The following is a 56,118-nucleotide window of genomic DNA, read 5'->3' as shown; positions in this document are numbered from 1 at the left end:
GGGTGCCCTGATCGGCGGCACGATCTACGGTGCCCGTGAGTGGGCGGGCACCCCGGAGCAGCGGCTGCGGGTGCTGGTGACCGGGCTCGCGCTGGGTTACGTCCCGCTGCTGCTGGTGCCGGGCCCCTGGCCGATGGTGATCCTCGCGGGTGTCGCCGGTGTCTTCCTGGCGCCCTGCCTGGCGTGCGCCTTCGTGGTCGTCGACCGGCACGCGCTGCGCGGCACGGTGACCGAGGCCTTCTCCTGGCTGGTGACGTCCTTCGGTGTGGGCGCGGCCATCGGTACCGCCGTCGCCGGTCCGGTCCTGGAGCACGCGGGGGTCCGCTCGGGCTTCCTCGTCGCCGTGGGCGGCGGAGCGGCCGCCCTGGTCGTCATGATCGTGGCCCGGGGTTCGCTGCGCGCGCCCGAGGCGCCGTCGCCCGTGGTGGCCCGGTCGGAAAACGATCGCAGCGGAGCTGTCGAAGCCGGTTTCAGCGCAGGGCATCAGGCGTAATGTTCAGGCATGGACCGCCGCATTTTCGGGCTGGAGAACGAGTACGGCGTCACGTGCACCTTCAGGGGACAGCGCCGGCTGTCCCCTGACGAAGTGGCGCGGTACCTCTTCCGCCGTGTCGTTTCCTGGGGCCGCAGCAGCAATGTCTTCCTGCGCAACGGCGCCCGCCTCTATCTGGACGTGGGGTCGCACCCGGAGTACGCAACTCCGGAGTGCGACAGCGTGACCGAGCTGGTCACCCACGACAAGTCGGGCGAGCGCATCCTCGAGGGTCTGCTCGTCGACGCCGAGCGGCGCCTGCACGAGGAGGGGATCGCGGGCGACGTCTACCTCTTCAAGAACAACACCGACTCCGCCGGGAACTCCTACGGCTGCCACGAGAACTATCTCGTCGCGCGGCACGGGGAGTTCTCGCGTCTGGCGGACATCCTCATCCCCTTCCTCGTCACCCGGCAGCTGATCTGCGGGGCGGGGAAGGTCCTCCAGACCCCCCGCGGCGCGGTCTACTGCGTCAGTCAGCGGGCCGAGCACATCTGGGAGGGCGTCAGCTCCGCCACCACCCGCTCGCGCCCGATCATCAACACCCGTGACGAGCCGCACGCCGACGCCGAGCGCTACCGCCGGCTCCACGTCATCGTGGGCGACTCCAACATGTCCGAGACCACGACACTCCTCAAGGTCGGTGCCACCGATCTGGTGCTGCGCATGATCGAGGCGGGTACGGTCATGCGCGATCTCACCCTGGAGAACCCGATCCGGGCCATCCGCGAGGTCAGCCACGACGTCACCGGCAGACGCAAGGTGCGTCTGGCCAGCGGCCGGGAGGCCTCCGCCCTGGAGGTCCAGCTGGAGTACTACGAGAAGGCCGTGGACTTCTGCGAGCGCCGCGGTATTCGTACGGGCACCGTCGAGCGCGTGCTGGAGCTGTGGGGGCGCGCGCTGGAGGCGATCCGTGACGAGGAGCTGGACCGTATCGCCACCGAGATCGACTGGGTGATGAAGTACCAGCTCATCGACCGGTACCGGGCCAAGAACAACATCACCATGTCGCACCCGAGGATCGCCCAGATAGACCTCGCCTACCACGACATCCACCGCCGGCGGGGGCTGTACTACCTGCTGGAGCGGCGCGGTCAGGCGGCGCGGGTGTGCAACGACCTGAAGATCTTCGAGGGCAAGTCGGTGCCCCCGCAGACCACCCGGGCCCGGTTGCGCGGCGACTTCATCCGCCGGGCGCAGGAGCAGCGCCGGGACTTCACCGTCGACTGGGTGCATCTGAAGCTCAACGACCAGGCGCAGCGCACGGTGTTGTGCAAGGACCCGTTCCGGTCGGTGGACGACCGGGTGGAGAAGCTCATCGCCGGGATGTGACGGCCGGGGCGTGAAGGGCACGTGTGTGCGCCGGGTCCACCGGACCCGGCGCACATCCGTGTCGGACGGGGTTGATCGGCGCGGGACAGGCCGTAGAGTTGCGGCACTGCCCAGCCGACCCCTACAGCCCGAGTTGGACTTGATGAACCACACGAAGAACGCGCGTCGCCTCGCCGCGGCGTTGGCCGTGCCCGTCCTGCTGCTCACCGCCTCGGCGTGCGGGTCCGATGACGGCGGCTCCTCCGACGCCAAGGTGAAGGTGGAGGGGAAGTTCGGCGAGAAGCCCGAGATCTCCGTCCCGAAGGACACCAAGCCCTCGGACAAGCTCGTCGTCACGACCCTGACCAAGGGCACGGGCGCGAAGGCGGAGAAGGGCTCGTTCGTCCGGCTGGACTTCGCCGGGCAGACGATGAAGGACAACAAGCCGCTGGGCGGGACCTGGGCGACCCAGGACAAGTCGGGCAGCAAGGGTCCGCGCCGCCAGATGGTGCAGCAGCTCGGCCAGCCCAGCCAGGAGATGCCCGCCAAGGTGCTGGACGCCGTGATCGGTCAGAAGGCCGGTTCCCGCATCGAGGTCGAGGGCACCGCGAAGGCGCTGATCGGCGACCAGCTCAACCCGCAGGCGGGCGTCAAGCCCGAGGACGGCCTGGTCTGGGTCATCGACGTGGTCGGTGCCCAGAAGGTCGACTCCAAGGCCGAGGTCAAGGGCGAGCAGGCCAAGCCGGAGGAGGGCATGCCGGAGGTCAAGGCCAATGCGCAGAAGGCCGCCGACATCGTCATCCCCAAGGACACCAAGCCCCCGACGGACCTCAAGGACCAGGTGCTGATCAAGGGCAGCGGTCCGGAGATCAAGGCCGGTGACGGTCTGATCGCCCAGTACACGGGTGTGAAGTGGGAGGACGGCAAGAAGTTCGACTCCTCCTGGGACCACTCCGGCGCCACGGCCTTCCAGATCGGGACCGGCTCGGTCGTCCTGGGCTGGGACAAGGGCCTGGTCGGCAAGCATGTGGGGGACCGGGTGGAGCTGGTCATCCCGCCGAAGTTCGGCTACGAGGGACAGGCCGGCAGTGGTCTGGACAAGAACACCCTGGTCTTCGTCGTGGACATCGTCGGCAAGGTCTGATCCGCTGATCGCGGTCTGCCAGAATTGCACGGTTGTCTACACGATTCATTCGTAGGAGCACGTTCGTGAACATCGAAAAGCCTGAGATCGACTTCCCCGAGGGCGACGTCCCGACCGACCTCGAGATCACCGAGATCTGGGAGGGCGACGGCCCCGAGGCCAAGGCCGGCGACTTCGTCAAGGTCCACTACGTGGGCGTGGCCTTCTCCACCGGTGAGGAGTTCGACGCGAGCTGGAACCGCGGCAACCCGCTGGAGTTCAAGCTCGGCGCCGGCCAGGTCATCCCGGGCTGGGACCGCGGTATCCAGGGCATGAAGGTCGGCGGTCGCCGCCGGCTGACCATCCCCGCCCACCTCGCCTACGGCGACCGCGGCGCGGGCGGCAAGATCGCCCCGGGCGAGACGCTGATCTTCGTTTGCGACCTGATGGGCGTCTGAGACACCCCGAACGAAGGCCGAGGGCCCGTGCCTGCCTGGCACGGGCCCTCGGCTTTTGTCGTACGAGCCGTGAGCGGTACGGTCAACGGTTGAGAGCACAAGTAGAGAGGGCGTCGATGGCGATTGCCAAGGCCGAGCGGCTGATGAATCTGGCGTTGTGCCTGCTGGGCACCCGCCGCCCGCTCAGCAAGGGGGAACTGCGGGCCTCCATCGAGGCGTACATCGAAGCCGCCGCCGCGAGCGGCTCGGGCGCCCCGGGCGAGCCCGGGAACGACGACGCCTTCAACCGCATGTTCGAGCGCGACAAGGAGGACCTCCGCGAGCTCGGGCTGATCATCGAGACCGTCGAGGGCGTCGACGGCGAGACCGGTTACCTCGCCCGCCGCGACAGCAACCGCCTGCCCCCGATCACCCTCGACGCCGAGGAGGCCGCGGCCCTGGGCCTGGCCGCCAAGGTCTGGCAGCAGGCCCGGCTGGCCGGCGCCGCCAGCGGAGCCCTGCAGAAGCTGCGGGCCGCCGGCATGCCGCTGGCCGAGGACCCCTACGGCGGCAGCCACAGCGTCCTGGAGACCCGCATCCCGGTCCACGAGGCCGCCTTCGAGCCCCTGATGCTCGCCGCCCGTGACCGCCGCCCCGTGGTCTTCGACTACCGCAAGGCCAACGCCGCCCACCCCGAGCAGCGCCGCGTCGAGCCCTGGGCGCTGGAGTTCTGCCGCGGCCACTGGTACCTCGCCGGCTGGGACCGCGACCGCCAGGCCGAGCGGGTCTTCCGCCTCTCCCGCATCACCGGCCGGGTCCGCTCCCGGGCGCTGCCCTTCACCGCGCCCGTGCCCGACCACGTCACGGTGCGCACCACCGTCGAGGGCTGGGCGGGCGAGACGGCCACCGGCACCGCCCGGATCAAGGTGCGCGCCGGCCACGGCTACCCGCTGCGCGCCCGGGCCACCGCCACCAGCGACCTGGGCGACGGCTGGGACGAGCTGGAGATCCCCTACGGTCACGGGCTGGACGCCTGGCTGGTCGAGTTCGGCCCCGACGTCATCGTGCTGGAACCCGCCGAGCTGCGGGCCGACGTGATCGACCGGCTGCGCGCCGTGGCCAAGGGCTGAACCGAGAGGAACGGGACCGACTTCTGATGGCCACCAACGCCATTGACCAGACCCGCCGGATGCTGTCGCTGGTCACCTACCTGCGGGAACGCCCCGGTGCCCGGGTCGCCGACGTCGCCCGCGCCTTCGGCATCACCGAGGACGAGCTGATCGGCGACCTCGATGTGCTGCCGATGTGCGGCACCAGCTTCCGGGGCGGTGACCTGCTCGACATCGACACCGACGGTGACCGCATCTGGTGGCACAACCCCGACGCGTCGGGCACGTCCACCGGCGAGCCGCTGCGGCTCGCCGCCGACGAGGCGACCGCGCTCCTGGTCGCGGCCCGCGCCGTGGCCACCCTGCCCGGCCTGCGCGAGAGCGACCGGCAGGCGCTGCAGCGCGCCACCGCCAAGATCGAGGCCGCCGCCGGCGAGGCGGCGGGCGCCAGCTCCCGGCTCTCGGTCACCTTCGAGTCCGAGGGCGGTGTCTTCGCCGACGTCGACCGGGCCATCTCCGAGCGCCGCCGCGTCTGGCTGCGGTACTACTCGCCCGCGCGCGACGAGCTCACCGAGCGTGAGGTCGACCCCATCCGGCTGTTCGCCGTGGGCCACACCTACATGGAGGCGTGGTGCCGGCTGTCGGAGGACCGGCGCACCTTCCGTCTCGACCGGGTGGCCGAGATCCGGCTGCTGGACGAGGTCTGCGACCCGCCGCCGGTGGAGCTGCGCGACCTGTCCGCGGGGCTGGTGCAGCCCGCGGCCGAGGACCCCGAGGTCGTCATCGAGGTCGGCGCCGGCGGCCGCTGGGTCGCCGAGTACTACCCGCACGACAGTGCCGAGGAGCTGCCCGAGGGCGGCCTGCGGATCACCCTGCGTACCCCCGACCCCGCCTCGCTGCGCCGTCTGGCGCTGCGGCTGGGCCGGGACGGGCGGATCGTCTCCCCGCCCGAGCTGTCGGGCAGCGCGCGGGACGCGGCGCGCGAGGCGCTCGCCGCGTACGGCGAGTGAGGCGCGGAGGTCCACGACCGGTGACCGGGAAGAACCCGACGCGGAAAGGGGCGGGGGACGTGACGGACGCGATGACGACGGTGGCCGCGGTCTTCAAGGCCGCGTGCCCGGACTGCCGGGGCAGCTTCGAGCTGGCGGCCGGCGCGCTCCGGCTGGCGATCGGCGCCAGCGACCGCACCACCTTCTACTCCTTCACCTGCCCCGACTGCGGCTCCGCGGTCCGCAAGCCGGCCGGCGAGCGGATCGTCGAGCTGCTCACCGGGGGCGGGGTGCGCACGCTGCGGCTGCACATCACCGCCTGATCCCGCCCCGCCCACCCGCCCGCGTCACCGTCGTGATCCGGCCATTCGCCGCCCCGGCGTCCGCCGTTCCCCCGATGTCCCCTCGATAGGCTCGTCCCATGTTCTGGCCCATGCTCGCCATCGCCCTCGGCTTCTGCGGCCTCGCCGTCCTGGCGGTCCTCGCCGCCCGTGTCTTCGCCGAGGTGCGCCGGCTCGCCCGGCAGGTCGAGGAGGCCTCGCGGCGGATCAACCGGGCCGCCGAGGATCTCGAACGGGCCGCGTCCCCGCTGGTCGCGCAGACCGCCCAGGCCGTGCGCGACGGCCGGTGAGCGCCACCGAAGGGCACGTACCGGTGCTCTCCTGCGGATTCGGGACGGACGGTACGCTGGTCGAGGTGGCCCTGTTGACGAGGCGGAGGGTCGCGACTGGGAGTATGCACAGGGATTGCCGAGCGTTTACCCCTGCGCGTTACGATCGCTGCCGTACGGCTGATGGACAAATGTCCGATCAGTCGGCAGGTCCCACACCCATCCCGCTTCGGTGAGAAGGTAAACCACATGTTCGGACGGCTCGGAGCTCCCGAGATCATTCTCATCCTCGTCGTCATCGTCCTGCTCTTCGGCGCGAAGAAGCTCCCCGACATGGCGCGCTCCCTGGGCAAGTCCGCCCGCATCCTCAAGAGCGAGGCGAAGGCCATGAAGGCCGAGGGCCAGGACAACGCCGCCGCCCCGTCCGACCCGCCCGCCACCGAGGCCCCGCGCACGATCAAGGCCGCGCCCGGCGACGTCACCTCCCGCCCGGTCGGCGAGCCGAGCGACCGTACGACCCAGCGCTGACCCGCGCCACCGCCTGACCCAGGACAGCCTTCGGACGGCCGCCGTACGCCGGCGACCGTCTGCCGCACGAGATAGGGACGTGGGTTGCCGAAGCCGGCCCGCAAGAAGGAGAAGGACCCCGAGGGGCGGATGCCGCTCGCGGAGCACCTGCGTGAGCTGCGCAACCGGCTGGCGAAGTCCGTCCTCGCCATCGTGATCGTCGCAGTGGTGGCGGCCTTCTACTACCGGGACATCATCGAGGTCTTCAAGCACCCGATCCAGGACGCGATCGGCTGCAAGATCTCCTTCGCGGAGCTCGCCGGCAAGGACAGCCGCCAGCAGTGCGCGAACATCACCATGTCGGGCCTGGTCGGACCCTTCACCCTCATGGTGAAGGTCTCCCTGGTCTCCGGCCTGGTGCTGGCCAGCCCCGTGTGGCTCTACCAGCTGTGGGCCTTCCTCGCGCCGGGACTGCACAAGACCGAGAAGAAGTACGCCCTCGGCTTCGTCGCCGCCGGTGTGCCCCTCTTCGCGGCGGGCGGCTTCTTCGCCTACAAGGTCCTGCCCTCCGCGGCCAAGGTCCTCATCGAGTTCACCCCCGGCGGCGTCGACAACCTCCTGCCGCTCGACGAGCTCATCGACCTCGTCACCCGCCTCGTGGTGGTCTTCGGTCTCTCCTTCGAGCTGCCCCTGCTGCTCATGATGCTCAACTTCGGCGGAGTCCTCACCGGCCGCCGGATGCTGGGCTGGTGGCGCGGCATGATCATGTCCGTCACGATCTTCTCCGCCGTGGCCACCCCGACCGTCGACCCGTTCTCGATGTTCCTGCTGGCCGGGCCGATCATCGTGCTCTACTTCATCGCGGTCGGTATCGCCCTGCTCAACGACAAGCGCAAGCGCGAGGCCGACCCCGACCGGCTGCTCTCCGACGACGAGGCCGCCCCGCTCGACCTCACCCCGCAGCCCCTCGGCGACTCCGAGCCGCTGCCGCCGCTGACCGAGCAGTCCACCGGCCGCGGCAAGGCCGGCTACGACGACGTGACCTGACCCGCCCGCGGCGCCCACGACGCGCGCCGCCACCGGTCCTCACGGGGCGGTCGCCGATCCGGCGGCCGCCCCGCGCCCGTACCGCCACCCCGCGCCCGCCGGGCCCCCGCCGACCGGTAGTGTCCCCGGGTGACCAGCGACATCACGTTATTCGTCAACCCCACGGCCGGCCGGGGCCGCGGCACCCGGGCCGTCGCGCCCGCCGCCGGCGTCCTGCGCGACGCCGGCTTCCGCGTCCGCACCGTCCTGGGCACCGACGCCGGGGACGCGCTGCGGCGCGCCCGCGAGGCCGTCGCCGGCGGCACCGGGGCCCTCGTCGCCGTCGGCGGCGACGGCATGACCTCCCTGGCCCTACGGGCCGTCGCCGGCACCCCCACCCCCCTCGGCGTGATCGCCGTCGGCACCGGCAACGACTTCGCCCGCGCCGCCGGCCTGCCCGTACGCGACCCCGCCGCGGCCGCCCGCGTCGTCGCCGCCTCCCTCAAGGGCGACGGCGGCCGGCCCGTCGACCTCGGCCGGGTGGGGGACACCTGGTTCGGCACCGTCCTGGCCTCCGGCTTCGACTCCCGGGTCAACGACCGCGGCAACCGCATGCGCTTCCCCACCGGCCGGCTGCGCTACGACGCCGCCCTCCTCGCCGAACTGGCCGCCCTGCGCCCCGTGCGCTACCGGCTCCGGCTCGACGACGGCCCCGAGCAGCGGATCGACGCCACCCTCATAGCCGTCGGCAACGGGCGCTCGTACGGTGGCGGCATGCGCATCTGCGCGGGCGCCCGCCTGGACGACGGCCTCTTCGACGTCACCGTCGTCGGCCCGTGCAGCCGCACCACCCTGCTGCGCGTCTTCCCCAAGGTCTACCGGGGCACCCACCTGACCCACCCCCGGGTGACCACCCACCGTGCCGCCACGGTGACCCTGGAGGCCGACGGTGTCACCGGCTACGCCGACGGCGAACCCCTCGGCCCGCTCCCGCTCACCGCCGAGACCGTCCCCGCGGCCGTCCGGCTCCTGGGAGCTCGATAAAGATCGGGTGGCTGTCATGGGTCACCGGTAGGCTCGGAGACAAGATGACCGACGACATGTCCCCTGCTGAGCGCTACGCCCTGGCACGGCAGCGCGCCGCGGAGCAGGCCACCGCTCTCGCCCCCTTCCGCGAGATGTACGACTTCGAGCTCGACCCCTTCCAGATCGAGGCCTGCAAGGCCCTGGAAGCCGGCAAGGGGGTGCTGGTCGCGGCGCCGACCGGCTCCGGCAAGACCATCGTGGGCGAGTTCGCCGTCCACCTGGCCCTCACCCAGGGCCGCAAATGCTTCTACACCACGCCCATCAAGGCGCTCTCCAACCAGAAGTACAACGACCTGGTCCGGCGCTACGGCGCCGCCAAGGTCGGCCTGCTCACCGGCGACAACAGCGTCAACGCCGACGCCCCCGTGCTGGTGATGACCACCGAGGTCCTGCGCAACATGCTCTACGCGGGCTCGCAGGCCCTGATAGGCCTCGGCCACGTGGTCATGGACGAGGTGCACTACCTCTCCGACCGCTTCCGCGGCGCCGTGTGGGAGGAGGTCATCATCCACCTCCCCGAGTCGGTGACCCTCGTCTCCCTCTCGGCCACCGTCTCCAACGCCGAGGAGTTCGGCGACTGGCTCGACACCGTCCGCGGCGACACCGAGGTCATCGTGTCCGAGGAGCGGCCCGTCCCGCTCTGGCAGCACGTCCTGGCCGGCCGGCGGATGTACGACCTCTTCGAGGAGGCCACCGACCACGGCGGCCGCGGCGCCGCCCGCCGCGAGGTCAACCCCGACCTGCTGCGCACCGCCCGCATGGAGAACAGCCGGGTCTACAACCCGCGCGAGCGCCGCCGCGGCAAGATGGTCCGCGAGGCCGACCGCGAGCGCGAGCGCCGCCAGCGCAGCCGCATCTGGACCCCCGGCCGCCCCGAGATCATCGAGCGGCTCGACGCCGAGGGCCTGCTGCCCGCCATCACCTTCATCTTCAGCCGCGCCGGCTGCGAGGCCGCCGTCCAGCAGTGCCTCTACGCCGGCCTGCGGCTCAACGACGACGCGGCCCGGCTCCGGGTCCGGGAGATCGTCGAGGAGCGCTGCGCCCCCATCCCCGACGAGGACCTCCACGTCCTGGGCTACTTCGAGTGGCTCGAAGGCCTGGAGCGCGGCATCGCCGCCCACCACGCGGGCATGCTGCCGACCTTCAAGGAGGTCGTCGAGGAGCTCTTCGTCAAGGGCCTGGTCAAGGCCGTCTTCGCCACCGAGACCCTGGCCCTGGGCATCAACATGCCCGCCCGGACCGTGGTGCTGGAGAAGCTCGTCAAGTGGAACGGCGAGCAGCACGCCGACATCACCCCCGGCGAGTACACCCAGCTCACCGGCCGCGCCGGCCGGCGCGGCATCGACGTCGAGGGCCACGCCGTGGTCCTCTGGCAGCGCGGCATGGACCCGGCGGCGCTCGCGGGCCTCGCCGGCACCCGCACCTATCCGCTGCGCTCCAGCTTCAAGCCCTCGTACAACATGGCCGTCAACCTGGTCTCCCAGTTCGGCCGGCACCGCTCGCGCGAGCTGCTGGAGACGTCGTTCGCCCAGTTCCAGGCGGACCGGTCGGTCGTCGGGATCTCCCGCCAGGTGCAGAAGAACGAGGAGGGCCTCGCCGGGTACCGGCAGGCCATCGAGTGCCATCTCGGCGACTTCACCGAGTACGCCCGCCTGCGCCGCGAGCTGAAGGACCGCGAGACCGAGCTGGCCAAGCAGGGCGCCCACCAGCGGCGCGCCGCCGCGGCCGCCGCGCTGGAGCGGCTCCGCCCGGGCGACGTCATCCACGTCCCCACCGGCAAGTACGCCGGCCTCGCGCTGGTCCTCGACCCCGGCGTGGCGCCCGCCCGTACGGACCGCCACCGCGGCTACGACCACCACGAGGGCCCGCGCCCGCTCGTCCTCACCGCCGAGCGGCAGGTCAAGCGGCTCGCCCCGATCGACTTCCCGGTGCCGGTCGAGCCGCTGGAGCGGATGCGCATCCCCAAGTCGTTCAACCCGCGCAGCCCCCAGTCCCGCCGTGACCTGGCCTCCGCGCTGCGCACCAAGGCCGGCCACATCGTGCCCGACCGGCACCGCAAGGCCCGCGGCGCCGGCGCGGACGACACCGAGATCGCCCGGCTGCGCGCCGCGCTCCGCGCCCACCCCTGCCACGGCTGCGACGAGCGCGAGGACCATGCCCGCTGGGCCGAGCGCTACTACCGCCTGCAGCGCGACACCCGGCAGCTGGAGCGGCGCATCGAGGGCCGGACGAACACCATCGCCCGCACCTTCGACCGCATCTGCGCGCTGCTGACCGAGCTCGGCTACCTCCACGGCGACGAGGTCACGGAGAACGGCCGCCGCCTGGCCCGTCTCTACGGCGAGCTGGACCTGCTGGCCTCCGAGTGCCTGCGCGACAACGTGTGGGACGGCCTCAAGCCGGCCGAGCTCGCGGCCTGCGCCTCGGCCCTGGTCTACGAGGCCCGCACGGCCGACGACGCCGCCCCGCCCAAGCTGCCCGCCGGGCCGGCGCAGCAGGCCCTCGGCGAGATGGTCCGCATCTGGGGCCGCCTCGACGCCCTGGAGGAGCAGCACAAGATCAACCAGGCGGAGGGCGTCGGCCAGCGCGAGCCGGACCTCGGCTTCGCCTGGCCCGCCTACCGCTGGGCCTCCGGCCACGGCCTGGACGAGGTGCTGCGGGAGATCGACATGCCGGCGGGCGACTTCGTCCGCTGGACGAAGCAGCTGATCGACGTCCTCGGCCAGATCGCCGCGGCGGCCCCGCCCGGCAGCCCGGTGGCCCGCAACGCCCGCAAGGCGGTCGAGGGGCTGCTGCGGGGGGTCGTGGCGTACTCGTCGGTGGGGTGACGGTCACCGGGGTGACGGTCACACGGTCCGGGAGCGCGTCAGCCCCAGCAGCTCCCGGGCCGGGCCCGTCGGGCGGTGGCCCGTGGGCCAGACCGCTCGGAGGGCGCGGCGCAGGGGGAGGTCCGCCACCGGGATCTCCACCAGGCGGTGCGCGGTCAGTTCCTCGCCGGTCGCGAGTTCGCTGAGCACGCACGGGCCCGCGCCGCCGACAGCGGCGGCCTTCGCCGCCGTGGTCGAGGCCAGCTCCAGCAGCGGCTCGGCCAGGCCGCCGTGGCCGGCCAGGGCCGCGTCCAGGACCTGGCGGGTGCCCGAGCCGCGTTCGCGGAGGATCAGCGGGGTGGCCGCCAGCTCGGCCGCCGGCAGCGGGGTGCGCCGGCGGGCCCAGGGGTGGCCGGGGGCGGTGACGACCACCAGGCGGTCACGGCCGATGACGGTGCCGTCCAGGCCGGCCGGGACGTCCAGTCCCTCGACGAAGCCGAGGTCCGCGTCCCCGGCCAGCAGCAGGGCGGCGACGGCGGCGGAGTTGCCGGAGAGCAGCGAGACGGCGGTGCCGGGGCGTGCCGTGCGCAGGGCGACCAGCCAGCCGGGCAGCAGGTACTCGGCGATGGTCATGCTGGCGGCCACCCGCAGCCGGGAGTCCCGGCGGCCGCGCAGCGCCTGGGCGCCCGCGTCGAAGGCCTCGGCCGCCTCCACGATCCGCCGCGCCCAGTCGGTGACGAGGACCCCGGCCTCCGTCAGCCGGGAACCGCGCGGCGAGCGCTCGACGAGCGCGACGCCGAGCTGACGTTCCATGGCCCGTAGCCGGCCGCTCGCGGCGGGCTGGGTGATGCCGAGCTCGCGGGCCGCCCGCCCCAGGCTGCCCAGCCGGGCCACGGCGAGCAGCAGTTCCAGGGCTCCGAGGTCGGGCACCCGGTGGGCCAGCGGCACCCGGACCGGCTCTTCGCTCATCAGTCCAGCTTATGCCCTCATAGCCACATCGTCCCTGGTGAGGGGCGTATGCGGGGGTGAGGGTGGGACCATGAGCACGGAAAGCCACCCCACCCCCCTCCGCCACCTGGGCCCCAACTGGTACGCGACCGTCATGGGCACCGCGATCGTCGCCTCCGCCGGGGCCGCCCTGCCCGTCCGCCTCCCCGGGCTGCGCGGGGCCTGCGAGGCGGTGTGGGCCCTGGCCGCGCTGCTCCTGATCGCCCTGCTCGCGGCCCGCGCCGGCCACTGGGCGCGCCACCCCGACCAGGCCCGGCGGCACCTCGGCGACCCGGCGGTCGCCCCCTTCTACGGTTGTCTGGCGATGGCTCTGCTCGCCGTCGGCGGGGCCACCCTCTCGGTGGGTTCCGGGGTGATCGGCGAGCGCGCGGCGGTGGCCGCCGACGCCGTGCTGTGGGTGGTGGGCACCGGGACCGGGCTCGTCGCGGCGGCGGGCATCCCGTACCTGATGGTCACCCGGCACCGGATAGCCCCCGGCGACGCCTCGCCGGTGTGGCTGCTGCCGGTGGTGGCGCCGATGGTCTCCGCGGCGCTCGGCCCCGCCCTCGTACCGCACCTGCCCGCGGGGCAGTGGCGGGAGGCGCTGCTGCTGGGCTGCTACGCGCTGTTCGGGGCGAGCCTGCTGGCCACGCTGGTCATCCTGCCCGCCGTGGTCGCGCGCCTGATCCACCACGGTCCGCTGCCGCTCGCGCTGACCCCCACGCTCTTCCTGGTGCTCGGCCCGCTGGGCCAGTCCACCACCGCGACCGGCAACCTCGCCGACGTCGCGCCGGTCGCCGCCGGGCAGCCGTACGCCGGGGCGGCGGCGGCCTTCGCGGTGCTCTACGGCGTCCCCGTCATGGGCTTCGCCCTGCTGTGGCTCGTCCTGGCGACGGCCATGGTGGTCCGCGCCGCGCGGTCCGGCATGGGTTTCGCGATGACCTGGTGGGCCTTCACCTTCCCCGTGGGCACGTGCGTCACCGGTGCGGCGGGCCTGGCCCGGCACACCGGGCTGACCGCCCTGACCTGGGCGGCGGTGGCGCTGTACGCGCTGCTGGTCACCGCGTGGGCCGTCGCGGCGGCCCGGACGGCGGCCGGGCTGCTCAGCGGCCGGCTGCTCGCAGCGCCGCGTCCAGCACCGACGGTGCTTCCGTCAGCGATGGCCCGTACCACGTGAGGTGACGACCGCTCACGAGCGCGTACGGCAGGCCGGGGAACGACTCCGGCCCGTCGTCGTGCGTGAAGCGGTACGGCTCGTCGGGCAGGACGACGAGGTCGGCTCCGCAGGCGTTGAGCTCGTCGAGGGGGACGCGGGGGTAGCGCTCGGGGTGCCGGGCGTGGACGGTGGTGACGCCGAGGCGGGCCAGCACGTCGCCGGCGAAGGTGTCCCGGCCGAGCACCATCCAGGGCCTGCGCCACACGGGCACCACGGCCCGCGCCACGGGCTCGCTCGTCCGCACCGCCCGCCAGGCGTCGCGCGCGTCGTCGAGCCAGCGGGGCCGGGCCAGCCCGCAGCCGCGCACCAGGACCCGTTCCAGCTCGGTGAAGGCCGCGTCGAGCGTGCGTACTTCGGTGACGAGCACGTCCAGTCCGGCGGCGCGCAGCGCGCCGAGGTCGGGGGCGCGGTTCTCCTCCTCGTTGGCGAGGACGAGGTCGGGGGCGAGGGCGACGATCCGTGCGACGTCGGGGTTCTTGGTGCCGCCGATCCGGACGACGTCGAGCCCGGCCGGGTGGTCGCACCAGTCGGTGGCGCCCACGAGCAGGCCGGGCTCGGTCATGGCCACGGCCTCGGTGAGCGAGGGGACCAGGGAGACGACTCGGCGTACGGCGGGGCGGCCGCTCAGCGGGCTCACCGCCCCACCGTACGCCCGTTCGTCAGGTGGTGACAGGTGCCATCCGGTCGGCGAAGCCCGGGTGGGCGTCGAGCCAGTGGCGGGCGGACTCCTTCTCCTTGCCCTTGCCGCCCTTCTGGATCTCGGCCTCCAGGGAGGAGAGGTCCTTCTCGGACATCCTGAAGCCCTTCACCCAGCGGGCGATCTCCGGGAAGTCGGCGGTGAAGTCCTTCTTGCCGACCGTGTGGATGCTCTCGCCCCGGCCCCAGGCCCCCTTGGGGTCCTTGAGCTTCTTCAGGTCGTACGTCCCGTAGGCCCAGTGCGGGGACCACAGGGTGGTGACGATGGGCTGCTTCTTCTTCAGCGCCCGGTCGAGCTCGGCGAGCATGGTGGAGGTGGAGGACGAGACGACCTTGTACTCGCCGTCGAGGCCGTACTCCTTGAGCACGGCGTCGTTCAGCTTGCCCATCATGCCGGCGCTGGACTCGATGCCGACGATCTTCCCGCCGAACTCCGCGCCCCGGCCCTTGAGGTCGGCCAGGGAGTCGACGCCCTTGACGTACGAGGGCACGGTCAGCTCCAGCGAGGTGGGGCCGTACCAGGAGCCGAGGTCGGTGAGCCGGTCGCCGTAGCGGTCCATGTACTGCTGGTGGGTGGTGGGCAGCCAGGAGTCGAACTGGACGTCCATCTGGCCCTGGGCGAGCGCGGTGTAGAGCGGGCCCGGGTCGAGCTGCTTGACGTCGGGCTTGTAGCCGCGGTCCTCCAGGACGTTCTGCCAGAGGTAGGTGGCGGCGACCGCCTCGTCCCACGGGAAGTAGCCGAGGCGGACCTGCTTGCCGTGGCCGACGTCCTTGCCCGCGGCCACGTTCGCCGTGTCGCCGCCCTGGGCGACGCGCATCCCGCCCGCGACGAGCGCGAGGGCGACGATGCCGACGGTGGCGACGGCGGTGCCGGGCCGGTAACGCAGGACCCTGGGGAGGGCGCCGCGCGCGGAGGCGGCGGCCTTGGCCGAGGCGCGGCGGCCGAGCGGGGAGACCCGCCGGCCGAGGGCGCCGGTCATCCGGTCCAGGTACATGGCGAGGACGACGACCGCGACGCCGCTCTCCACACCGCCGCCGATGTCGACCTTGGTGACGGCCGAGTACACGGCCTCGCCGAGGCCGCCCGCGCCCGCCATGCCGGCGATGACGACCATGGACAGCGCCAGCATGATGACCTGGTTGACGCCCGCCATGAGGGTGGGCAGCGCCAGCGGCAGCTGGACGCGCAGCAGGGTGTCGCGGGGCGTGGTGCCGAAGGCCTCGGCGGCCTCGACGAGCTCGCCGTCCACCTGGCGGATGCCCAGCTCGGTCATCCGGACGCCGGGCGGCATCGAGAAGACGATGGTGGCGATCAGGCCAGGGACGGGCCCGATCGAGAAGAACATCACGCCCGGGATCAGGTAGACGAAGGCGGGCATCGTCTGCATGACGTCCAGGACCGGCCGCAGCGCCGCGCTCACCCGGCGGTCGCGGGCCGCCCAGACGCCGAGCGGGACGGCCACGAGCAGGGTGATGAGGCTGGCGACGAGGACGAGCGACAGCGTCGACATCGCCTCGTCCCACAGCCCGAAGGAGTCGACGAGCGCGAGCCCGGCGAAGGCGGCGGCGCCGGCGAACAGGCCGCGCAGCCACCAGGCGACGACCGCGAGGATGCCGGCCATGAGCAGCGGGTGGGGCGCGCCGAGCACGGCGCCCACGCCGTCGTAGAGGCCGGTCAGGACGGTGTTGACGGCGTCGAAGAACCAGGAGAGGTGGGACTGGAGCCAGTTCACGGCGCTCTCGGCCCAGCCGCCGAGGTCGATGCTAGGCACGGGCGGTCACCTCCGCCCCGGTCGCCGGCCGGCCGGGCAGGGCGCCGCCCTCCGGTACGGGGTCCGTCCGGTCCGTCCGGTCCGTCCGGTCCGGCTGGTCGGCCAGCGCGGCCAGCAGCCGGTCGCGGGTGACGACGCCGGTCGTCTCCCCGTCCTCGCCGGTGACGACGACCGGGGAGCCGCTGCGCGAGAAGGGCGTGAACAGCTCGGCCACGGGCGTGTCGGCGCTCACCGAGGCCGCGTCCGCCGGCACCCCGGTCCGGGCGGCCGTCGCCGTCCCGTCCATGATCGAACCGGCGGTGAGCACCCGGGAACGGTCGACGTCCTGGATGAAGGAGGCGACGTAGTCGTTCGCCGGGCGGACGAGGATGTCCTCGGCCGTGCCGTTCTGCACGATCCGGCCGTCGCGCATGACCGCGATGCGGTCGCCCAGGCGCATGGCCTCGTTGAGGTCGTGGGTGATGAAGACGATGGTCTTCTTCAGCCGCTTCTGCAGGTCCAGCAGCTGGTCCTGCATGTCGCGGCGGATCAGCGGGTCGAGGGCGCTGAAGGACTCGTCCATCAGCAGCAGGTCGGCGTCGGTGGCCAGCGCGCGGGCCAGGCCGACGCGCTGCTGCATGCCGCCGGACAGCTCGTCGGGCCAGGAGGTCTCCCAGCCGGCGAGCCCGGCCAGCTCCAGGGCCTCGGCCGCCCGCTCCTCGCGCTCGCGGCGCGGCACGCCGCGCACCTCCAGCCCGTAGGCGGCGTTCTCCAGGACGCTGCGGTGGGGGAAGAGGGCGAAGTGCTGGAAGACCATGCTGATGTTGCGGGACCGTACGTCGCGCAGCTCGGCCGGGGACAGGGCGGTCAGATCGCGCCCGTCGTAACGGATGCTGCCGGAGGTCGGCTCCAGCAGCCCGTTGAGCATGCGCAGCAGCGTGGACTTGCCGGAACCGGAGAGCCCCATCACCACGAAGATCTGGCCGGCCTCGACCTCGAACGACGCGTCGATCACCGCCGCGGTGGTGCCGTCGGCGCGCAGCTCGTCGCGGCTCGCTCCGTTCCGGAGCCGCCGGACGGCGGCCTCGGGTCGTCTGCCGAACACCTTGTACACGTGCTCGGCCTGCAGCCTGGACACATAAACCTCTCGGGTAGAACTCGGTCGCCGGCGCGCCTCCCCCACGGCCGGTCCACTCCGGCGTCGCGCCTGCCCGAGGTCATTCAGGGCAAACCGAACCGTGATCCACTTCACATTCCGTCCGGGGGATGTCGGTGGGGTGCGGCATGATCGGGGCGTGACCCGACGCCTGATGCTTCTCGACACCGCCTCCCTGTACTTCCGCGCCTATTTCGGGGTGCCGGAATCGGTGAAGGCGCCCGACGGCACGCCCGTGAACGCGGTGCGCGGCCTGCTGGACTTCATCGCCCGCCTGGTCCAGGACCACCGGCCGGACGACCTCGTGGCCTGCATGGACGCCGACTGGCGCCCCCAGTGGCGGGTGGACCTGATCCCCTCGTACAAGGCGCACCGGGTGGCCGAGGAGACCGCGGTGGGCCCCGACGAGGAGGAGGTGCCCGACACCCTCTCCCCGCAGGTGCCGGTGATCGAGGCGGTGCTCGACGCGATCGGCATCGCGCGCGTGGGGGCCACGGGGTACGAGGCCGACGACGTGATCGGCACCCTGGCCGGCCGCGCCCCGGGCCCGGTCGACATCGTCACCGGCGACCGTGACCTCTACCAGCTCGTCGACGACCGGCGCGGGGTGCGGGTGCTCTACCCCGTCAAGGGCGTGGGCACGCTCCACGCCGTGGACGAGGCGGCGCTGCGCGAGAAGTACGGGGTGGACGGGCCCGGCTACGCCGATCTGGCGCTGCTGCGCGGCGACCCCAGCGACGGGCTGCCGGGGGTGCCCGGCATCGGCGAGAAGACGGCCGCGAAGCTGCTGGCCTCCTTCGGCGATCTGGCCGGGATCATGGCGGCGGTCGAGGACCCGGCGGCGAGGATCAGCCCGGCGCAGCGCAAGCGGCTGGCCGAGGCGGGCCCGTATCTGGCGGTGGCGCCCACGGTGGTCCGGGTCGCCACGGACGTCCCGCTGGCCCCCTTCGACGCGGCGCTCCCGGGCGAGCCCCGGGACCCCGAGGTGCTGGAGGCGCTGGCGGAGCGCTGGGGACTGGGCGGCTCGCTGCAGCGGCTGCTCTCCACGCTCGGCGGCTAGATGTTAGGTTAGGCAGACCTAACTTATCGTGATCAGGGGATCAGGGGAGACACGCCATGGCAGACCGTCCCGTCCGCAAACCGAAGCCGATCACCCTGGCGCGGGTGATCCGCACCGAGCGGCCGGCGCCGCACATGGTGCGGGTGGTCCTGGGCGGCGAGCAGCTCGCGGAATTCGGTGCCGGCGACCGCACCGACCACTACGTCAAGCTGCTCTTCCCCGTGCCGGGCGTCACCTACCCCGAGCCCTTCGACATGGAGGCCGTCCGCCGGGACCTGCCGCGCGAGCAGTGGCCCCGGACCCGGACGTACACCGTGCGCTCCTTCGACCGCGCGGCCCGCGAGCTGGTGATCGACTTCGTCGTCCACGGCGACGAGGGCCTCGCTGGCCCCTGGGCGGCGGGCGCGCGGCCCGGCGACGAGATCCGCATGCTCGGCCCCGGCGGCGGATACGCCCCGGACCCCGCCGCCGACTGGCACCTGCTGGCCGGCGACGAGAGCGCGCTGCCCGCGATCGCCGCCTCGCTGGAGGCCATGCCCGAGGGCGCGCTCGTGCACGCTTTCGTGGAGGTCGCCGACGCGGACGAGGAGCAGAAGCTGGAGCTGCCCGCCGGCGTCGAGGTCACCTGGCTGCACCGCGGCGCGGCGCCCGTGGGCGAGGCCCTGGTCGCCGCCGTGCGGGGGCTGGACTTCCCGGCCGGTGACGTCCACGCCTTCGTGCACGGCGAGGCCGGTTTCGTGAAGGAGCTGCGCAGCCATCTGCGCCTGGAGCGCGAGGTCCCGCGCGAGCGGCTGTCGATCTCGGGCTACTGGCGGCGCGGCCACGACGAGGACGGCTGGCAGGCGTCCAAGCGCGAGTGGAACCAGCAGGTCGAGGCGGAGCAGGAGACCGGCGAGGGGCCGGCCGCGGCGGCCTGACCGGGCACCGGGACGCGTCAGGGTGGCCCGCTGGAACGATTCAGCGGGTCGCCGGGCCGATCCGGTGGTGTCCGGTCGCCTCCGGGCAAGCACGCCGCTCCGGGCGGGCGCGCCGGTGGCCTCCCGGGCGGGCCCGGGGGATGATCCTTCTCGATATCCTCCCCGCATGAACCCTGCCCGGACTTCCCTGGCGGCCCTGACCGCGGCGGCCCTCGTCCTCACGGGTGCGGCCGGCGCGGCGGCGGACCCGTCCCTGACCGACTCCGAGAGCTCGATATCGAGCGGAGCCCCCACCCAGCGGGGCCGCGAGGTGGTCTTCACCGTGACCACGGGCCGGACGACACTCGACGACCACGACGGCTATCTGACCGTCGAATCCCCGGCGTTCGTCAAGAAGCTGACGCTGAAGGAGAAGCGTTTCCGCGAGGGCAAGAACGGCGAGCTGTACACCAAGGTCGCGGGCATGGTCCTGTGCGACATCGAGCCGGGCACCTACCCCGTCGACCTCAAGGACGGCGGCGAGGAGGAGCCGGCGGACTCCGTCGAACTGACGGTCGTCGCCGAGATGGACCCCGGCAACCGCGATTTCTGCGCCGGCCCCGCCGACTACGACTCCGCCGTCGACAGGACCAGCGAGACGGCTCCGGACGAGGACGAGGACGACGACAGCGGCGTCTCCCTCGGCGAGCTCGCCGCCGTCATCGCCGGCACCGCAGCGCTGGCCGCGGGCCTCGCCGCGACGGCGACCTACCTGATCACCCGCCGGCGCCGGCGCGGCGGGCCGGACCAGGAGAGCTGACGATCCGGCACCTCCTGTCCTGGACCGCCCCTCACCGTTCCCCCGCCGCCGCCACCAGGGCCTCGGCCAGGCGCAGGTCGTCGTGGGCCTCCGGGTGCCACTGGACGCCCAGGGCGAAGCCGGCGCCGGGACGTTCGAGGGCCTCGACGGTGCCGTCGTCCGCGTGGGCCGAGGGGACGAGGCCCGCGCCCGGGCGGGCCACCGCCTGGTGGTGATGGGTGGCCACGTCGACCGGGTCCGGCAGCAGGCGGGCGGTCAGGGTGCCCGGGACCGGCTTGACGGTGTGGTCCACGAAGACGCCCGGCTCGGGGTTGTGGCCGTCGTGGCCCACCGTGTCCGGCAGGTGCTGGACGAGCGTGCCGCCCGCGTGGACGTTCATCAGCTGCATGCCGCGGCAGATGCCGAGGACCGGGACGCCCCCGTCGAGGGCCGCGGCCAGCAGGGCCAGTTCCCAGCGGTCGCGCTCCGGCACGGGCGCGCCCGCGCGGGGGTGGGGCTCCTCGCCGTAGAGGGCCGGGTCCAGGTCCTCGCCGCCCGCGAGGATCAGGCCGTCCAGCCGGGCGACCACCGCGGCGGCCGCCGCCGGGTCGTCCGGCGGCAGCATCACCGCCAGGCCGCCGGACCGCTGGACGTACGTGGGGTACGCGGTGGGGAGCAGGGCCGCGGGCAGGTCCCAGGCCACCCCCCAGCGCGCGCGGGTGGAGTAGGTGGTGACGCCGATCAGCGGCGGCCGTGAGGCTGCGGTCAACGGTGGTGTCCTTTCCGTCCGGTGGGCGGCCCCGTCCGGTGGGCCTGCCCGGGGGTCCTGCCGGTCAATCGCGTGAGGGCGTTCGCGTGAGGGCGTTCGCGTGAGGTCGTTCGCATGGGGGCGTTCGCGCGAGGGCGTCAGTCGCGTTCCAGTTCCGCCTCCGCCCGCGCCAGCGCCGCGAACTCCTCCTCCGGCGCGTTCGCGACCAGCCGGTGCCGGCTGTAGAGGGCGAAGTACGCGGCCGCGACCGCGTAGACCCCCAGGGCGATCAGCGCCGCGGTCACGTCCACCAGGAAGGTGGCCACCAGCGCCGCGCAGGCCAGCAGGAAGGCGGTGGTCGAGGTCACGACGCCGCCCGGGGTGCGGTAGGGGCGGGCCAGGCCGGGTTCGCGGCGGCGCAGCACGATGTGGGAGAGCGACATCAGGGCGTACGAGATGGTGGCGCCGAAGACGGCGACGTCGAGCATGCGCGCCCCGTCGCCGCTGGCCGCGGCCAGGGCGAAGCCGAGGGTGCCGGGCACGACGAGGCCGAGCCAGGGGGCCTTGCGGCGGCTGGTCAGGGAGAGGAAGCGGGGGAGGTAGCCGGCCCGGGAGAGGGCGAAGAGCTGGCGGGAGCCGGCGTAGATGAGGGAGAAGAAGGAGGCCACCAGGCCGGCGAGCCCGGCGTAGTTGACGACGCGGGCGAGGGCGTGGCCGTGGCCGCCGGTCTCCAGCGCGGCCACCAGGGGGTTGCCCGCGTCCTTCAGGGCGTCCGCGCCGCCCGCGCCGGTGGCGGCCAGGAAGGTGACCAGGGCGAGGACCAGCAGGATGCCCATCGAGGTGGCCATGGCCCTCGGCAGGGTGCGGGCCGGGTCGCGGGTCTCCTCGGCGGCCAGCGGCACGCCCTCGACGCCGAGGAAGAACCACATGCCGAAGGGGAACGCGGCCCAGATGCCCAGCAGTCCGAACGGCAGCCACGACGAGGACCCGAAGGCGTCCGGGTCGGCCGGGATGTCGTGGAGGCGGGCGGCGTCGAAGCCGGTGAACGCGCCCGCGGCGAAGACGGCGAGCGCGGCCACCGCCACCCCCGTCACCACGAAGCTGAACCGCAGCGCCTCGCCGACGCCCCACAGGTGGATGCCGATGAAGACGACGAAGCAGGCGAGGTACACGGGCCAGCCGGAGGTGAGGCCGAACAGGTGCAGGGACTCGACGTAGTCGCCGATGAAGAGGGAGATGGCGGCGGGCGCGAGCACGTACTCGACGAGGATGGCGGTGCCGGTGAGGAAGCCGCCCCAGGGGCCCAGGGCGCGGCGCGCGAAGCCGTAGCCGCCGCCCGCCGTGGGCAGCACGGCGGCCAGCTCGGCCAGGGCGAAGACCATGCAGGTGTACATCAGGCCCATGAGGGCCGCGGCGACGGCGAGGCCGCCGAAGCCGCCGTGGGCGAGGCCGAGGTTCCAGCCGGAGTAGTCGCCGGAGACGACGTAGGCCACGCCCAGGCCGGTCAGCAGGAGCGTTCCGGCGCTGCCCCTGCGCAGGGTGCGCCGTTCGAGGTAGTCCGGGGTGTCGCCGGCCGGGGTCGCGGCGGGCGGTGCGCTGGGGGAGTCCGTGCGATCGGCCATGAAGCCGCTCCTGCCTGGAGGATGCCGGGGCAAAGGTTTTGCGCCATACCTTTGCCCCGGCGGCGGCCGGAAGGCAACCCCTCTGCGTTAAACCCGGGTTACCGATCCGGCCGCGAGTCCGCGGAAACCGGGACGCTACGTCAGGAACCCGCGCAGCAGCGCCGCCGTGCCGCAGCAGTGCTCGCGCATCACCTCGCGCGCCCCCTCCGCGTCCCGGTCCAGCACGGCCTCCACGAGCGCGGCGTGCTGCCGCTGGGAGTGCTCCAGGTTGCGGACGAGCAGCGGGATGCCGTCCAGCAGGTCGTTGACCGTGGCGCGGACGGCGGCGTACTGCGCGGCGAGCGTCGGCGAGCCGGACAGCTCGGCCAGCGTCAGGTGGAGCAGGGTGTCCTGGCGGCGGTACTCCGCCAGCGGCGCGTCGTGGGTGGCGGCCAGGGCGGCGCGCAGCCGTCGTGCCTGGTCGCCGGCCAGGCCGTGCGCCGCGCACAGTCCGGCGGCGCCGACCTCCAGCACCTCGCGGAAGCGCAGGACGTCCTCCACGTCCACGGCCGCGACGCGGCGCCGCAGTTCCTCCTCGCCCGCCGACTCGGTCCTGGGCAGGACGAACGTGCCGCCGTAGCGCCCGCGCCGGCTCTCCACCAGGCCCTGGTCCTGGAGCACCTTGAGCACCTCGCGCAGCGTCACCCGGCTGATGTGCAACCGCTCGGCCAACTCGCGCTCGGCGGGCAGTCGTTCCCCCTCGGGCACCAGGCCCAGCCGCACGATCTGGAGTATCCGCTGGAGCGCCTCCTCGAATCCGTTGCCCGCCCGGACCGGTCGCAGCACCGGCGAGAGCCGGTCCGTCGCACGCTCGTTCATCCCGCCCCCTTCCCAATCAATGGTCTACGGCCCTACCTTAAGACCTCCCGTCGCACCGACAGGAGGCCCAACCGTGGCAGACCGCACGCCCCCGCTCACGGTCGACGAGCTGCGCCGGCTCGTGGACACCGGGGAGATCGACACCGTCGTCCTCGCCTTCACGGACATGCAGGGACGACTCCAGGGGAAGCGGTTCGCCGCCCGGTTCTTCCTCGACGACGTCCTCGAGCACGGCACCGAGGGCTGCAACTACCTTCTCGCGGTGGACGTCGACCTCAACACCGTCGACGGCTACGCCATGGCGTCCTGGGAGCGCGGCTACGGAGACTTCGCCCTGCTCGGCGACCCGTCCACCCTGCGCCGCACCCCCTGGAACCCCGGCACCGCCCTGATGACCGCGGACCTCGCCTGGCACGACGGCAGCCCCGTCGCCGCCTCCCCGCGCCAGATCCTGCGCCGCCAGCTCGACCGCCTCGCCGAGCGCGGCTGGAGCGCCCACGTGGGCACCGAACTGGAGTTCATCGTCTTCCGGGACACCTACGAGACCGCCTGGAACCGCGGCTACCGCGACCTGACCCCCGCCAACCAGTACAACAGCGACTACTCCGTCCTCGGCACCGGCCGCGTCGAGCCCCTGCTGCGCCGCATCCGCAACGAGATGGGCGCCGCCGGCATGACCGTCGAGTCCGCCAAGGGCGAGTGCAACCTCGGCCAGCACGAGATCGCCTTCCGCTACGACGAGGCGCTGACCACCTGCGACCAGCACGTCGTCTACAAGACCGGCGCCAAGGAGATCGCCGCCCAGGAGGGCATGGCGCTCACCTTCATGGCCAAGTTCAACGAGCGCGAAGGCAACTCCTGCCACATCCACCTCTCCCTGCGCGACGAGGCCGGCCGGCCCGTCCTGGCCGACGACACGGGCCCGTACGGCATGTCGGCGACCATGCGGCACTTCCTCGCCGGCCAGCTCGCCGCCCTGCGCGACTTCACCCTCCTCTACGCCCCCAACATCAACTCCTACAAACGGTTCCGGCCCGGCTCCTTCGCCCCCACCGCCGTCGCCTGGGGCCCCGACAACCGCACCTGCGCCCTGCGCGTCATCGGCCACGGCGCCTCCCACCGCTTCGAGAACCGGCTGCCCGGCGGCGACGTGAACCCCTACCTCGCCGTCGCCGGCATGATCGCCGCCGGGCTGTACGGCGTCGAGCACGAGCTGGAGCCGCCCGAGGCGTGCACCGGCAACGCCTACACCGCCGGCGCCGCACACGTCCCCGCCACCCTGCGCGAGGCCGCCGAGCTGTGGGAACGCAGCCCGATAGCGCGGGCCGCCTTCGGCGACGAGGTCGTCGAGCACTACCTGAACATGGCGCGTGTCGAGCAGGACGCCTACGACACCGCCGTCACGGACTGGGAGCGCTTCCGCTCCTTCGAGCGGATGTGAGGAACCGCGCCGTGGACATCACCACCACCTCGGACATCGTCAACCCGGCGACCGAAGAGGTCGTCGCCACCGTCCCCGACACCGGCCGCGAGGACGTCGCCCGTGCCGTCGCCCGCGCCGCGCGGGCCCAGACGGCCTGGGCCGCCCTCGCCCCCGGCGATCGCGCCCGGCAGCTCCGTCGCTTCGCCGACCTGGTCGACGCCCACGTCGACGAGCTCGCCGGCCTGGAGGTCATGGAGGCCGGCCACCCCGTCGGCAACGCCCGCTGGGAGGCGGGCAACGTCCGCGACCTGCTGGAGTACGCGGCCGGGGGAGTGGAGCGGCTGACGGGCGCCCAGATCCCGGTGCCCGGCGGCCTCGACGTCACCTTCCACGAACCGCTCGGCGTCGTCGCCGTCATCGCCCCGTGGAACTTCCCCATGCCCATCGCGGCCTGGGGCGTCGCCCCCGCCCTCGCCGCCGGCAACGCCGTCCTCCTCAAACCCGCCGAGACCACCCCGCTGACCGCCCTGCGGCTGGCCGGGCTGGCCCTGGAGTCCGGGCTGCCCGAGGACCTCTTCCAGGTCCTGCCCGGCGCCGGCCCGGTCACGGGCGCCGCGCTCGTCGAACACCCCGGCGTCGCAAAGGTCGTCTTCACCGGCTCCACCGCCGTCGGCCAGCAGATCATGGCCAAGTGCGCCGACGGTGTGAAGCGCGTGACCCTCGAACTCGGCGGCAAGAGCCCCAACATCGTCTTCGCCGACGCCGACATCGAACGGGCCGCCGCGGCCGCCCCCGGCTCCTTCCTCGACAACACCGGCCAGGACTGCTGCGCCCGCAGCCGCATCCTCGTCCAGCGCTCCGTGTACGACCGCTTCATGGAGCTGCTGGAGCCGGCCGTCAAGGCCTACACCGCCGGTGACCCCCACGACCCCGGCACCCGGATGGGCCCCCTGATCTCGGCGGCGCACCGCGAGCGCGTCCGGGCGTACGTGCCCGAGTCGGCGCCCGCCGCCATCCGCGGCGAGGTGCCCGCGGGCAAGGGCTTCTGGTACCCGGCCACCGTCCTGGAGGGCCGCCCCGGGGACCGCACGGCCGTCGAGGAGATCTTCGGTCCCGTCGCCGTCGTCATCCCCTTCGAGGACGAGGCCGAGGCGGTACGGATCGCCAACGCCACCGACTACGGCCTGTCCGGCTCGATCTGGACCCGGGACGTCTCGCGCGCCCTGCGGGTCTCGCGGGCCGTCGCCGCCGGCAACCTCTCCGTCAACTCCCACAGCAGCGTCCGCTACTGGACGCCGTTCGGCGGCTTCAAGCGGTCCGGCCTCGGCCGGGAGCTGGGCCCCGGGGCCGTGTCCGCCTTCACCGAGACCAAGAACGTCTTCATCGCCGTCGACCCCTCCGAGGAGACCCCGTGACCGACCAGACCCTCCCCGCGCCCGCGGCGGCCCCCGTCTGCCGCCGGCTCGTCGGCCGTACCGCCGTCGTGACCGGGGCCGGCAGCGGCATCGGCCTGGCCACCGCCCGCCGGCTCGCCTCCGAGGGCGCCGACGTGGTGTGCGCCGACATCGACGAGAACGCCGGCAAGGCCGCGGCCGCCGAGGTGGGCGGACTCTTCGTCAAGGTGGACGTCACCAGCCCGGAGGAGGTCGAGGCGCTGTTCAGGACGGCCTACGACACCTACGGCTCGGTCGACGTGGCCTTCAACAACGCCGGCATCTCGCCGCCCGACGACGACTCCATCCTCACCACCGGCCTCGAGGCCTGGAAGCGCGTCCAGGAGGTCAACCTCACCTCCGTCTACCTCTGCTGCAAGGCCGCGCTGCCCTATATGCGGCGGCAGGGCAAGGGCTCCATCATCAACACGGCCTCGTTCGTGGCCGTGATGGGCGCCGCCACCTCCCAGATCAGCTACACCGCCTCCAAGGGCGGCGTGCTGGCGATGTCCCGCGAGCTGGGCGTGCAGTTCGCCCGCGAGGGCATCCGGGTCAACGCCCTGTGCCCGGGGCCGGTGAACACCCCGCTGCTGAAGGAGCTCTTCGCCAAGGACCCCGAGCGCGCCGCCCGCCGCCTGGTGCACGTGCCCGTCGGCCGGTTCGCCGAGCCGGAGGAGATCGCGGCCGCCGTCGCCTTCCTGGCCAGCGACGACTCGTCGTTCGTCAACGCCGCCGAGTTCCTCGTGGACGGCGGTATCGCAGGGGCGTACGTCACGCCGCTCTAGGCGTCCTTCCGGCGCGACCCCGCTGTAGGGTCCATGATCAAAAGCCCGGTGCCGGTCCGCGGACCGGCACCGGCGTGCCGTCCTACCCCCGCTACGCACCAAAGAGAGCACATGCGCACCAAGTCCGCCATCGTCGCCGGCCTCGCTGCCGCCGCGGCCCTCACCACCGCGACCGTCACTGCCGCGGCTACGGCCACCGCCGCCCCCGCCCACCACGACACCCGCCGGAACTGCCCGCAGCTCGACACCAAGCTCCCCTGGGCCGGGGACAACCGCGCCCGGCTGCAGAAGATGATCGACGAGCGGGGCACCTGCTCCGGCGTCCGCGGACCGCGCCCGGTCGCCGCGTTCGACTGGGACAACACCGTCGTCAAGAACGACATCACCGACGCCACGCTCGCCTGGGCGCTGCGGAACGACAAGATCCTGCGGCCGCGGAGCTGGAAGGACACCAGCGTCTGGCTCACCACCGCCGCCGACAAGGCGCTGACCAAGGCCTGCGGCACCGCCGTGCCCGCCGGCCGCCCGCTGCCCACCTCGAAGAACACCGCCTGCGCGGACGAGATCTTCGAGATACGCGAGAAGTCGCAGACGATGGCCGGCGAGACGGCCTTCGCCGGCGAGTGGAACCACCGGCGCACGGTGCCCGCCTACGGCTGGATCCCGCAGCTGTTCGCCGGGCACACCCCCGCAGCCCTGACCTCCTTCGCCCGCCAGGCCCGCGCCGAGCAGCTCGCCGCGCCCGTGGGCGCCAAGCAGACGGTCGGCACCCACACCATCGCCGGCTACATCCGCTACTACGACCAGCAGAAGGACCTGATCCGCACGCTGAAGCGGGCGGGCTTCGACGTCTACATCGTGTCGGCCTCCTCCGAGCCGATCGCCGAGGCCTGGTCCAGCGGGGTCGGCCTGGACCGCGCGCACACCATCGGCATCCGCAGCGTCACCAAGCGCGGCCTGCTCACCACGTCCCTCAAGGGCTGCGGCGGCGTCGAGACCGGGCACGGCGACGCCCTGCCGTACATGGACGGCAAGCGCTGCATGATCAACCAGGAGATCTTCAAGATCAAGGGCGCGGCCGCCTGGAAGCAGCAGGACCCGGCCCACCGCATCGCGCTCGGCGCGGGCGACGCCGACACCGATGTGACGTTCGTGAACGACGCCACCGGTGCCCACGTCGCCATCAACCGCAACAAGTCCGAGCTGATGTGCCGGGCCTACGACGACGTGGACGGCCGCTGGGTGGCCAACCCGATGTTCATCGACCCGATGCCGCGCAAGTCCGGTACGTACCCCTGCTCCACGACCGGCGCCACCGCCGAGGACGGCACGAAGGTACCGGTCCGGCGCGCCGACGGATCCGTCATCCCGGACCAGGCCGACCGGGCGTTCTGAGGAACGCCCGGCCCGCGGGGGCCCCGCGCCGTCACAGGAACGCGTGGCCCTCGCCCCGGTACGTGGGCACCGTCCCCACGACGCGGTCGCCGTCGATGAGGTGCAGCGCGGTGAAGCGCTCGCACAGCTCGCCGGCCTTCGCGTGCCGGAACCACACCCGGTCGCCGATCAGCAGGTCGTCGGCGGCCGGGCCCAGCAGCGGCGTCTGCACCTCGCCGGCCCCTTCCCGAGCCACCAGCCGCAGCCCGGCCGGGAGGTGGGGCACCGGCAGCCGGTCGGCGCCGGCCGCCCCGGACGCCGGATAGCCGCCGCCGAGGACGGTCACCACGCCCACCCCCGGCCGGCGCACCACCGGCAGCGCGAACAGCGCCGCCGGGCGGCCCCGGAACGCGCGGTAGTCGTCGAACAGCCGGGGCGCGTACAGCCCCGAGCCGGCCGCGACCTCCGTCACCGCCGGCTCGGCCGCGGTGTCGTGCACGCTGCCCGTGCCGCCGCCGTTGACGAACTCCAGGTCCGCCACCTCCCGCACGGCCCCCACCGCCTCGGCCCGCAGCTCCCGCAACCGCGCGCGGGCGGTCGCCTGCATCAGCCGGACCGCCCGGGCCCGCAGCGGCCGGCCCGACGGGTTGTCACCCACGCCCGCCACATGGGCCTCGTAGGCCATCAGCCCCACCAGCCGGAAGCCCGGTCTGCGGACCACCTCCCGGGCCAGCGCGGCCAGCCGCGCGGGCTCGGCCACCGGCGACCGCAGCGCCCCGATCCGCACCCGGCCGCCCAGCAGCCGCAGCGACACGTCCAACTCCAGGCACACCCGCACCTCTTCGCGCCCCGTCCGGGCGGCGTCGATCAGCGCCAGCTGGGCGGGGTCGTCCACGGTCAGCGTGACCGCCTCGGCCAGCTTCGGGTCGGAGGTCAGCTCGGCGAGGCCCGCGCGGTCGGCCGAGGGATAGGCCAGCAGGACGTCCGCCACACCCGAACGCGCCAGCCACAGCGACTCGGCGAGGGTGTAGCCCATCACCCCCGCGAAGCCGTCCCGCTCCAGCACCCGCTCCAGCAGCGCCCGGCAGCGCACCGACTTGCTCGCCACCCGCACCGGCTTGCCGCGCGCCCGGCGGGCGATGCCGGCGGCGTTCGCGTCGAACGCCCGCAGATCGACCACCGCCAGCGGGGCCTGTAAGTGGGCGGTGGCCCGGTCGTAGCGCACTCGGTCGGACGACATGGCAGGCAGCCTGCCAGAGCGGGATTCCGCCGACCAGGGGCCGGCGGCGGGCGAATGGCACCCGTCCTGCCACGCACCGTAAAGTGGCGCGCACGCCAGGCCCTTCGGGGGCGGCGCACATGTCCGACATGAGGCGGTTCGGTGAGCCGGTTCGCGAGGGGGAGCGTGCACGTGACCACCGAAGCGGATGCCGTGGCGCCGTCGGCCGCCCCCCTGTACGTCCCCCCGCCGCCCCCCGGACCGCCGCCCGTTGCCGGAGCCAAGGCCTCCGCCCGCTCGCGCGCGGCCGCCGCCGTCTGCCTCTTCGCCGGTCTGGGGCTCATAGCCGGGGCCGCCGCCGGGAGTTGGCTGGCAAGCGGCGCGGCCGAGCGCCCGGCCGCCGAGGCCGCGTACGAGCGCGGGCGCGCCCTGTGGCGCGACATCCCCGTCGACACCCTCTTCCCCCGCAGCGTCCACGGCGACGCGGCCGGCCCCGGCGGAGCCCGCCGCGACTGGACCCGGCTGGGCGTCGCCCCCGACGGGGGCTGCGCGGACGCCTTCGACGCCCCGCTGGCCCGCGCCCTGGCCCCCGCGGGCTGCCGGCGCCTGCTGCGCGCCACCTACGCCGACGTCACCTCGTCCAGCGTCACCACGGTCGGCCTGGTCGTGACGGAGGCGGACATGTCCGGCATGCGGGAGCTGCGCCGCCGGTTCGCCGCCGAACGCCTGGACGAGCGGGCCGATCTGATGCCCCGCCCGTACGCGCCCGGCGGCACCGCCGCCGAACGCTTCGGCGACGCCCAGCGCGCCAGCTGGCGCATCAGCGTCCTGACGGACGTCCCGGCGGTCGTCTACGCCGTCACCGGCTTCGCCGACGCCCGCACCGGTACCCCGCCCCAGCCCGCCGCCCGGGCCGTCGCCCCCGGTGCGACCACCGCGCCCGCGCAGGCCGGCCTCGGCCACGACGCGACCGCCCTCGCGGAGGAGGTGGAACGCGTGTTCCGCCGGAACGCCCACGAGCCGGACGCGGGGAGCGCCCGGTGACCGCCCCCCGCCGGCTCCCGCGCCGCCTCGGCCCGCTCTGCGGCGCGCTCGCCCTCGCGCTGCTGGCCGCGCCGTCCGCGCGGGCCGACGCCATAAGGACCCAGGAGTGGGCCCTGGACGCCCTCCACGCCCAGGACGCCTGGCGGACCACCCGGGGCGCCAACGTGACCGTCGCCGTGCTCGACACCGGCGTCGACGACGGCCACCCCGACCTGCGCGGACGGGTCCTGCCCGGCAAGGACCTGATCGGCTTCGGCGCGGCGCCCGGCGAGCGGGCCTGGGCCCGGCACGGCACCGCCATGGCCGGGATCGTCGCGGGCCGGGGCCACGGGCCGTTCGACGCCGACGGCGTGATGGGCGTCGCGCCGGAGGCCAGGGTCCTGCCCGTGCGCGTGATCCTGGAGGACGGCGACCCCGCCCGGCCCAGGGCCCGCGGCGCGCGCGGCGGCGCCCTCGCCGACGGCATCCGCTGGGCCGCCGACCACGGCGCCGACGTCATCAACCTCTCCCTCGGGGACGACAGCGACACCGCCCACCCCGACGCGCGCGAGGACGCCGCGGTCCAGTACGCCCTCGGCAAGGGCGCCGTCGTGGTGGCCTCCGCCGGGAACGGCGGCGAGAGCGGCGACCACGTCTCCTACCCGGCCGCCTACCCGGGCGTGATCGCGGTGACGGCCGTCGACCGCTACGGCGCCCGGGCCGCGTTCTCCACCCGCCGCTGGTACGCCACCGTCAGCGGGCCCGGCGTCGACGTCGTCATCGCCGACCCCGACCGGCGCTACTACGAGGGCTGGGGGACCAGCGCGGCCGCCGCCTTCGTCTCCGGTGTCGTCGCCCTGGTCCGGGCGGCCGACCCCACCCTGAGCCCGGCCCGGATCCGCGACCTGCTGGTGCGCACAGCCCAGGACGCCCCGCCGGGCGGCCGCAGCGACGAGCTGGGCGCCGGACTGGTGGACGCGGCGGCCGCCGTGAGCGCCGCGGCGCGGGGCGTGCCCGTGACCCGCTCCCGGCCCGCGGACCCGCCGCGCTACTTCGGCGGCGGACCCGGCCCGGAACGGCCCGGCGACGGGGCCACGGTGCCGGGCACGCCCGCGCTGGCCGCCGGTGGCGCCGGGGCCGTCCTGCTGGCCGTGGCGGCGGTCCTGCGCCGGAGACGGCCGCGCGGCGGCCGCTGACGGGCGCCCGATAGGCTCCTCCCGTGGCCCTCAAGAACATCCCCGATCCCGGTTTCTCCGACGACGACGGCTCCGCCGACCCCGCGCTGACCGAGGCGCTCGCCGCCTGGGCGGCCGACCGGTCCGCCGAGGACCGGGTGCTCGCGGCCCTGCCGGGCGCGCGCCTGCTCGTCCCCGTGGTGGCGGTGCTCGGCGAGGTGGAGACCGGGCCCGACGGGCTGCGGCGCGAGAAGACCAGCGACATGGCCGTGCCCACGCTGCGGGCCCCGGACGGGCGGCGGGCGCTGCCCGCCTTCACCTCCACCGAGACCCTGGCCCGCTGGCAGGCGGACGCCCGGCCGGTGGCCGTGCCGTTCCACCAGGCGCTCCAGGCCGCGGCCCACGAGAAGGCCGACACCATCGTCCTGGACCTGGCCGGCCCGGTGACGTACCCGCTGACCGGCGCGGCGCTGCTCGCCCTGGCCGAGGGCCGTACGAGCACGGACCCGCTGGCCGACCCGGCGGTGGCCGGGGCGCTGCGCGCGGTGCTGGAGGGCGAGCCGGGCGTGCTGCGGGCGCATCTGGCGCCGGGCGGCGACGCGGACGGCACCCTGGCGCTGACCCTGGGGCCCGGCGTTGAGGCCGGCGAGGTGGTCGGGCGCGTCGCCCGGGCCCTGGCCGCCGACGAGGTGCTGCGGGCCCGGCTGGTGAAGGGCCTGGACCTGGCCCTGCTGCCGGCGGGCGCGCCGGTCCCGCGGGGCGCGGAGGTGCTCGTCGGCGGCTGAGGCGGCCGCTGATCTTTCGAGAGGCGCCCGGGGAGGGACCGTCCGACAATTACCTACGGACGGTCCACGAGATCCTCAGGAGGACGCCATGGACGCCCTGAAGAACGTGATGCCGGCCCTGGAGAATCTCGACCCGGTGAAGACGAGGGCCATCACCGCCGAGTTCCTCGGAACCCTGCTGCTGGTCTTCTTCGCCGTCGGATCCGTCGTCCTGGCGGCCGACTACATCGGTGTGCTGGGCATCGCGCTGGCCTTCGGCTTCACTCTGCTGGCCCTCGCGTACGCCCTGGGACCCGTCTCCGGCTGCCACGTCAACCCGGCGGTGACGCTGGGGCTGCTGCTCGAACGCCGGATCACGCTCCACACGGCCATCGAGTACTGGATCGCCCAAGTGCTCGGCGGCATCGTCGGCGCGGCGATCCTCTTCCTGCTGGCCAAGCAGGTGCCCGGGCTCAAGACCCACAACGCCTTCGGCAGCAACGGCTTCGGCGACCGGTCGGCGGTGCACCTCAACACCGGGGGCGCGTTCCTGGCGGAGGTCGTCCTGACGTTCCTGCTGGTCTTCGTCGTGCTCTCGGTCACCCACCGGGTGGCCGTGGTGGGCTTCGACGGGCTGGCCATCGGTGTGGCCCTGGCCGTGGTCCACCTGATCGGCGTACCGCTGACGGGCACGTCCGTGAACCCGGCCCGCAGCATCGGCCCGGCGCTCTTCGCGGGCGGCGGGGCGCTGTCCCAGCTGTGGCTGTTCATCATCGCCCCGCTGATCGGGTCCGCGATCGCCGCCTGCGCGCACCGCGTCACCCATCCGCCGCATTCGCCGGCCATCGTCGCCGACGACATCGCGGCCCCCGAGCGGCTGGCGAAGCGGCCCGCCGCCCGGGGCGAGGAGCCCGGCCCGGGGACCGGGACGGCCTGACGGCCCCGGCCCCGGCCCGCGGGCTTCAGGAGTAGACGGGTCCGGTGAACTTCTCGCCGGGCCCCTTGCCGGGCTCGTCCGGCACCAGGGACGCCTCGCGGAAGGCCAGCTGGAGGGACTTCAGGCCGTCGCGCAGCGGTGCCGCGTGGAAGTTGCTGATCTCGGTGGCGCTGGCGGTGACCAGGCCGGCCAGGGCGTGGATCAGCTTGCGCGCCTCGTCCAGGTCCTGGTGCTTCTCGCCCTCCTCGGCGAGGCCCAGGTTGACGGCCGCGGCGCTCATCAGGTGCACGGCGACGGTGGTGATCACCTCGACCGCGGGGACGTCCGCGATGTCGCGCGTCATGCTGTCGAAGTCCGGGTTCCCCTCGCCGTCCGGGGTGGCCTCGGGGGTGGCGTCGCTCATCGTTGCTCTTCCGTTCTCATGAACCTCGTGACCGAGGCGGGACGCGCCCCAGCCTAGGGCCCGGGCGCGCACGGGTGGGGACCGGCCCGGCTCGCTGGTATATTGGTGTGCGACCGGCCGGACACCTGTGTGCCCGGCCCACAAGTGGAGGCTCCGATCTCCCACCTGGTCGGCCCACGGGCCGGCAGGTCTCGGGTCTTGGCAGGACCCATCGTTCCGTACGGACGATGGGAAGCTGCCGATCGCGCCTCGCGGTTCACCGCGGCGGTGCTCCCTGAGTGTGAGGAGCCCTGCCTGTGACCCGTCCGAGGCGTTTTTTGCGTCTCGCGGGACGTGGCGGTCATACCGAAAAGACGTTACGCGGCTGTCCGCCAGACCGCCGTGTGGTGCTACCGAGGAGGCCCCATCAGCGCCGAGCCCCGCATCAACGACCGGATCCGAGTCCCCGAGGTGCGACTTGTCGGTCCCAGTGGCGAGCAGGTCGGCATCGTGCCGCTTGCCAAGGCCCTGGAGCTTGCGCAGGAGTACGACCTCGACCTGGTCGAGGTCGCGGCGAACGCCCGTCCGCCGGTCTGCAAGCTCATGGACTACGGGAAGTTCAAGTACGAGTCGGCCATGAAGGCCCGTGAGGCGCGCAAGAACCAGGCGCACACGGTCATCAAGGAGATGAAGCTCCGGCCGAAGATCGACCCGCACGACTACGACACCAAGAAGGGTCACGTCGTCCGGTTCCTCAAGCAGGGCGACAAGGTCAAGATCACGATCATGTTCCGTGGTCGCGAGCAGTCCCGGCCGGAGCTCGGCTACCGACTGCTGCAGCGTCTGGCGGAGGACGTCCAGGAGCTCGGTTTCGTCGAGTCGAACCCGAAGCAGGACGGCCGCAACATGATCATGGTCCTCGGTCCGCACAAGAAGAAGACCGAGGCGATGGCCGAAGCCCGCGAGGCGCAGGCCGCCCGCAAGGCCGGGCGCCAGGGCGGGTCCGGCGAGGACTCCGCCGAGGAGCCCGCAGAGGCGTGACCCCGGGGCTCCGGCCCTGGTGCTCACTCCGGGACGCCCCCCGTCCCGGACAGCAATCGAACAAGTTGTCGCTCCCGTGCGCCCTGATACGGCCGGGAGTGCCACCGACGAGGAGAGAACGGCGCTATGCCGAAGAACAAGACGCACAGCGGTGCCAAGAAGCGCTTCAAGGTGACCGGCTCCGGCAAGGTGCTCCGTGAGCGCGCCGGCAAGCGCCACCTGCTCGAGCACAAGTCGTCCCGCCTGACGCGTCGCCTCACCGGCAACGCCGAGATGGCCCCGGGCGACGCCGCGAAGATCAAGAAGCTTCTCGGCAAGTGACGTCCGGCGCCACCGCGCCGAACGTCCGCACCGGGACCCAATCGAATTCGGGCCGTGTGAGAACCCACCACGGCCCCGCTACAAGGAGTTAACAAGTGGCACGCGTCAAGCGCGCAGTCAACGCGCACAAGAAGCGTCGGGCGATCCTCGAGGCGGCCAGCGGTTACCGCGGCCAGCGGTCGCGTCTGTACCGCAAGGCCAAGGAGCAGGTCACCCACTCCCTGGTCTACAACTACAACGACCGCAAGAAGCGCAAGGGCGACTTCCGTCAGCTGTGGATCCAGCGCATCAACGCCGCTGCCCGCCAGAACGGCATGACCTACAACCGCCTCATCCAGGGTCTGAAGGCCGCCAACATCGAGGTGGACCGCAAGATCCTGGCCGAGCTCGCGGTCAACGACATGAACGCGTTCGCCGCGCTCGTCGAGGTCGCCCAGAAGGCGCTGCCGGCCGACGTCAACGCGCCGAAGGCCGCCGCCTGATCCGATGCCGTGAGGCATCCCGCCGACAGGCACCGACCGGACCCGCAGCCCATCAGGGACTGCGGGTCCGGTCGCGTCCGGCGGCGCCCGGCGCCGACGGCACGTTCCACCCCAGCAACCGAAAGTGAGCCCATGGCGGCCCCCGAGCTGACCTCCCTGCGATCGCCCCGTGTCGTCGCGGCCCGCCGACTGGCCAAGCGCAGCTTCCGCGGCAAGGAGCGTCGCTTCCTGGCCGAGGGCCCGCAGTCCGTCCGCGAGGCCATCGACCACCTGATCGAGCTCTACGTGACGCCGGACGCCGCCGAGCGGCACGCCGACATCGTGGCCGCCGCGCTGGACGCCGGGGTGCCGGTGCTGACCGCCACGGACGAGGTCATCGCCGAGATGTCCGAGACGGTCACCCCGCAGGGCCTCGTCGGCCTGTGCCGCTTCCTGGACACCCCCTTCGAGGAGATCCTCGCCGCCCGGCCCAAGCTGGTCGCCGTCCTCGCGCACGTCCGCGACCCCGGCAACGCCGGCACCGTGCTGCGCTGCGCGGACGCCGCGGGCGCCGACGCCGTCGTGCTCACCGACGCCTCGGTCGACCTCTACAACCCCAAGTCGGTCCGGGCCTCCGTCGGCTCCCTCTTCCACCTGCCGGTCGCCGTCGGCGTCCCGGTGGAGCAGGCCGTGGAGGGGCTGCGCGGCGCCGGGGTGCGCGTCCTGGCCGCCGACGGCGCGGGCGACCGCGACCTGGACGGCGAGCTGGACAGCGGCACCATGGGCGGCCCCACCGCCTGGGTCTTCGGCAACGAGGCCTGGGGACTGCCCGAGGAGATCCGGGCGCTCGCCGACGCGGTGGTGCGCGTGCCCATCCACGGCAAGGCCGAGTCGCTCAACCTCGCCACGGCCGCCGCCGTGTGCCTCTACGGCTCCGCCCGTGCGCAGCGCGCGTCCGGAGGGTGCCGCTCCGTGACCTCCAGCTAGTAGGGTGGCGCTCCGGGGGCTCGGGAGGGGGTGCGGATGAGGTACGTCAGGACTTCCGGGAGCGTGGCCGGCACCTGCCCGGACGCCTCTCCCGCGGGCTTCGGCCTGCACCCCGACGAGCTGCCCGACGGCCTGGTCGTGGCCGACGCGGCCGGCCGGGTGACCTGCTTCAACAGCGCCGCGGCGCGCGTCTCCGGGGTCCGGCCCGCCGACGCCGTGGGCCGGCCGCTGGAGAGCGCGCTGCCGCTGGAGGACCTGGACGGCCGCCGCTGGTGGGCGCTGACCGACCCGTACGGCGGTCTGGCCACCCGCTCGGGCCAGCCCGAGCGCAATCTGCTGCTGCCCGGCGGCCGCCAGGTGCTGGTCTCGGCGCGCTACGTCCGCGAGCGGCGCGGCGGCCCCGTGGTGCGGGTCGTGATCCAGCTGCGCGGCACCGAGGCCCGCCGGCGCACCGAGCGCAGCCACGCCGAGCTGATCGCCACCGTCGCCCACGAGCTGCGCTCCCCGCTGACGTCCGTCAAGGGCTTCACCGCGACGCTGCTGGCCAAGTGGGAGCGGTTCACCGACGACCAGAAGCGGCTGATGCTGGAGACCGTCGACGCGGACGCCGACCGGGTCACCCGGCTGATCGCCGAGCTGCTGGACATCTCCCGCATCGACTCGGGGCGGCTGGAGGTGCGCCGGCAGCCGCTGGACATCGCCGCCGCCGTGCGCCGCCACGTCCAGGCGCACGTACGCGCCGGGCAGCCCGAGGGCCGGTTCGTGGTGCGGGTGGCCCAGGAGCCGCTGCCCGCCCTGTGGGCGGACCCGGACAAGATCGACCAGGTGCTGGGCAACCTCCTGGAAAACGCGGTGCGCCACGGCGAGGGGACCGTCACCATAGAGGTGTCACCAGCACGCACCACGACGCACGCGGAGGGGACGGCGGTCACCGTGAGCGATGAGGGCCCCGGGATTCCCGAGGAGGCGATGGCCCGTGTCTTCACCCGCTTCTGGCGGGGCAGCAAGCGCGGCGGCACCGGCCTGGGCCTGTACATCGTCAAGGGCATCGTCGAGGCCCACGGCGGGACGATCACGGTCGGGCGGGCCGCCCGCGGGGGAGCGCAGTTCCGGTTTACCCTGCCCGTGGGTGCCCCGGCCTTCCTGACCCAGGCCTGAAGCCACGCCCCACGGGCTCACCCGACCGCACGCGCCCCTTAGACTCGGCCTTTGGCACCTTTGGCACCACCTTTGGCCAATGTCGTCGGGCGAGCGCCGCGCAGCGCAGCCAGGTGGCACCTCCCAGCGGTAGCTGAGGGGACAATCGGAAGCACGGGAAGAGATGTCGGCACCCAATAAGTCGTACGACCCTGTCGAGGTCGAGGCACTGAAACCGCAAGAGATCGAGCGCATGCGGGACGAGGCGCTCGCCGCCTTCACCGCCGCCGCCGACCTGGACGCCCTGCGCGAGGCCAAGGCCGCCCACATGGGCGACCGCTCCCCGCTGGCGCTGGCCAACCGCGAGATCGGCGCCCTGCCCCCGCACGCCAAGGCCGAGGCCGGCAAGCGCGTGGGCATGGCCCGCGGTGCCGTGAACAAGGCCCTGGCCGCCCGCCAGGCGGAGCTGGAGGCCGAGCGCGACACCCGCGTCCTGGTCGAGGAGGCGGTGGACGTCACCCTGCCGCACGACCGCGTGCCCGCCGGTGCCCGCCACCCGCTGACGACGCTGAGCGAGCGCATCGAGGACGTCTTCGTGGCCATGGGCTACGAGGTCGCCGAGGGCCCCGAGGTCGAGGCGGAGTGGTTCAACTTCGACGCCCTCAACATCGCCCCGGACCACCCGGCGCGCACCATGCAGGACACCTTCTTCGTGCGCGGCGCGCGGAAGGACGGCGACTCCGGCGTCGTGCTGCGCACCCACACCTCCCCGGTGCAGATCCGCTCGCTGCTCGACCGCGAGCCGCCGGTCTACGTCGTCTGCCCGGGCCGCGTGTACCGCACGGACGAGCTGGACGCCACCCACACCCCGGTCTTCCACCAGGTCGAGCTCCTCGCCATCGACGAGGGCCTGACCATGGCGGACCTCAAGGGCACCCTGGACCACATGGTGCGGGTGCTCTTCGGCGAGGACATGCGCACCCGGCTGCGCCCGTCGTACTTCCCGTTCACCGAGCCGTCCGCCGAGATGGACATGGTGTGCTTCGCCTGCCGCGGTGAGTCGGTCGGCGACCCCGACAAGGCGTGCCGCACCTGCTCCAGCGAGGGCTGGATCGAGCTGGGCGGCTGCGGCATGGTCAACCCGCGGGTGCTGATCGCCGCGGGCGTCGACCCGGAGAAGTACAGCGGATTCGCCTTCGGGTTCGGCATCGAGCGGATGCTGATGTTCCGCCACAACGTCGAGGACATGCGAGACATGGTCGAGGGTGACGTGCGCTTCACCCGGCCGTTCGGGATGGAGATCTGATGCGCGCCCCGCTTTCCTGGCTGCGGGAATACGTCGACCTTCCGGCGGGCGAGACCGGTCGTGACGTACAGGCCAAGCTCATCGCCGCCGGACTCGAGGTCGAGCGCGTCGAGCGTCTCGGCGCGGACATCAAGGGCCCCCTGGTCGTCGGCAAGGTGCTGACGATCGAGGAGCTGGAGGGCTTCCGCAAGCCGATCCGCTTCTGCACGGTCGACGTCGGCGACGCCAACGGCACCGGCGAGCCGCAGGAGATCGTCTGCGGCGCCCGCAACTTCACCGTCGGCGACAAGGTCGTCGTGGTGCTGCCCGGCGCCGAGCTGCCCGGCGGCTTCGCCATCGCCGCCCGCAAGACCTACGGCAGGGTCTCGCACGGCATGATCTGCTCCGGCGACGAGCTGGGCATGGGCGACGACGGTTCCCACGGCATCATCGTGCTCCCGCCCGAGTACGAGCCCGGCACCGACGCCATCGAGCTGCTCCAGCTCGTGGACGAGGTCCTCGACATCGCCGTCACCCCGGACCGCGGCTACTGCCTGTCGATGCGCGGCATCGCCCGCGAGGCCGCCACCGCCTACGGTCTGCCGCTGCGCGACCCGGCGCTGCTGGACGTCCCCGCGCCCAACAGCTACGGCTACCCCGTCCAGGTCGCCGACCCCTCCGGCTGCGACCGCTTCACCGCGCGCACCGTCACCGGCCTCGACCCCGAGGCGCGCTCCCCGCTCTGGCTGCAGCGCCGCCTGCAGAAGGCGGGCATGCGCCCGGTCTCGCTGACCGTCGACGTCACCAACTACGTGATGCTCGAGCTGGGCCAGCCGCTGCACGCCTACGACCGTTCCCAGCTGGACGGCACGATCGGTGTGCGCCGCGCCCTGCCCGGCGAGAAGCTCACCACCCTGGACGGCACCAAGCGCGTCCTGGACGCCGAGGACCTCGTCATCACCGACAACCGCGGCCCCATCGGGCTCGCGGGTGTGATGGGCGGCGCCGAGACCGAGATCGCCGACCACGGCGCGGAGCGGGGCACCACCGAGGTCGTCGTCGAGGCCGCGCACTTCGACCCGATGGTCGTGGCCCGGGCCGCCCGCCGCCACAAGCTGTCGACCGAGGCGTCCAAGCGCTTCGAGCGCGGCGTGGACCCGCAGGCGGCCTCCGCGGCCGCCCAGCGCACCGTCGACCTGCTGGTGCTGCTGGCCGGCGGCACCGCCGAGGCGGGCGTCACCGAGCTGGTCGCCCCCAGCGGCCCGCGCACCATCACGCTGCGCGCCGACCACCCCGACCGCGTGGCGGGCGTGGAGTACGGCCGCGAGACCGTCGTGCGCCGCCTCCAGGAGGTCGGCTGCGACGTCTACGGGCAGGACGAGCTGATCGTCACCGTGCCCAGCTGGCGCCCGGACCTCACCGACCCGAACGACCTCGCCGAGGAGGTCATCCGGCTGGAGGGCTACGACAACGTCCCGTCCTCCCTCCCGCAGCCGCCCGCAGGCCGCGGCCTGACCGCGCGCCAGCGCCTCCACCGCCGGGTCGGCCGGGCACTGGCCGGCGCGGGCTACGTCGAGGCGCTCAACTACCCCTTCGTGGGGGAGTGGGCCCTGGACCACCTGGGCCTGGAGGCCGACGACCCGCGCCGCACCGCCGTGCGCCTGGTCAACCCGCTCTCCGACGCCGAGCCGCTGCTGCGCACCACGCTGCTGCCGGGGCTGTTCTCCGCCCTGCGCCGCAACGACAGCCGGGGCGAGCACGACCTGGCGCTCTTCGAGACCGGCCTGGTCTTCCGTCCCAACGGTGACGAGGCGGCGCCGGTGCGCCTGCCCATCGACCGCCGTCCGACCGACGAGGAGATCGCCGCGCTCGACGCCGCGCTGCCCCGGCAGCCGCGCCGCGCCGCCGTGGTCCTCGCCGGCGCCCGCGAGCGGGCCGGCTGGTGGGGCGCCGGTCGCCCGGCCCTGTGGGCGGACGCCATCGAGGCGGGCCGCGCCGTGGCCCGTGAGGCCGGTGTCGAGCTGATCGTCCGGCAGGACCAGCAGGCCCCGTTCCACCCCGGCCGCTGCGCCGCGCTGCTCGCCGTCGTCGACGGCGAGGAGGTGCTCGTCGGCAACGCCGGTGAGCTCCACCCGCGCGTCACCAAGGCGTTCGGCCTGCCGGAGCGCACCTGCGCGATGGAGATCGAGCTGGACCTGCTGGAGCGCGCCGGTGCCGGCGCGGTCACGGGCCCGCACGTCTCCACCTTCCCGGTGGCCACCCAGGACGTCGCGCTGGTCGTGGACTCCTCGGTCGCCGCGGCCGACGTCGAGGCCGCCCTGCGGGCCGGCGCGGGCGAGCTGCTGGAGTCGCTGCGTCTGTTCGACGTCTTCACCGGCGCCCAGCTGGGCGAGGGCAGGAAGTCGCTGGCGTACGCGCTGCGCTTCCGCGCCGCCGACCGTACGCTGACCGCCGAGGAGGCCTCGGCGGCCCGTGACGCGGCCGTCCAGGTGGCCGTGGAGCGCACGGGCGCGGTGCTGCGCGGCGCCTGACGGCCCGCGGACGGCGCGTCACAGGACGCCCAGGGGCGCCCCGGATCTCCGGGGCGCCCCTTCGCGTATCACGCATCGTCAGCGAGGCACACGCCGAATATCACTCAATAGGGTGGAATCGGCGGGTCGAGTCGTTACTTTCGCGTGGCCGCTCGCGAGAATCGAGCGCGTCATTGCTGCAATGGGGGGCCGACGGCATGATCCGTACACAGGCGCTTCGCTGGCGGCGTGCTCTGGTGGTGGCGCTGCCCGGGCTCTGGGTCCTCGGGGTCGTTTGCTGGGAACTGCTGAATCCCCTGGGAGCGCAGTGCGTCCAGCTCCTCGCCGCCGCGCCCGCGATCGCCTGCGCCGGCAGCGGCCGCCGCCAGTGCGTCGTCCTGGGCGGGGCCTGCGCGCTGTTCGCGCTCGTCCCCCTGGGCTCCACCGGCCACACCGACCCCGGCACCCGGCTCGGCACCTGCGGCGCCATCCTCGCCGTCGTCGCCGCCAGCTATCTGGCCTCGGGCCGCGGCCGGCGCCTCGCCGCGGAGGTGGAGCACCTCCGCGAGGTGGCGACCGCCGCCCAGCGCGCCCTGCTGCGCCCGCTGCCGCCCCTGCTCGACGGCCTCGCCCTGGCCGGCGGCCACCTCTCCGCCAGCCGCGGCGCCCTCGTCGGCGGCGACCTCTACGAGGCGCTGGCCACCCCGCACGGCGTCCGCGTCGTCATGGGCGACGTCCGCGGCCACGGCCTGCCCGCCCTGGCCACCGTCGCCGCCCTGCTCGGCAGCTTCCGCGAGGCCGCCCACGACGAACCCGAACTCCCCGGGGTGCTGCGCCGCCTCGAACGCGCCCTGCAACGCCACCTGCGCGAGCGGGCCCGCGCCGAGCACACGCCGGGCGCCCCCGAGAGGGACGCCGAGGAGTTCGTGACCGTCCTGCTGCTGGAGGTCAGTGCCCGCGGCGACATCCTCGCCCTCAACTGCGGGCACCCCTGGCCGCACCGCATCACCGCCACCGGCCACGGCCCGCCCCGCGCCGTCGCCATGGCCCCCGGCGACCCGCTGCCCCCGCTCGGTGCCTTCCCGCTCCCCGCCGAACTGCCCCTGCTCGCCCTGGACCGGCTGCGGCCCGGCGACGCCCTGGTGCTCCACACCGACGGTGCCGAGGACGCCCGCGACGCCGCCGGGGCCTTCTTCCCGCTGACCGGCACCCTCACCGAGGCCGCCCGCCGCGTCCCGTTCGCCCCTGACGCCGTCGTCGAGCACGTCCAGGCCGCCCTGCTGCGCCACACCGGCGGCCGGCTCGGCGACGACTTCGCCCTGCTGGCCCTGCGCAACGACCGCGAGCGCCTCCCCGAGCGCCTCCCCGAACCGGCGGCCTGCGCCCGTCACTGAGCGCTCCGCGCGGGCCCGTTCGGGCGGTGGCGCGTTCACACCCCGTGCGAAGCGGTCTCCACTACGCTGATCCCACCGAGCGCACCGGAGGGCGGGGTATGGAGCCCAACACACTGCTCGACGCCATCCTCGACGAGGCCGGGATATCCCACGCCGGCCTGGCCGCCCACATCAACGCGGCGGGCCGGGCCAGGGGACTGGCGTTGCGTTACGAACACACCGCCGTCGCCCGCTGGCTCAAGGGCCAGCGGCCCCGCGGCCAGGTACCGGACCTGATCTGCGAGGTCCTCGGCGAGCGGCTGCACCGTGCGCTGACCCTCGACGACATCGGCCTGGGCACCCCCGGCACGCCCCGGGCGCCCGGCACCCCGCTGTCCGGCTTCGTCGACCGCGCCACCGCCCTGTGGCGCTCCGACGAGCAGCAGCGCGAGCACGTCGTACGGGCCCCCGCCGTCACCGGCACCCCGGCGGTCATCCCCGTCTGGGAGTGGGAGAACCCGCCCGAGGACGCCGACGTCTCCCGGCGCGGGCTGACCCGCGTCTCGCTCGACGACATCGAGATGCTCCGCGCGGCCCGCGCCCACTACGAGCAGATGTACCGCAAGGCCGGGGGCGTGGCGACGCGCGGCCGGGTGGTCGGCTTCCTCAACGCCGAGGCCGCCCCGCTGCTGCGCGGCGGCTATTCGGACGCCATGGGGCGCCAGCTCCACCGCGCCACCGGCGGTCTGGTGGCCGTCGCCGGCATCTGCGCGTACGACTCCGACGCGCACGGCCTGGCCCAGCGCTACTTCCACCAGGCGCTGCGGCTGGCCAAGGCCAGCGGGGACCGGGGCCTGGGCGCGTATGTGATCGCCCTGCTCGTCAACCAGTCGCTCTTCATGGGGGAGTACCGCCAGGCCGTGGCCTTCGCCGAGTCCGCGCTGCGGGCCGCGGGCTCCGACCTCACCCCCGCCCTCGCCGCCGATCTCTACGCCATGCAGGCCAAGGCCTACGCGCGGCTCGGCGACGGCGCCGGGGCGCTGGGCTGCATCCGGCGCGCCGAGGCGGCCGCCGAACGCATCCACCGTGGCCAGGAGCCCGCCGAGACCGGCTACGTCCAGCCCGGCCTGGTGAACGTACAGGTGGCCGAGGCGCTGCTGAGCCTCGGCGACCTCGGGCCCGCCCGTGAGCACGCGGACCGGGCCGTCGACACCCCCGCCCACGACCGGGGCCGTGTCCACCGGCTCGCCATGCTCACGCACATCGAGCTGCGTCAGGGAGACGCGGACAAGGCGGTGGCCACCGCACGGGAGATGACCGAGCAGGCGAGAGGCATGGAATCGCAGCGCTTACGGGACCGGCTCCGTGCGGTGCGCGAGCACCTGATCGAAAGTGGGTGCGCGGCCACGGCCGAGGCCGCCGAGATGATCGACGGGGCGTTGCGCGTGCCCTTGTGAGGGAAGTCGCCGGGACAGCGCCCGGGAGGTGGCCACCTCGGCGGAAGGTGGCAACAACGTGCGTTGGAAGAATCTCAGCGAGCTGACCGTCTACGAGAACCGCTGGTTCCAGGTCAATCTCGCGGACGTCGAACTCCCCGACGGCCGCCATCTCGACCACTTCCTCATCCGGCTGCGGCCCGTCGCCGTGGCCACGGTGGTCAATGCGGCCAACGAGGTCCTGCTGCTGTGGCGGCACCGATTCATCACCGACAACTGGGGCTGGGAGCTGGCGGCCGGCGTCGTCGAGGACGGCGAGGACATCGCCCGCGCGGCGGCCCGTGAGATGGAGGAGGAGACCGGATGGCGGCCCGGCCGGCTGCGGCACCTGATGTCGGTCGAGCCGTCCAACGGTCTCACCGACGCCCGGCACCACATCTACTGGACGGACGAGGCCGAGTACATCGGCGACCCGGAGGACGGCTTCGAGTCGGACCGGCGGGAGTGGGTGCCGCTCAAGCTGGTGCCCGACCTGATCGCCCGCGGTGAGGTGCCGGCCGCCAACATGGCGGCGGCCCTGCTGCTCCTGCACCACATCCGGCTCGGCTGACGCCTCCGCGGCACCGGTCGTTCTCCCCGTGGTTCCGCGCTCACCGGCCGGCCGCCTGCCAGACGGCGACCGCCAGCCCGGCGAGGCCGGTGAGCGCGGCGAGCGACGGCAGCGGCCACCTGCCGTGCTCCAGGGCCCGTACCCGCTCCGTCATCTCCAGGAGATCGCGCTCCGCCTGGTCGCTGCGCTGGGTGAGCAGGGCGAGGTCCCCGTCGATGCGGACGACGCCGACGTCGAGGCTGCGCCTGAGCTCCGCGAGCTCGGCCGCCCCGGCCGCGCGCTCGGGATGGATGGTCACGGTCCGTACCCCTTCCGGAAGAGTCCATGCGTGGTGACGACGATCCGAGTCAACCGTGCGGACGGGCGGGGCGGGAGCGTGTGCGGAGGGTATCCGCGGGTCACCGGCGCACACCCCGTGTGAAGGGCGGCCCCGCCGGATGTCCCGGCGGGGGAGCGGCCGGTGACTGTCGGTCAGCGGACGGCGGGTGGGCGGGCGGTCAGTAGGTGTAGAAGCCCGAGCCGGTCTTGCGGCCCAGCCGGCCCGCGTCGACCATGCGCTGGAGCAGCGGCGGGGCGGCGTACAGCGGCTCCTTGTACTCGGCGTACATGCTGTCCGCGACCGAGGCGACGGTGTCCAGGCCGATGAGGTCGGACAGCCGCAGCGGGCCCATCGGGTGGGCGCAGCCGAGCTCCATGCCGTTGTCGATGTCCTCGCGGCTGGCGATGCCCGACTCGAACATCCGGATGGCGGAGAGCAGGTAGGGGATGAGCAGGGCGTTGACCACGAACCCGGAGCGGTCCTGGGCGCGGATGGCGTGCTTGCCCAGCACCTTGCCCACGAGCGCCTCGGCGCGCCGGATCGTCTCCTCGCCGGTGGTGAGCGCGGGGATCAGCTCCACGAGCTGCTGCACCGGGGCGGGGTTGAAGAAGTGGATGCCGATGACCTTGTCGGGGCGGGAGGTCGCCACGGCCAGCTTCACCAGCGGGATGGAGGAGGTGTTGGAGGCCAGGATCGCGTCCGGGCTGGTCACCACCTGGTCCAGGACCTGGAAGATCTCCGTCTTGACCTGCTCGTTCTCCACGACGGCCTCGATGACCAGGTCGCGGTCGGCGAACTCGCCGAGGTCGGTGGTGAAGGACAGCCGGGCCAGGGTGGCGTCCCGCTCCGCTTCGGTGATCTTGCCGCGTTCGGCGGCCTTGCCGAGGGAGTTGGTCAGGCGGGTGCGCCCCAGCTCCAGCGCGTCACCGGTGGTCTCGGCGACCCTGACGTCCAGGCCGGCCCGGGCGCACACCTCCGCGATGCCCGCGCCCATCTGGCCGCAGCCCACCACTCCGACGCGTGCAATGCCGGCGATTGAGTCTGTCACCTCGTGCCTTTCGCTGATCTTCGTCGATTGCCGCGGGTGGTCGAAGGTCGTCCGGCTCCCGCCTGTCGCAAGACGTTACTCCGCGGGACGCGGTGCCGAGAGGGCCGGGGCGGGCATGCTCTGCGCGAATGGTGTGACACACGAGGCATCCTCGAGCAGAGAGGAGCGACAAATGAGACGTATGACACGAAGAGGGTTCGGTGTGGCCGCCGCGGGCACGATGACGGCGATGCTGGCCGCGGGCGGGGCGGCCGCGGCCCCGGCGCCCGGCGGCGGGCGCCTGAACCGGCGGGAGTTCCGGGGCGTGTGGGCGGCCACGGTCGTCAACGTCGACTGGCCGTCCCGGCCCGGCCTGCCGCCCGAACGGCAACAGGCCGAGCTCCTCGCGCTGTTCGACGCCGCCGTGGCCCACCGGCTCAACACCGTCCTGTTGCAGGTCAGGCCGACGGCCGACGCCTTCTGGCCGTCGCGCTACGAGCCCTGGTCGGAATATCTGACCGGCACTCAGGGCCGGTCGCCCGGCTGGGATCCGCTGGCCTTCGCGGTGCGCGAGGCGCACCGCCGCCGACTGGAGCTGCACGGCTGGTTCAACCCCTACCGCGTCGCCAACCACACCGACCCCTCCCGGCTGACGCCCACCCACCCGGCCCGTGTCCACCCCGGCTGGGTGCTGCCCTACGGCGGCAAGCTCTACTACAACCCCGGCCTGCCCGAGGTCCGGCGCTTCGTGGAGGACGCCATGCTGGACGCGGTCTGGCGCTACGACCTGGACGGCGTGCACTTCGACGACTACTTCTACCCGTACCCCGTGGCCGGGCAGACCTTCGACGACACGGCGGCCTTCGAGCGCTACGGCGCGGGCTTCCCCGACCGCGCCGCGTGGCGGCGCGACAACATCGACCGGCTGGTGCGGGAGACGGCCGAGCGCGTCAAGCGGCGCAAGCGCCATGTGCGGTTCGGCGTCAGCCCCTTCGCCGTCTGGCGCAACCGCGCCACGGACCCGCTGGGCTCCGACACCCGGGCCGGGGTGCAGACGTACGACGACCTGTACGCCGACACCCGTAAATGGGTCCGCGAGGGCTGGATCGACTACATCGTCCCGCAGTGCTACTGGCACATCGGCTTCCCCGCCGCCGACTATCCCAAGCTCCTGGCCTGGTGGGCCGGGACCGTCCGGGGCACCGGTGTCCACCTCTGCATCGGGGAGGCCCTGTACCGGGCCGGCGACCCGGCGCAGCCCGCGCCCTGGCAGGACCCCGCCGAGCTCTCCCGGCACGTCGCCCTGGGCCGGGCGCACCCCGAGGTGGTCGGCAACGTCTACTTCTCGGCCCGGAACGTCGCCGAGGACCGCATCGGCGCGTTGGCGCGCGTGGTGAAGGACCACTACCCCCACCGCGCGCGCCCGCCGCGCTGAGGCCGGGGCCGGTCGCGGCCGGCCGGCCTACCCCAGGTCGGAGGCCTTGCGGTGGTCCACCACGGAGTCGGGGCCCGGCGACATGATCGTCTCGTGGCCGTTCTCGCTCCGGACGCGGTAGGGCGGATTGCCCTGGGGTCCCAGGACCTCGACGATCTCCACCACGTGGTCCTTCTGCCCGACCACACGGCCGTGCACCACCAGACGGTCGCCCTTGCTCGCATGCATCGACGTGACCCTTTCGTCGAGAGATGGGACAGGCGCACTCGGATACTCCCAGCCTAGGTCGGCGGGCGGTATAGGGCGCGTCCGGGAAATCCCCGGCCGCCCGCCGGGGACGGCCCGGCCCTCAGCGCGCGGCCCGCTGGGTCAGCGCGATGCACGCCAGCACGGCGACCGCGGCCACGGGCGCCGCCGGGCTGAGCCGCTCGCCCAGCAGCACGACCGACCAGACCAGGGTGAGCAGGGGCTGGGCCAGCTGGAGCTGGCTGGCTCGGGCCACGCCGATCGCGGCCATGCCCCGGTACCAGATCCACAGCCCCACGAACTGCGAGCCGACCGCCACCCAGAGCAGCCCGGCCACCGTCTGGGTGGTCAGCCGCACCGGTTCGGCCGTCAGGGCGAACGCCGCACCCGCGACGGCCACCGGCAGGCACAGCACCAGCGCCCAGGCGATGATCTGCCAGCCGGGCATCTCCCGGGCCAGCCGGCCGCCCTCGGAGTAGCCCGCCGCGCAGATCAGCAGGGCCCCGCAGAGGTAGAGGTCGCCGCCGGACGGCGCACCGCCGCTCTGCCACAGCGCGAACCCCGCCACCACGACCGCCCCGGTGCCCGCGGCGGCCCAGAAGAGCCGGGAGTGCCGTACCCCGGTGCGCGCCGCCGTGTAGGCGGCGGTCGTCAGCGGCAGCAGCCCGACGATCACGGCCGCGTGGGAGGTCGTGGAGGTGCGCAGGGCGAGGGTGGTGAGCAGGGGGAAGCCGACGACCGTACCGGCGGTGACGATCAGCAGGCCGGGCCACTGGCGGCGGGTGGGCCGCGGCGCCCGGACGACGAGCAGGGCGACGCCCGCGGGCAGGCCCGCCAGGGCCAGCCGGCAGGTGACCGTCGACCACGGGCCGAGCCCCTCCAACGCCCAGGCGGTGCCGGGGAAGGTGAGGGAGAAGGTGACCACCGCGAGGGCGGCCAGCAGCAGGCCGCGGGTGCTCCGGCCGCCGTCGGCCGGCGAGGGGCTCACCGCTATCGCGGAGCGATGAGTAGCGCTATCTTGTGCTGTCATGCATGAGCGTAGCAGCGTCGCGGAATTGGCCGGAATCCTCCGAGGGGACATCAACCGCTACTCTCCAGGTGAGAAGCTGCCGTCCAGTCGTGCCCTCGTCGACCGCTATCGCGTCAGCCCCGTCACCGTCTCCCGGGCGCTGGCCGTGCTCGTCGCCGAGGGCCTGGTCGTCACCCGCCCGGGCGCGGGCGCCTTCCGCGCCGGGCCGCGCCCCGCGCCCGCCGCCGCGGGCGACACCTCCTGGCAGCAGGTCGCGCTCAGCGCCGAGACCGGCGACGAGTCCGTCCCCCGGTCGGTCGACGCGCTCGGCATCGCCTCCAGCCTGGCCGCCCCGCCGCCCGGCGTCGTCGAGCTCACCGGCGGCTACCTCCACCCCACGCTCCAGCCCGAACGCGCCCTGGGCGCCGCCCTGGCCCGCGCCGGACGCCGGCCCGGGGCCTGGGGGCGGCCGCCCCTGGAGGGGGTGGAGGAGCTGCGGGCCTGGTTCGCCCGCGAGATCGGCGGCCCCGCGGGCACCCTGACCGCCTCCGACGTGCTCGTCACCGCCGGCGGCCAGAGCGCCCTGACCACCGCGCTGCGCGCCCTCGCCCCGCCCGGGGCGCCCGTGCTCGTGGAGTCCCCGACCTACCCCGGCATGCTCGCCGCCGCCCGCGCCTCCGGACTGCGGCCCGTGCCCGTGCCCGTCGACGCCGACGGCCTGCGCCCCGACCTGCTCGCCGAGGCGTTCCGGGCCGTACGCGCCCGCGTCCTCGTCTGCCAGCCGCTCTTCCAGAACCCCACCGGCACCGTCCTCGCCGCCGAGCGGCGCGCCGAGGTGCTGCGGGTCGCCCGCGCGGCCGGCGCCTTCGTCATCGAGGACGACTTCGCGCGCCGGCTCACCCACGAGGACGCCTTGCCACTGCCCCCCACCCTCGCCGCCGACGACCCCGACGGCGTGGTGGTGCACGTCTGCTCGCTCACCAAGTTCACCTCGCCCAGCCTCCGCGTCGGCGCCCTCGCCGCCCAGGGGCCGGCCCTGGACCGGCTGCGGGCCATCCAGATCGTCGACAGCTTCTTCGTCCCCCGCCCGCTCCAGGAGGCCGCCCTGGAACTCGTCGGCTCGCCCGCCTGGGCCCGCCACCGCCGTACGGTCGCCGCCGAGCTGCGCGTCCGCCGCGAGGCCCTGCTCACCGCGGTGCGCCGGGAACTGCCGGGCCTCACCGCCACGTTCGTACCGCCCGGCGGCTTCCACGTCTGGTTCCGCCTCCCCGACGGCACCGACGAGAGCGCCCTGGCCGCCGCCGCGCTGCGCGCCGGCGTCTCCGTCGGGCCCGGCCGGCCCTTCTTCTGTGCCGAGCCCCCCGCGCCGCACCTGCGGCTGTGCTTCGCGGCGGCCGCGAGCACCGCCGAACTGGCCGAGGGCGTCCGCCGGCTGCGCACCGCCCACGACGAACTGGCCGGCTAGGGGAGTTCCCGGGCCGTGGCCTCCGGTCCGGCCACGATCCGTGCCACCGCCGCCCGCAGCCACCGGTGCGCGGGGTCGGTGTCCAGCCGTACGTGCCAGGCCATGCCGACGTCGACCGACGGCAGGTCCAGGGGGATCTCCCGGACGGCCAGCGGCAGTTCCCCGGCGGCCCGCGTCGCCACGGCCGCGGGCACCAGCGCCAGGAGGTCGCCGCGCAGCGCCAGGAAGCAGGCGGTGAGGGGCGACGGGACGGTCGCCAGGACCCGGCGGCTCAGCCCCAGGGCCGCCAGCCGCTCGTCGACGACGCTGTGGAAGCGGCCCCGCCGCGAGACGGTGACGTGCGGGACCGCCGCGAAGCGCGCGGGGGTCAGCGGCTCGTCCGCGCCGGGCGCGTCGGCCCGGTGGACCGCCGCGTAGCCGTTCCGGGCCAGGGTCCGGGCGCGTACGTCGGGCGGGAGTTCGGGGAGGTGGCCGATGTCCAGGTCGACGCGGTCGCGCAGGTCCGCCGGGTCCTCGTCCTCCTCCGGCAGGATCCGCAGCTGGATGCCGGGCGCCTCCCGGGCCACCCGCTCGGTCAGGGCGGGCCCCAGGACGAGGGACAGCCCGTCGTTGGTGCGCAGCGTGAACCGCCGCTGGACGGCCGCGATGTCCACCGGCTGCGCGGGCCGGAGCGCGGCCAGCGCCCCGGCCAGGGCCGCCTCCACCCTCGGTCGCAGCTCCAGCGCCCGGGGGGTGAGGGCCAGGCCCCGCCCGGCGGGCACCAGCAGCGGGTCGTCCAGCACCCGGCGCAGCCGGCCGAGGGTGCGGCTCATCGCCGAGGGGGAGACGTTCATCCGGGCCGCGGCCCCGGTGACGCTGCCCTCGCGGAGCAGGGCGTCGAGGGCGGGGAGCAGGTTCATGTCGGGCAGTTGCACGGCCTCATCGTTGCATACGGGTCAAAGCTCCTCTGAGCATTCGGACCTTGTGGTCAAGGGTCGCGCGTTCCAGGATGGACGGGACGAGAAAGCGATGGAACTGATGATCGACACAGCGCAGCGCAACACCGCCCTCCTGGTGGCGGGTTGCTTCTTCATGGAGAACCTCGACGGCACGATCGTGACGACGGCCGCCGCCCGCATGGGGGAGTCCCTGGGCGTCGCCCCGGCCGCGATCGGACTGGTCGTCACCGCCTATCTGGTGACCCTGGCCGTCCTCATCCCCCTCAGCGGCTGGCTCACCGCCCGGTTCGGGGCGCGGCGCGTCTTCCTCACCGCCATCGCCGTCTTCACCCTCGCCTCCCTCGGCTGCGCGCTCAGCGACAGCCTCGGCCCGCTCGTCGCCATGCGGGTCGTACAGGGCGCGGGCGGCGCGATGATGGTGCCGGTCGGACGGCTGATGGTCGTCGCCCGGGCCGACAAGCCCGACATACCCCGGCTGGTGGCCTACATCGTCTGGCCCGCCCTGGTCGCGCCGGTCGTCGCGCCGCTGATCGGCGGACTGCTCACCACCTACGCGGGCTGGCAGTGGATGTTCCTCGTCAACCTCCCGCTCGGCGCGGTCGCCTTCGCCGTCGCGTGGCGGCTGATCGACGCTGCCCCGGCCGGGCCCGCCGCCCCGCCCCTGGACGTCCTCGGCGTCCTGCTCACCTCCACCGGGCTCGGCGCGCTGACGTGGACCGCGCACCTGCTGTCCGAGGCGGGCGCGCCCTGGCCGCCCGCGGCCGCCGCCGGCGCTCTCGCCGCGCTGCTCCTCGCCGCCGCCGCGTGGCACCTGCTGCGCACCGCCCGGCCGCTGGTCGACCTGCGCACCCTGAAGGTGACGACGTTCCGCGCCTCGGTGTCCGGCGGCTCGCTCTTCTGGATCGTCGTCGCGGCCGTGCCCTTCCTGCTGCCGCTGCTCTTCCAGGAGGCCTTCGGCTGGAGCGCGGTGAAGTCGGGCGCCGTCGTGCTGTTCGTCTTCGTGGGCAACATCGGCATCAAGCCCGCGACCACGTACCTGCTCGACCGCTTCGGCTTCCGGCCGCTGCTGCTCGCGGCCACCCTCGGCGTCGGCGCCACGACGGCGCTGTGCGGGCTCCTCACCGCGGCGACGCCGCTCGCCCTCGTGATCGCGGTCGCCGTGCTCGCCGGAGCCGCCCGCTCGCTGGGCCTGACCTGCTATCAGGTCATCGCGTTCGCCGACATCCCGCACGAGCGGATGCGGCACGCCAACACCCTTCAGTCCACCGCCCAGCAGGCGGCCGCGGGCCTCGGTGTCGTCGCCGCCACGGTCGCCCTGCGCGCCGGCGGGCCCCTCGGTGGCCTGCTGCCGGGCGCGCCCGGGCCGGGCACGGCCTACGGTGTGGCGTTCGGCCTGCTCGCGCTCATCTCGCTGGGCGCCCTGGCCGGGGCCCTGTGCCTCCACCCGGCGGCGGGGGACGCGGTGCGCCGTCCGGTGCCCGGCAAGGAGCCGGTGGTGGCGCCGGCCGGGAGCCGGTGACGGCGGGTGCGGCGACGGGTGTGATCCGTACGACATCGCGGGCGGGTGTGGTCCCTCACCGGGGCCGCACCCGCCCGCGTATGGCCGGAAACGATTGCCGTCAGCAGGGGTCCGCCGCCTCGCCCCCGTCCCCGTCCCCGGTCTCGCTCTCGGTCTCGGTCTCGGTCTCGTCGAGCTTCGCCTCGATCGTGGCGCACGCCTCCCCGAAGCGCTCCAGCAGCTCCGGCCCGAGCGTCTCGACGACCAGGGCGCGCACGGACGCCGCGTGCGTCGGCGCCGCGCGGACGATCGCCGCGTAGCCCTGGTCGGTCAGCACGATCTCCGGATAGCGGACGCCCGGCACCGCCTCGCGGCGGACGAGGCCGCGCTTCTCCATGCGGGAGAGCTGGTGGGAGAGCCGGCTCTTCTCCCACTGCGTGGCCCGAGCCAGCTCGACCGCACGCAGCCGCCGCCCCGGCACCTCGGACAGGTTCACCAGGATCTCGAAGTCCTGCGGCGACAGGTCGAACTTCCGCTGCAACTGCCGTCCCAGATGGGTGCTCAGGCGTTTGCTCATGGCCAGGTAGGCCCGCCACGCCCGCTGCTGGGTCTCGTCAAGCCAGGGTTCCTCTGCCATGCGACGCATTCTAGCCATAGGTTGACGCATCAACCCGAGCTCATTACGTTGGTTGTCATATCAACCTGGAGTTCGGAGTTCGGGGAGGACTCGATGAACGAGCAGAAGATCATCGCGGTGGTGGGGGCGACCGGTGCCCAGGGTGGCGGCCTGGCGCGGGCGATCCTGGCGGACCGCGACGGCGGCTTCGCCGTCCGGGCGATCACCCGCAACGCCGGCTCGGCCAAGGCCAAGGCCCTCGCCGACCTCGGCGCCGAGGTGGTCGAGGCCGACCTCGATGACGAGGCCGGGCTGCGCGCCGCGTTCGAGGGCGCCCACGGCGCGTTCGTGGTGACCAACTTCTGGGAGCAGCGCTCCGCCGACGAGGTGCGGGCGCGCACCGCCGCCGAGATGGAGCTGGCCCAGGCCGGCAACGCCGCGCGGGCCGCCCGGGCCGCGGGCGTGCGCCACCTCGTCTGGTCCACCCTGGAGGACACCCGCCCGTTCTTCGGGCTCGGTGGCGAGCGGGTGCCGACGCTCGACGAGGGCCGCTACACCGTCCCCCACTTCGACGCCAAGGCCGAGGCCGACGAGCTGTTCCGCGCGGAGGGTGTGCCGACCACGTTCCTGCGCACGAGCTTCAACTACGACGTCTTCCTCGGCATGATGGCGCCGCGCCGCGACGAGCGGGGCCGCCTCGCGCTCGTCCTGGCCATGGGCGACGCCAAGCTGTCCGGCATCGCCTCCGAGGACGTCGGCCGCACCGCGTACGGGATCCTGCGCCGCGGCGACGAGATGATCGGGCGGACGGTGAGCGTCGCCGGCGACCACCTCACCGGCGAGGAGTACGCGGCCGTCATGAGCAAGGTCTACGGCGAGCCGGTGGCCTACGTCGCGCAGCCCTTCGAGCAGCTGCGGGCGTTCTCCGTCGAGACCGCCAACATGTTCCAGTACTACGCCGAGAACGAGACGGAGTTCGTCGGCGCACGCGACCTCGGCCGGGCCCGGGAGCTCAACCCGGAGCTGCAGTCCTTCGAGGCCTGGCTCTCCGCCCGCGCCGACGCCCTCCCCCGGGGCTGACGCGCGGGAAGCCGAGGGCCAGGACGACCCCCGCGGTCCTGGCCCTCGGCTTTTCGTGGTCCCTCCCGTCCTCGCGGCCGGTTCTTCCGGCCGTTTTTTCGGGTCCTCGTTGCATAAAACTTCCTTCGTTCGTATAGTCATGCTGCATACGGAGGAGGACCGACCCATGGCAATACGAGCGGCAGTGGCCGGAGCGAGCGGATACGCGGGCGGCGAGGTGCTGCGCCTGCTGCTCGGACATCCCGAGGTACGCGTCGGCGCCCTCACCGGGAACTCCAACGCCGGACAGCGCCTGGGCGCCCTCCAGCCCCACCTTCCGCAGCTCGCGGACCGGGTCCTGGAGCCGACGGAGCCCGCCGTGCTCGCCGGGCACGACGTCGTCTTCCTCGCGCTCCCGCACGGGCAGTCCGCGGCGGTGGCCGAGGCGCTCGGCGACGACGTCCTCGTCGTCGACTGCGGCGCGGACTTCCGGCTCGCCGACGCGGGTGCGTGGGAGCGGTTCTACGGCACCCCCCACGCCGGCACCTGGCCCTACGGCCTGCCCGAGCTGCCCGGCGGCCGGGCTGCGCTGAGCGGGACCCGGCGCATCGCCGTCCCCGGCTGCTACCCCACGGCCGTCTCGCTCGCCCTCTTCCCCGCCTACGCGGCGGCCCTCGCCGAGCCCGAGGCCGTGATCGTCGCCGCCTCCGGCACGTCCGGCGCCGGCAAGGCGGCCAAGCCGCACCTGCTCGGCAGCGAGGTCATGGGCTCCATGAGCCCCTACGGCGTCGGCGGCACCCACCGGCACACCCCCGAGATGGCGCAGAACCTCTCCGCCGTCGCCGGGGAGCCCGTGACCGTCTCCTTCACCCCGACCCTCGCGCCCATGCCCCGCGGCATCCTCGCCACGTGCAGCGCCAAGGCGCGCCCCGGCGTCACGGCGCGGGAGGTGCGGGCCGCGTACGAGAAGGCCTTCGAGGGCGAGCCCTTCGTCCACCTGCTGCCCGAGGGGCGGTGGCCGGCGACGGCCCACGTCCAGGGCGCCAACACCGCGCTCGTGCAGGTCGCCCTCGACGAGGCGGCCGGCCGGATCGTCGCGGTGAGCGTGATCGACAACCTCACCAAGGGCACCGCCGGCGGCGCGCTGCAGAGCATGAACATCGCGCTGGGCCTCCCGGAGGAGCTGGGACTGCCCGTCACGGGGGTGGCCCCGTGAACGTCCGCCGGATGCTCGCGACAGCCCTGGCCCGCCTGCTGCCCTGCGAGGGCAGGGACGACCACATGACCACGACGTCGACGACGATGATGATCAGGACCGAGGAGACCCGGTGAGCGACGTACGCGCGGCCACCGGGCCGCAGATGACGACGATGGCCGCGCCGCTGCGCTGCGCGGGCGGAGAAGCGAACGAGGAGACCCGGTGAGCGACGTACGCGCGGCCACCGGGCCGCAGATGACGACGATGGCCGCGCCGCTGCGCTGCGCGGGCGGAGAAGCGAACGAT

General features: G+C 73.7%; 54 protein-coding genes (1 of these 54 only partly in view). 39 read left to right on the top strand and 15 right to left on the bottom strand.

Annotated elements, in window-relative coordinates; all coding sequences use genetic code 11:
• The 12 genes from AC07BS_RS10520 to AC07BS_RS10465 form a co-directional block, all read left to right on the top strand.
• On the top strand, positions 1-493 hold the 3' end of the coding sequence (locus AC07BS_RS10520; protein WP_478931394.1) for an MFS transporter. The gene continues 746 nt to the left of window position 1, outside the view; 493 of the gene's 1,239 nt are visible here — the last part of the coding sequence; its start codon lies off the left edge, out of view; the stop codon is at positions 491-493.
• Between the two features lie 9 nt (positions 494-502).
• Positions 503-1,864, top strand: a complete 1,362-nt coding sequence (pafA, locus tag AC07BS_RS10515; RefSeq protein WP_478644771.1) for a Pup--protein ligase — start codon at positions 503-505, stop codon at positions 1,862-1,864.
• A gap of 142 nt (positions 1,865-2,006) precedes the next feature.
• Complete coding sequence (locus AC07BS_RS10510) at positions 2,007-2,987, top strand: FKBP-type peptidyl-prolyl cis-trans isomerase (protein ID WP_478931392.1); 981 nt, start codon at positions 2,007-2,009, stop codon at positions 2,985-2,987.
• A gap of 65 nt (positions 2,988-3,052) precedes the next feature.
• On the top strand, positions 3,053-3,424 hold the full coding sequence (locus tag AC07BS_RS10505; RefSeq protein ID WP_478644765.1) for an FKBP-type peptidyl-prolyl cis-trans isomerase: 372 nt from the start codon (positions 3,053-3,055) through the stop codon (positions 3,422-3,424).
• A gap of 116 nt (positions 3,425-3,540) precedes the next feature.
• Positions 3,541-4,533, top strand: a complete 993-nt coding sequence (locus AC07BS_RS10500) for a helix-turn-helix transcriptional regulator (RefSeq protein WP_478931389.1) — start codon at positions 3,541-3,543, stop codon at positions 4,531-4,533.
• Positions 4,534-4,559: 26 nt separating this feature from the next.
• The gene (locus tag AC07BS_RS10495) at positions 4,560-5,522 is read left to right on the top strand and encodes a helix-turn-helix transcriptional regulator (RefSeq protein ID WP_478644762.1); all 963 of its coding nucleotides are present in this window, start codon (positions 4,560-4,562) and stop codon (positions 5,520-5,522) included.
• Positions 5,523-5,593: 71 nt separating this feature from the next.
• Positions 5,594-5,824 carry a hypothetical protein gene (locus tag AC07BS_RS10490; protein WP_478645082.1) on the top strand — a complete coding sequence of 77 codons (231 nt, stop codon included), beginning with the start codon at positions 5,594-5,596 and terminating at the stop codon, positions 5,822-5,824.
• 98 nt (positions 5,825-5,922) lie between these two features.
• Positions 5,923-6,132, top strand: a complete 210-nt coding sequence (locus AC07BS_RS10485) for a hypothetical protein (RefSeq protein WP_478644760.1) — start codon at positions 5,923-5,925, stop codon at positions 6,130-6,132.
• A 228-nt stretch (positions 6,133-6,360) separates the two neighbouring features.
• Positions 6,361-6,639 (top strand): Sec-independent protein translocase subunit TatA, encoded by a 279-nt coding sequence (gene tatA, locus AC07BS_RS10480; protein ID WP_478644757.1) that lies wholly within the window; start codon positions 6,361-6,363, stop codon positions 6,637-6,639.
• 84 nt (positions 6,640-6,723) lie between these two features.
• Entirely contained in the window at positions 6,724-7,665 is a 942-nt protein-coding gene (gene tatC / locus AC07BS_RS10475) for a twin-arginine translocase subunit TatC (RefSeq protein WP_478644754.1), read from the top strand.
• Between the two features lie 129 nt (positions 7,666-7,794).
• Positions 7,795-8,688 carry a diacylglycerol kinase gene (locus tag AC07BS_RS10470; protein WP_478644753.1) on the top strand — a complete coding sequence of 298 codons (894 nt, stop codon included), beginning with the start codon at positions 7,795-7,797 and terminating at the stop codon, positions 8,686-8,688.
• A 44-nt stretch (positions 8,689-8,732) separates the two neighbouring features.
• The gene (locus AC07BS_RS10465; protein WP_478644750.1) at positions 8,733-11,558 is read left to right on the top strand and encodes a DEAD/DEAH box helicase; all 2,826 of its coding nucleotides are present in this window, start codon (positions 8,733-8,735) and stop codon (positions 11,556-11,558) included.
• 18 nt (positions 11,559-11,576) lie between these two features.
• Here AC07BS_RS10465 and AC07BS_RS10460 read toward each other — a convergent pair whose 3' ends face one another.
• Complete coding sequence (locus tag AC07BS_RS10460; RefSeq protein WP_478644748.1) at positions 11,577-12,506, bottom strand: LysR family transcriptional regulator; 930 nt, start codon at positions 12,504-12,506, stop codon at positions 11,577-11,579.
• Between the two features lie 70 nt (positions 12,507-12,576).
• Between AC07BS_RS10460 and AC07BS_RS10455 the strand changes: the two genes are divergently transcribed.
• Positions 12,577-13,701, top strand: a complete 1,125-nt coding sequence (locus AC07BS_RS10455) for a TDT family transporter (RefSeq protein ID WP_478644745.1) — start codon at positions 12,577-12,579, stop codon at positions 13,699-13,701.
• On the opposite strand, the gene AC07BS_RS10450 is transcribed toward AC07BS_RS10455, so the two are convergent.
• From AC07BS_RS10450 to AC07BS_RS10440, 3 genes are read right to left on the bottom strand one after another with little or no spacing between them, the layout of a single operon-like run.
• Complete coding sequence (locus tag AC07BS_RS10450) at positions 13,628-14,368, bottom strand: helical backbone metal receptor (protein ID WP_478931498.1); 741 nt, start codon at positions 14,366-14,368, stop codon at positions 13,628-13,630. The genes AC07BS_RS10455 and AC07BS_RS10450 overlap by 74 nt on opposite strands.
• 31 nt (positions 14,369-14,399) lie before the next feature.
• Positions 14,400-16,208 (bottom strand): ABC transporter permease/substrate binding protein, encoded by a 1,809-nt coding sequence (locus tag AC07BS_RS10445; RefSeq protein WP_478644743.1) that lies wholly within the window; start codon positions 16,206-16,208, stop codon positions 14,400-14,402.
• Positions 16,201-17,325: a quaternary amine ABC transporter ATP-binding protein gene (locus tag AC07BS_RS10440; protein WP_478644740.1), complete on the bottom strand. Its 1,125-nt coding sequence runs from the start codon at positions 17,323-17,325 to the stop codon at positions 16,201-16,203. The genes AC07BS_RS10445 and AC07BS_RS10440 overlap by 8 nt, the downstream gene beginning before the upstream one ends.
• A 172-nt stretch (positions 17,326-17,497) precedes the next feature.
• On the opposite strand from AC07BS_RS10440, the gene AC07BS_RS10435 reads away from it, so the two are divergent.
• The 3 genes from AC07BS_RS10435 to AC07BS_RS10425 all read left to right on the top strand — a co-directional run bounded on the left by AC07BS_RS10435 (position 17,498) and on the right by AC07BS_RS10425 (position 20,119).
• Positions 17,498-18,403 (top strand): 5'-3' exonuclease, encoded by a 906-nt coding sequence (locus AC07BS_RS10435; RefSeq protein WP_478645078.1) that lies wholly within the window; start codon positions 17,498-17,500, stop codon positions 18,401-18,403.
• A 56-nt stretch (positions 18,404-18,459) separates the two neighbouring features.
• Entirely contained in the window at positions 18,460-19,320 is an 861-nt protein-coding gene (locus tag AC07BS_RS10430) for a siderophore-interacting protein (protein ID WP_478644738.1), read from the top strand.
• Between the two features lie 166 nt (positions 19,321-19,486).
• Positions 19,487-20,119 carry a hypothetical protein gene (locus tag AC07BS_RS10425; RefSeq protein WP_478644736.1) on the top strand — a complete coding sequence of 211 codons (633 nt, stop codon included), beginning with the start codon at positions 19,487-19,489 and terminating at the stop codon, positions 20,117-20,119.
• A gap of 31 nt (positions 20,120-20,150) precedes the next feature.
• Here AC07BS_RS10425 and AC07BS_RS10420 read toward each other — a convergent pair whose 3' ends face one another.
• The 3 genes from AC07BS_RS10420 to AC07BS_RS10410 form a co-directional block, all read right to left on the bottom strand.
• Complete coding sequence (locus AC07BS_RS10420; protein WP_478644735.1) at positions 20,151-20,867, bottom strand: gamma-glutamyl-gamma-aminobutyrate hydrolase family protein; 717 nt, start codon at positions 20,865-20,867, stop codon at positions 20,151-20,153.
• Positions 20,868-21,004: 137 nt separating this feature from the next.
• Positions 21,005-22,468: an ethanolamine permease gene (gene eat, locus AC07BS_RS10415; RefSeq protein WP_478931382.1), complete on the bottom strand. Its 1,464-nt coding sequence runs from the start codon at positions 22,466-22,468 to the stop codon at positions 21,005-21,007.
• A 135-nt stretch (positions 22,469-22,603) separates the two neighbouring features.
• Entirely contained in the window at positions 22,604-23,326 is a 723-nt protein-coding gene (locus tag AC07BS_RS10410) for a FadR/GntR family transcriptional regulator (protein ID WP_478644732.1), read from the bottom strand.
• Positions 23,327-23,399: 73 nt separating this feature from the next.
• On the opposite strand from AC07BS_RS10410, the gene AC07BS_RS10405 reads away from it, so the two are divergent.
• The 4 genes from AC07BS_RS10405 (at position 23,400) to AC07BS_RS10390 (ending at position 28,362) form a co-directional block, all read left to right on the top strand.
• A complete protein-coding gene (locus tag AC07BS_RS10405; protein WP_478931380.1) occupies positions 23,400-24,767 on the top strand; it encodes a glutamine synthetase family protein in 1,368 nt (455 codons plus the stop codon).
• Positions 24,768-24,778: 11 nt separating this feature from the next.
• Entirely contained in the window at positions 24,779-26,164 is a 1,386-nt protein-coding gene (locus tag AC07BS_RS10400) for an aldehyde dehydrogenase family protein (RefSeq protein WP_478644730.1), read from the top strand.
• Entirely contained in the window at positions 26,161-26,967 is an 807-nt protein-coding gene (locus AC07BS_RS10395; protein ID WP_478644729.1) for a 3-oxoacyl-ACP reductase, read from the top strand. The genes AC07BS_RS10400 and AC07BS_RS10395 overlap by 4 nt, the downstream gene beginning before the upstream one ends.
• 111 nt (positions 26,968-27,078) lie before the next feature.
• Positions 27,079-28,362, top strand: a complete 1,284-nt coding sequence (locus tag AC07BS_RS10390; RefSeq protein WP_478644726.1) for an HAD family hydrolase — start codon at positions 27,079-27,081, stop codon at positions 28,360-28,362.
• Positions 28,363-28,393: 31 nt separating this feature from the next.
• Here AC07BS_RS10390 and AC07BS_RS10385 read toward each other — a convergent pair whose 3' ends face one another.
• Positions 28,394-29,581, bottom strand: coding sequence for an amino acid deaminase/aldolase (locus tag AC07BS_RS10385; protein WP_478931377.1), 1,188 nt, complete (start codon positions 29,579-29,581; stop codon positions 28,394-28,396).
• A 171-nt stretch (positions 29,582-29,752) separates the two neighbouring features.
• Here AC07BS_RS10385 and AC07BS_RS10380 point away from each other — a divergent pair, with 171 nt between their 5' ends.
• The 4 genes from AC07BS_RS10380 (at position 29,753) to AC07BS_RS10365 (ending at position 33,459) form a co-directional block, all read left to right on the top strand.
• Positions 29,753-30,604, top strand: a complete 852-nt coding sequence (locus AC07BS_RS10380) for a hypothetical protein (protein WP_478644724.1) — start codon at positions 29,753-29,755, stop codon at positions 30,602-30,604.
• Positions 30,601-31,779: a type VII secretion-associated serine protease mycosin gene (mycP, locus tag AC07BS_RS10375; protein WP_478644723.1), complete on the top strand. Its 1,179-nt coding sequence runs from the start codon at positions 30,601-30,603 to the stop codon at positions 31,777-31,779. Before AC07BS_RS10380 ends, mycP begins: the two co-directional genes overlap by 4 nt.
• Before the next feature lie 23 nt (positions 31,780-31,802).
• Complete coding sequence (locus AC07BS_RS10370) at positions 31,803-32,543, top strand: SseB family protein (protein ID WP_478644720.1); 741 nt, start codon at positions 31,803-31,805, stop codon at positions 32,541-32,543.
• Between the two features lie 109 nt (positions 32,544-32,652).
• Positions 32,653-33,459 carry an MIP family channel protein gene (locus AC07BS_RS10365; protein WP_478645075.1) on the top strand — a complete coding sequence of 269 codons (807 nt, stop codon included), beginning with the start codon at positions 32,653-32,655 and terminating at the stop codon, positions 33,457-33,459.
• Between the two features lie 25 nt (positions 33,460-33,484).
• On the opposite strand, the gene AC07BS_RS10360 is transcribed toward AC07BS_RS10365, so the two are convergent.
• Positions 33,485-33,862, bottom strand: a complete 378-nt coding sequence (locus AC07BS_RS10360) for a DUF1844 domain-containing protein (RefSeq protein WP_478644719.1) — start codon at positions 33,860-33,862, stop codon at positions 33,485-33,487.
• 381 nt (positions 33,863-34,243) lie between these two features.
• Between AC07BS_RS10360 and infC the strand changes: the two genes are divergently transcribed.
• The 10 genes from infC to AC07BS_RS10310 all read left to right on the top strand — a co-directional run bounded on the left by infC (position 34,244) and on the right by AC07BS_RS10310 (position 45,002).
• Positions 34,244-34,882, top strand: a complete 639-nt coding sequence (infC, locus tag AC07BS_RS10355) for a translation initiation factor IF-3 (protein WP_478645073.1) — start codon at positions 34,244-34,246, stop codon at positions 34,880-34,882.
• Between the two features lie 126 nt (positions 34,883-35,008).
• Positions 35,009-35,203: a 50S ribosomal protein L35 gene (gene rpmI, locus AC07BS_RS10350; protein WP_086568974.1), complete on the top strand. Its 195-nt coding sequence runs from the start codon at positions 35,009-35,011 to the stop codon at positions 35,201-35,203.
• A gap of 95 nt (positions 35,204-35,298) precedes the next feature.
• Positions 35,299-35,685, top strand: a complete 387-nt coding sequence (gene rplT, locus AC07BS_RS10345) for a 50S ribosomal protein L20 (protein WP_071964710.1) — start codon at positions 35,299-35,301, stop codon at positions 35,683-35,685.
• Positions 35,686-35,817: 132 nt separating this feature from the next.
• The gene (locus AC07BS_RS10340; protein ID WP_478644715.1) at positions 35,818-36,651 is read left to right on the top strand and encodes a TrmH family RNA methyltransferase; all 834 of its coding nucleotides are present in this window, start codon (positions 35,818-35,820) and stop codon (positions 36,649-36,651) included.
• A gap of 36 nt (positions 36,652-36,687) precedes the next feature.
• On the top strand, positions 36,688-37,809 hold the full coding sequence (locus AC07BS_RS10335) for a sensor histidine kinase (protein WP_478644714.1): 1,122 nt from the start codon (positions 36,688-36,690) through the stop codon (positions 37,807-37,809).
• A 163-nt stretch (positions 37,810-37,972) separates the two neighbouring features.
• Positions 37,973-39,094 carry a phenylalanine--tRNA ligase subunit alpha gene (gene pheS / locus AC07BS_RS10330; RefSeq protein WP_478644711.1) on the top strand — a complete coding sequence of 374 codons (1,122 nt, stop codon included), beginning with the start codon at positions 37,973-37,975 and terminating at the stop codon, positions 39,092-39,094.
• Positions 39,094-41,604 (top strand): phenylalanine--tRNA ligase subunit beta, encoded by a 2,511-nt coding sequence (gene pheT / locus AC07BS_RS10325; protein WP_478644709.1) that lies wholly within the window; start codon positions 39,094-39,096, stop codon positions 41,602-41,604. The genes pheS and pheT overlap by 1 nt, the downstream gene beginning before the upstream one ends.
• A gap of 197 nt (positions 41,605-41,801) precedes the next feature.
• Entirely contained in the window at positions 41,802-42,977 is a 1,176-nt protein-coding gene (locus AC07BS_RS10320; protein ID WP_478644706.1) for a PP2C family protein-serine/threonine phosphatase, read from the top strand.
• Positions 42,978-43,075: 98 nt separating this feature from the next.
• Positions 43,076-44,413, top strand: a complete 1,338-nt coding sequence (locus tag AC07BS_RS10315) for a tetratricopeptide repeat protein (protein ID WP_478644704.1) — start codon at positions 43,076-43,078, stop codon at positions 44,411-44,413.
• 58 nt (positions 44,414-44,471) lie between these two features.
• Positions 44,472-45,002: an NUDIX hydrolase gene (locus AC07BS_RS10310; RefSeq protein WP_478644702.1), complete on the top strand. Its 531-nt coding sequence runs from the start codon at positions 44,472-44,474 to the stop codon at positions 45,000-45,002.
• Positions 45,003-45,042: 40 nt separating this feature from the next.
• Here the strand turns inward: AC07BS_RS10310 and AC07BS_RS10305 are convergent, their stop codons facing one another.
• Entirely contained in the window at positions 45,043-45,300 is a 258-nt protein-coding gene (locus AC07BS_RS10305) for a hypothetical protein (protein ID WP_478644700.1), read from the bottom strand.
• Positions 45,301-45,499: 199 nt separating this feature from the next.
• On the bottom strand, positions 45,500-46,357 hold the full coding sequence (locus tag AC07BS_RS10300; RefSeq protein WP_478645071.1) for a 3-hydroxybutyryl-CoA dehydrogenase: 858 nt from the start codon (positions 46,355-46,357) through the stop codon (positions 45,500-45,502).
• 184 nt (positions 46,358-46,541) lie between these two features.
• Between AC07BS_RS10300 and AC07BS_RS10295 the strand changes: the two genes are divergently transcribed.
• The gene (locus AC07BS_RS10295; RefSeq protein ID WP_478931371.1) at positions 46,542-47,783 is read left to right on the top strand and encodes a glycoside hydrolase family 10-like protein; all 1,242 of its coding nucleotides are present in this window, start codon (positions 46,542-46,544) and stop codon (positions 47,781-47,783) included.
• A gap of 27 nt (positions 47,784-47,810) precedes the next feature.
• On the opposite strand, the gene AC07BS_RS10290 is transcribed toward AC07BS_RS10295, so the two are convergent.
• Both AC07BS_RS10290 and AC07BS_RS10285 read right to left on the bottom strand, forming a co-directional pair.
• Positions 47,811-48,011, bottom strand: a complete 201-nt coding sequence (locus tag AC07BS_RS10290; protein ID WP_478644695.1) for a DUF1918 domain-containing protein — start codon at positions 48,009-48,011, stop codon at positions 47,811-47,813.
• A gap of 121 nt (positions 48,012-48,132) precedes the next feature.
• Entirely contained in the window at positions 48,133-49,059 is a 927-nt protein-coding gene (locus AC07BS_RS10285; RefSeq protein ID WP_478931369.1) for a DMT family transporter, read from the bottom strand.
• Here AC07BS_RS10285 and AC07BS_RS10280 point away from each other — a divergent pair.
• Positions 49,058-50,503, top strand: coding sequence for an aminotransferase-like domain-containing protein (locus tag AC07BS_RS10280; protein ID WP_478931368.1), 1,446 nt, complete (start codon positions 49,058-49,060; stop codon positions 50,501-50,503). The genes AC07BS_RS10285 and AC07BS_RS10280 overlap by 2 nt on opposite strands.
• Here the strand turns inward: AC07BS_RS10280 and AC07BS_RS10275 are convergent.
• Positions 50,500-51,417, bottom strand: coding sequence for a LysR family transcriptional regulator (locus AC07BS_RS10275; protein WP_478931366.1), 918 nt, complete (start codon positions 51,415-51,417; stop codon positions 50,500-50,502). The two genes, AC07BS_RS10280 and AC07BS_RS10275, sit on opposite strands and share 4 nt — an antisense overlap.
• 103 nt (positions 51,418-51,520) lie before the next feature.
• Here AC07BS_RS10275 and AC07BS_RS10270 point away from each other — a divergent pair, with 103 nt between their 5' ends.
• Complete coding sequence (locus tag AC07BS_RS10270; protein ID WP_478644686.1) at positions 51,521-52,960, top strand: MFS transporter; 1,440 nt, start codon at positions 51,521-51,523, stop codon at positions 52,958-52,960.
• 100 nt (positions 52,961-53,060) lie between these two features.
• On the opposite strand, the gene AC07BS_RS10265 is transcribed toward AC07BS_RS10270, so the two are convergent.
• Entirely contained in the window at positions 53,061-53,576 is a 516-nt protein-coding gene (locus tag AC07BS_RS10265; RefSeq protein ID WP_478931364.1) for a MarR family winged helix-turn-helix transcriptional regulator, read from the bottom strand.
• A gap of 93 nt (positions 53,577-53,669) precedes the next feature.
• Between AC07BS_RS10265 and AC07BS_RS10260 the strand changes: the two genes are divergently transcribed.
• Entirely contained in the window at positions 53,670-54,635 is a 966-nt protein-coding gene (locus AC07BS_RS10260) for an NmrA/HSCARG family protein (protein WP_478644682.1), read from the top strand.
• A 166-nt stretch (positions 54,636-54,801) separates the two neighbouring features.
• Positions 54,802-55,830: an N-acetyl-gamma-glutamyl-phosphate reductase gene (argC, locus tag AC07BS_RS10255; RefSeq protein WP_478931361.1), complete on the top strand. Its 1,029-nt coding sequence runs from the start codon at positions 54,802-54,804 to the stop codon at positions 55,828-55,830.
• The last annotated feature ends 288 nt before the right edge of the window (positions 55,831-56,118 follow it).

This window comes from Streptomyces sp. NPDC044063 (assembly GCF_056434285.1).
The sequence above is the reverse complement of the archived record's forward strand: the minus strand, read 5'-3'. Positions and strand labels throughout refer to the sequence as shown.

What these genes read in the sequence shown, in the direction of transcription:
- pafA (WP_478644771.1), top strand. Translation starts at nt 503, where the DNA reads ATGGACCGCCGCATTTTCGGGCTGGAGAACGAGTACGGCGTCACGTGC.
- AC07BS_RS10510 (WP_478931392.1), top strand. Translation starts at nt 2,007, where the DNA reads ATGAACCACACGAAGAACGCGCGTCGCCTCGCCGCGGCGTTGGCCGTG.
- AC07BS_RS10500 (WP_478931389.1), top strand. Translation starts at nt 3,541, where the DNA reads ATGGCGATTGCCAAGGCCGAGCGGCTGATGAATCTGGCGTTGTGCCTG.
- AC07BS_RS10495 (WP_478644762.1), top strand. Translation starts at nt 4,560, where the DNA reads ATGGCCACCAACGCCATTGACCAGACCCGCCGGATGCTGTCGCTGGTC.
- AC07BS_RS10490 (WP_478645082.1), top strand. Translation starts at nt 5,594, where the DNA reads ATGACGACGGTGGCCGCGGTCTTCAAGGCCGCGTGCCCGGACTGCCGG.
- AC07BS_RS10485 (WP_478644760.1), top strand. Translation starts at nt 5,923, where the DNA reads ATGTTCTGGCCCATGCTCGCCATCGCCCTCGGCTTCTGCGGCCTCGCC.
- tatA (WP_478644757.1), top strand. Translation starts at nt 6,361, where the DNA reads ATGTTCGGACGGCTCGGAGCTCCCGAGATCATTCTCATCCTCGTCGTC.
- AC07BS_RS10465 (WP_478644750.1), top strand. Translation starts at nt 8,733, where the DNA reads ATGACCGACGACATGTCCCCTGCTGAGCGCTACGCCCTGGCACGGCAG.
- AC07BS_RS10460 (WP_478644748.1), bottom strand. Translation starts at nt 12,506, where the DNA reads ATGAGCGAAGAGCCGGTCCGGGTGCCGCTGGCCCACCGGGTGCCCGAC.
- AC07BS_RS10455 (WP_478644745.1), top strand. Translation starts at nt 12,577, where the DNA reads ATGAGCACGGAAAGCCACCCCACCCCCCTCCGCCACCTGGGCCCCAAC.
- AC07BS_RS10435 (WP_478645078.1), top strand. Translation starts at nt 17,498, where the DNA reads ATGCTTCTCGACACCGCCTCCCTGTACTTCCGCGCCTATTTCGGGGTG.
- AC07BS_RS10430 (WP_478644738.1), top strand. Translation starts at nt 18,460, where the DNA reads ATGGCAGACCGTCCCGTCCGCAAACCGAAGCCGATCACCCTGGCGCGG.
- AC07BS_RS10425 (WP_478644736.1), top strand. Translation starts at nt 19,487, where the DNA reads ATGAACCCTGCCCGGACTTCCCTGGCGGCCCTGACCGCGGCGGCCCTC.
- eat (WP_478931382.1), bottom strand. Translation starts at nt 22,468, where the DNA reads ATGGCCGATCGCACGGACTCCCCCAGCGCACCGCCCGCCGCGACCCCG.
- AC07BS_RS10410 (WP_478644732.1), bottom strand. Translation starts at nt 23,326, where the DNA reads ATGAACGAGCGTGCGACGGACCGGCTCTCGCCGGTGCTGCGACCGGTC.
- AC07BS_RS10390 (WP_478644726.1), top strand. Translation starts at nt 27,079, where the DNA reads ATGCGCACCAAGTCCGCCATCGTCGCCGGCCTCGCTGCCGCCGCGGCC.
- AC07BS_RS10385 (WP_478931377.1), bottom strand. Translation starts at nt 29,581, where the DNA reads ATGTCGTCCGACCGAGTGCGCTACGACCGGGCCACCGCCCACTTACAG.
- AC07BS_RS10365 (WP_478645075.1), top strand. Translation starts at nt 32,653, where the DNA reads ATGCCGGCCCTGGAGAATCTCGACCCGGTGAAGACGAGGGCCATCACC.
- AC07BS_RS10360 (WP_478644719.1), bottom strand. Translation starts at nt 33,862, where the DNA reads ATGAGCGACGCCACCCCCGAGGCCACCCCGGACGGCGAGGGGAACCCG.
- rpmI (WP_086568974.1), top strand. Translation starts at nt 35,009, where the DNA reads ATGCCGAAGAACAAGACGCACAGCGGTGCCAAGAAGCGCTTCAAGGTG.
- AC07BS_RS10340 (WP_478644715.1), top strand. Translation starts at nt 35,818, where the DNA reads ATGGCGGCCCCCGAGCTGACCTCCCTGCGATCGCCCCGTGTCGTCGCG.
- AC07BS_RS10335 (WP_478644714.1), top strand. Translation starts at nt 36,688, where the DNA reads ATGAGGTACGTCAGGACTTCCGGGAGCGTGGCCGGCACCTGCCCGGAC.
- pheS (WP_478644711.1), top strand. Translation starts at nt 37,973, where the DNA reads ATGTCGGCACCCAATAAGTCGTACGACCCTGTCGAGGTCGAGGCACTG.
- pheT (WP_478644709.1), top strand. Translation starts at nt 39,094, where the DNA reads ATGCGCGCCCCGCTTTCCTGGCTGCGGGAATACGTCGACCTTCCGGCG.
- AC07BS_RS10320 (WP_478644706.1), top strand. Translation starts at nt 41,802, where the DNA reads ATGATCCGTACACAGGCGCTTCGCTGGCGGCGTGCTCTGGTGGTGGCG.
- AC07BS_RS10315 (WP_478644704.1), top strand. Translation starts at nt 43,076, where the DNA reads ATGGAGCCCAACACACTGCTCGACGCCATCCTCGACGAGGCCGGGATA.
- AC07BS_RS10295 (WP_478931371.1), top strand. Translation starts at nt 46,542, where the DNA reads ATGAGACGTATGACACGAAGAGGGTTCGGTGTGGCCGCCGCGGGCACG.
- AC07BS_RS10290 (WP_478644695.1), bottom strand. Translation starts at nt 48,011, where the DNA reads ATGCATGCGAGCAAGGGCGACCGTCTGGTGGTGCACGGCCGTGTGGTC.
- AC07BS_RS10280 (WP_478931368.1), top strand. Translation starts at nt 49,058, where the DNA reads ATGCATGAGCGTAGCAGCGTCGCGGAATTGGCCGGAATCCTCCGAGGG.
- AC07BS_RS10285 (WP_478931369.1), bottom strand. Translation starts at nt 49,059, where the DNA reads ATGACAGCACAAGATAGCGCTACTCATCGCTCCGCGATAGCGGTGAGC.
- AC07BS_RS10270 (WP_478644686.1), top strand. Translation starts at nt 51,521, where the DNA reads ATGATCGACACAGCGCAGCGCAACACCGCCCTCCTGGTGGCGGGTTGC.
- AC07BS_RS10265 (WP_478931364.1), bottom strand. Translation starts at nt 53,576, where the DNA reads ATGGCAGAGGAACCCTGGCTTGACGAGACCCAGCAGCGGGCGTGGCGG.
- AC07BS_RS10260 (WP_478644682.1), top strand. Translation starts at nt 53,670, where the DNA reads ATGAACGAGCAGAAGATCATCGCGGTGGTGGGGGCGACCGGTGCCCAG.
- argC (WP_478931361.1), top strand. Translation starts at nt 54,802, where the DNA reads ATGGCAATACGAGCGGCAGTGGCCGGAGCGAGCGGATACGCGGGCGGC.